The organism is Kangsaoukella pontilimi, from assembly GCF_009830125.1.
GTDB classification, from domain to species: Bacteria; Pseudomonadota; Alphaproteobacteria; order Rhodobacterales; family Rhodobacteraceae; genus Kangsaoukella; species Kangsaoukella pontilimi.
The window spans coordinates 1-52888 of sequence record NZ_WUPT01000001.1 but is presented as its reverse complement, the minus strand read 5'-3'; the positions used below and the strand labels follow the sequence as shown (position 1 = coordinate 52888).

71 protein-coding genes and 1 tRNA gene (1 of these 72 cut by a window edge) are annotated in these 52888 nt (G+C 62.7%); 18 read left to right on the top strand and 54 right to left on the bottom strand.

The genetic code is table 11. The features are described from left to right. Together GQ651_RS00355 and GQ651_RS00350 are read right to left on the bottom strand one after the other, a co-directional pair. On the bottom strand, window positions 1-369 hold the beginning of the coding sequence (locus GQ651_RS00355) for a UxaA family hydrolase (protein WP_160762237.1). Its footprint begins 813 nt before the window's first position; only the first 369 of its 1182 coding nucleotides appear in the window; it begins with the start codon at window positions 367-369; its stop codon lies off the left edge, out of view. A 12-nt stretch (window positions 370-381) separates the two neighbouring features. Then, window positions 382-672 (bottom strand): UxaA family hydrolase, encoded by a 291-nt coding sequence (locus tag GQ651_RS00350; RefSeq protein ID WP_160762236.1) that lies wholly within the window; start codon window positions 670-672, stop codon window positions 382-384. 126 nt (window positions 673-798) lie between these two features. Here GQ651_RS00350 and GQ651_RS00345 point away from each other — a divergent pair, with 126 nt between their 5' ends. After that, complete coding sequence (locus GQ651_RS00345) at window positions 799-1500, top strand: GntR family transcriptional regulator (RefSeq protein WP_160762235.1); 702 nt, start codon at window positions 799-801, stop codon at window positions 1498-1500. A 47-nt stretch (window positions 1501-1547) separates the two neighbouring features. Here the strand turns inward: GQ651_RS00345 and GQ651_RS00340 are convergent. The 4 genes from GQ651_RS00340 to GQ651_RS00325 all read right to left on the bottom strand — a co-directional run bounded on the left by GQ651_RS00340 (window position 1548) and on the right by GQ651_RS00325 (window position 5262). Then, window positions 1548-1624: transfer RNA gene (locus tag GQ651_RS00340), tRNA-Arg, on the bottom strand. A 48-nt stretch (window positions 1625-1672) separates the two neighbouring features. After that, the gene (locus tag GQ651_RS00335) at window positions 1673-3076 is read right to left on the bottom strand and encodes a sensor histidine kinase (protein WP_160762234.1); all 1404 of its coding nucleotides are present in this window, start codon (window positions 3074-3076) and stop codon (window positions 1673-1675) included. 23 nt (window positions 3077-3099) lie between these two features. Continuing rightward, entirely contained in the window at window positions 3100-4521 is a 1422-nt protein-coding gene (locus GQ651_RS00330) for a dihydrolipoyl dehydrogenase family protein (protein ID WP_160762233.1), read from the bottom strand. Between the two features lie 3 nt (window positions 4522-4524). Then, a complete protein-coding gene (locus GQ651_RS00325; protein WP_160762232.1) occupies window positions 4525-5262 on the bottom strand; it encodes a TVP38/TMEM64 family protein in 738 nt (245 codons plus the stop codon). Between the two features lie 286 nt (window positions 5263-5548). Here GQ651_RS00325 and rpmH point away from each other — a divergent pair, with 286 nt between their 5' ends. From rpmH to yidD, 3 genes are all read left to right on the top strand, one after another. Further along, the gene (gene rpmH / locus GQ651_RS00320) at window positions 5549-5683 is read left to right on the top strand and encodes a 50S ribosomal protein L34 (RefSeq protein WP_012177012.1); all 135 of its coding nucleotides are present in this window, start codon (window positions 5549-5551) and stop codon (window positions 5681-5683) included. Window positions 5684-5753: 70 nt separating this feature from the next. Further along, complete coding sequence (gene rnpA / locus GQ651_RS00315; RefSeq protein ID WP_160762231.1) at window positions 5754-6101, top strand: ribonuclease P protein component; 348 nt, start codon at window positions 5754-5756, stop codon at window positions 6099-6101. Further along, the gene (gene yidD, locus GQ651_RS00310; RefSeq protein ID WP_160762230.1) at window positions 6098-6328 is read left to right on the top strand and encodes a membrane protein insertion efficiency factor YidD; all 231 of its coding nucleotides are present in this window, start codon (window positions 6098-6100) and stop codon (window positions 6326-6328) included. The genes rnpA and yidD overlap by 4 nt, the downstream gene beginning before the upstream one ends. A gap of 3 nt (window positions 6329-6331) precedes the next feature. Here yidD and GQ651_RS00305 read toward each other — a convergent pair whose 3' ends face one another. After that, window positions 6332-6898: a lytic transglycosylase domain-containing protein gene (locus GQ651_RS00305; RefSeq protein ID WP_406565450.1), complete on the bottom strand. Its 567-nt coding sequence runs from the start codon at window positions 6896-6898 to the stop codon at window positions 6332-6334. A gap of 148 nt (window positions 6899-7046) precedes the next feature. Between GQ651_RS00305 and ssb the strand changes: the two genes are divergently transcribed. Continuing rightward, window positions 7047-7544 carry a single-stranded DNA-binding protein gene (gene ssb / locus GQ651_RS00300; RefSeq protein WP_160762228.1) on the top strand — a complete coding sequence of 166 codons (498 nt, stop codon included), beginning with the start codon at window positions 7047-7049 and terminating at the stop codon, window positions 7542-7544. A gap of 76 nt (window positions 7545-7620) precedes the next feature. Here the strand turns inward: ssb and aroB are convergent, their stop codons facing one another. Together aroB and GQ651_RS00290 are read right to left on the bottom strand one after the other, a co-directional pair. Continuing rightward, window positions 7621-8754 carry a 3-dehydroquinate synthase gene (gene aroB, locus GQ651_RS00295; protein ID WP_160762227.1) on the bottom strand — a complete coding sequence of 378 codons (1134 nt, stop codon included), beginning with the start codon at window positions 8752-8754 and terminating at the stop codon, window positions 7621-7623. Next, window positions 8751-9350 (bottom strand): shikimate kinase, encoded by a 600-nt coding sequence (locus GQ651_RS00290; RefSeq protein WP_160763892.1) that lies wholly within the window; start codon window positions 9348-9350, stop codon window positions 8751-8753. Before GQ651_RS00290 ends, aroB begins: the two co-directional genes overlap by 4 nt. A 90-nt stretch (window positions 9351-9440) precedes the next feature. Here GQ651_RS00290 and GQ651_RS18855 point away from each other — a divergent pair, with 90 nt between their 5' ends. From GQ651_RS18855 to GQ651_RS00280, 3 genes are read left to right on the top strand one after another with little or no spacing between them, the layout of a single operon-like run. Beyond that, the gene (locus tag GQ651_RS18855; protein ID WP_264464674.1) at window positions 9441-9575 is read left to right on the top strand and encodes a hypothetical protein; all 135 of its coding nucleotides are present in this window, start codon (window positions 9441-9443) and stop codon (window positions 9573-9575) included. After that, entirely contained in the window at window positions 9565-11109 is a 1545-nt protein-coding gene (locus GQ651_RS00285) for a hypothetical protein (RefSeq protein ID WP_160762226.1), read from the top strand. The genes GQ651_RS18855 and GQ651_RS00285 overlap by 11 nt, the downstream gene beginning before the upstream one ends. After that, on the top strand, window positions 11106-12035 hold the full coding sequence (locus GQ651_RS00280) for a site-specific tyrosine recombinase XerD (RefSeq protein ID WP_160762225.1): 930 nt from the start codon (window positions 11106-11108) through the stop codon (window positions 12033-12035). The genes GQ651_RS00285 and GQ651_RS00280 overlap by 4 nt, the downstream gene beginning before the upstream one ends. On the opposite strand, the gene GQ651_RS00275 is transcribed toward GQ651_RS00280, so the two are convergent. Beyond that, entirely contained in the window at window positions 12036-12791 is a 756-nt protein-coding gene (locus tag GQ651_RS00275; RefSeq protein WP_160762224.1) for a metallophosphoesterase family protein, read from the bottom strand. It abuts the gene before it with no gap. Between the two features lie 74 nt (window positions 12792-12865). On the opposite strand from GQ651_RS00275, the gene GQ651_RS00270 reads away from it, so the two are divergent. After that, complete coding sequence (locus GQ651_RS00270; protein WP_160762223.1) at window positions 12866-14173, top strand: HlyC/CorC family transporter; 1308 nt, start codon at window positions 12866-12868, stop codon at window positions 14171-14173. A 3-nt stretch (window positions 14174-14176) separates the two neighbouring features. Here the strand turns inward: GQ651_RS00270 and GQ651_RS00265 are convergent, their stop codons facing one another. Continuing rightward, window positions 14177-14713, bottom strand: a complete 537-nt coding sequence (locus tag GQ651_RS00265) for a DUF3833 domain-containing protein (protein ID WP_160762222.1) — start codon at window positions 14711-14713, stop codon at window positions 14177-14179. Between the two features lie 646 nt (window positions 14714-15359). Here GQ651_RS00265 and ttcA point away from each other — a divergent pair. The 8 genes from ttcA (at window position 15360) to GQ651_RS00225 (ending at window position 23373) form a co-directional block, all read left to right on the top strand. Then, window positions 15360-16202, top strand: coding sequence for a tRNA 2-thiocytidine(32) synthetase TtcA (gene ttcA / locus GQ651_RS00260; RefSeq protein ID WP_160762221.1), 843 nt, complete (start codon window positions 15360-15362; stop codon window positions 16200-16202). Window positions 16203-16261: 59 nt separating this feature from the next. Then, window positions 16262-17821, top strand: a complete 1560-nt coding sequence (locus tag GQ651_RS18585; RefSeq protein ID WP_227257910.1) for a GGDEF domain-containing phosphodiesterase — start codon at window positions 16262-16264, stop codon at window positions 17819-17821. A 161-nt stretch (window positions 17822-17982) separates the two neighbouring features. Then, entirely contained in the window at window positions 17983-19914 is a 1932-nt protein-coding gene (gene yidC, locus GQ651_RS00250) for a membrane protein insertase YidC (RefSeq protein ID WP_160762220.1), read from the top strand. Beyond that, entirely contained in the window at window positions 19911-20666 is a 756-nt protein-coding gene (locus GQ651_RS00245; protein ID WP_160762219.1) for an MOSC domain-containing protein, read from the top strand. Before yidC ends, GQ651_RS00245 begins: the two co-directional genes overlap by 4 nt. Then, the gene (gene yihA, locus GQ651_RS00240; RefSeq protein WP_160762218.1) at window positions 20666-21316 is read left to right on the top strand and encodes a ribosome biogenesis GTP-binding protein YihA/YsxC; all 651 of its coding nucleotides are present in this window, start codon (window positions 20666-20668) and stop codon (window positions 21314-21316) included. Before GQ651_RS00245 ends, yihA begins: the two co-directional genes overlap by 1 nt. A 49-nt stretch (window positions 21317-21365) precedes the next feature. Beyond that, a complete protein-coding gene (gene argB / locus GQ651_RS00235; protein ID WP_160762217.1) occupies window positions 21366-22235 on the top strand; it encodes an acetylglutamate kinase in 870 nt (289 codons plus the stop codon). Then, the gene (locus GQ651_RS00230) at window positions 22232-22870 is read left to right on the top strand and encodes a ferredoxin (RefSeq protein ID WP_160762216.1); all 639 of its coding nucleotides are present in this window, start codon (window positions 22232-22234) and stop codon (window positions 22868-22870) included. Before argB ends, GQ651_RS00230 begins: the two co-directional genes overlap by 4 nt. Next, entirely contained in the window at window positions 22867-23373 is a 507-nt protein-coding gene (locus GQ651_RS00225) for a SixA phosphatase family protein (protein ID WP_160762215.1), read from the top strand. Before GQ651_RS00230 ends, GQ651_RS00225 begins: the two co-directional genes overlap by 4 nt. Window positions 23374-23467: 94 nt before the next feature. On the opposite strand, the gene GQ651_RS00220 is transcribed toward GQ651_RS00225, so the two are convergent. The 33 genes from GQ651_RS00220 to GQ651_RS00060 form a co-directional block, all read right to left on the bottom strand. Then, window positions 23468-24256 carry an amino acid ABC transporter ATP-binding protein gene (locus GQ651_RS00220; protein WP_406565439.1) on the bottom strand — a complete coding sequence of 263 codons (789 nt, stop codon included), beginning with the start codon at window positions 24254-24256 and terminating at the stop codon, window positions 23468-23470. Window positions 24257-24272: 16 nt separating this feature from the next. Continuing rightward, window positions 24273-25571, bottom strand: a complete 1299-nt coding sequence (locus GQ651_RS00215) for an amino acid ABC transporter permease (RefSeq protein WP_160762214.1) — start codon at window positions 25569-25571, stop codon at window positions 24273-24275. Window positions 25572-25574: 3 nt separating this feature from the next. After that, on the bottom strand, window positions 25575-26789 hold the full coding sequence (locus GQ651_RS00210; RefSeq protein ID WP_160762213.1) for an amino acid ABC transporter permease: 1215 nt from the start codon (window positions 26787-26789) through the stop codon (window positions 25575-25577). A gap of 141 nt (window positions 26790-26930) precedes the next feature. Next, window positions 26931-27947, bottom strand: a complete 1017-nt coding sequence (locus GQ651_RS00205) for an amino acid ABC transporter substrate-binding protein (protein WP_160762212.1) — start codon at window positions 27945-27947, stop codon at window positions 26931-26933. A gap of 180 nt (window positions 27948-28127) precedes the next feature. Next, window positions 28128-28865 carry an ATP12 family chaperone protein gene (locus GQ651_RS00200; protein WP_160762211.1) on the bottom strand — a complete coding sequence of 246 codons (738 nt, stop codon included), beginning with the start codon at window positions 28863-28865 and terminating at the stop codon, window positions 28128-28130. Further along, window positions 28862-29905 (bottom strand): RluA family pseudouridine synthase, encoded by a 1044-nt coding sequence (locus tag GQ651_RS00195; protein WP_160762210.1) that lies wholly within the window; start codon window positions 29903-29905, stop codon window positions 28862-28864. Before GQ651_RS00195 ends, GQ651_RS00200 begins: the two co-directional genes overlap by 4 nt. Beyond that, window positions 29902-30282, bottom strand: coding sequence for a fluoride efflux transporter CrcB (gene crcB, locus GQ651_RS00190; protein ID WP_160762209.1), 381 nt, complete (start codon window positions 30280-30282; stop codon window positions 29902-29904). The genes GQ651_RS00195 and crcB overlap by 4 nt, the downstream gene beginning before the upstream one ends. A 32-nt stretch (window positions 30283-30314) precedes the next feature. After that, window positions 30315-31625: a replication-associated recombination protein A gene (locus GQ651_RS00185; RefSeq protein WP_160762208.1), complete on the bottom strand. Its 1311-nt coding sequence runs from the start codon at window positions 31623-31625 to the stop codon at window positions 30315-30317. Window positions 31626-31669: 44 nt separating this feature from the next. Next, window positions 31670-32260 (bottom strand): acyl-homoserine-lactone synthase, encoded by a 591-nt coding sequence (locus tag GQ651_RS00180; protein WP_160762207.1) that lies wholly within the window; start codon window positions 32258-32260, stop codon window positions 31670-31672. A 51-nt stretch (window positions 32261-32311) separates the two neighbouring features. Continuing rightward, window positions 32312-32905 (bottom strand): autoinducer binding domain-containing protein, encoded by a 594-nt coding sequence (locus GQ651_RS00175; protein WP_160763889.1) that lies wholly within the window; start codon window positions 32903-32905, stop codon window positions 32312-32314. 479 nt (window positions 32906-33384) lie between these two features. Then, window positions 33385-33804: a 50S ribosomal protein L17 gene (gene rplQ / locus GQ651_RS00170; protein WP_160762206.1), complete on the bottom strand. Its 420-nt coding sequence runs from the start codon at window positions 33802-33804 to the stop codon at window positions 33385-33387. Between the two features lie 138 nt (window positions 33805-33942). Further along, complete coding sequence (locus GQ651_RS00165) at window positions 33943-34959, bottom strand: DNA-directed RNA polymerase subunit alpha (protein WP_160762205.1); 1017 nt, start codon at window positions 34957-34959, stop codon at window positions 33943-33945. 118 nt (window positions 34960-35077) lie between these two features. Beyond that, window positions 35078-35470 (bottom strand): 30S ribosomal protein S11, encoded by a 393-nt coding sequence (gene rpsK, locus GQ651_RS00160; RefSeq protein WP_160762204.1) that lies wholly within the window; start codon window positions 35468-35470, stop codon window positions 35078-35080. Window positions 35471-35485: 15 nt separating this feature from the next. Beyond that, complete coding sequence (gene rpsM, locus GQ651_RS00155; RefSeq protein ID WP_160762203.1) at window positions 35486-35854, bottom strand: 30S ribosomal protein S13; 369 nt, start codon at window positions 35852-35854, stop codon at window positions 35486-35488. A 196-nt stretch (window positions 35855-36050) separates the two neighbouring features. Beyond that, a complete protein-coding gene (locus tag GQ651_RS00150; RefSeq protein WP_160762202.1) occupies window positions 36051-36695 on the bottom strand; it encodes an adenylate kinase in 645 nt (214 codons plus the stop codon). After that, on the bottom strand, window positions 36692-38050 hold the full coding sequence (gene secY, locus GQ651_RS00145; RefSeq protein WP_160762201.1) for a preprotein translocase subunit SecY: 1359 nt from the start codon (window positions 38048-38050) through the stop codon (window positions 36692-36694). Before secY ends, GQ651_RS00150 begins: the two co-directional genes overlap by 4 nt. A 102-nt stretch (window positions 38051-38152) precedes the next feature. Then, window positions 38153-38620 carry a 50S ribosomal protein L15 gene (gene rplO, locus GQ651_RS00140; RefSeq protein WP_160762200.1) on the bottom strand — a complete coding sequence of 156 codons (468 nt, stop codon included), beginning with the start codon at window positions 38618-38620 and terminating at the stop codon, window positions 38153-38155. 146 nt (window positions 38621-38766) lie between these two features. Next, entirely contained in the window at window positions 38767-38934 is a 168-nt protein-coding gene (locus GQ651_RS00135) for a hypothetical protein (protein ID WP_160762199.1), read from the bottom strand. After that, window positions 38927-39427: a tail fiber domain-containing protein gene (locus GQ651_RS00130; RefSeq protein WP_160762198.1), complete on the bottom strand. Its 501-nt coding sequence runs from the start codon at window positions 39425-39427 to the stop codon at window positions 38927-38929. Before GQ651_RS00130 ends, GQ651_RS00135 begins: the two co-directional genes overlap by 8 nt. A gap of 253 nt (window positions 39428-39680) precedes the next feature. Next, window positions 39681-39869: a 50S ribosomal protein L30 gene (rpmD, locus tag GQ651_RS00125; RefSeq protein WP_160762197.1), complete on the bottom strand. Its 189-nt coding sequence runs from the start codon at window positions 39867-39869 to the stop codon at window positions 39681-39683. Window positions 39870-39871: 2 nt separating this feature from the next. Further along, complete coding sequence (rpsE, locus tag GQ651_RS00120) at window positions 39872-40450, bottom strand: 30S ribosomal protein S5 (protein WP_160762196.1); 579 nt, start codon at window positions 40448-40450, stop codon at window positions 39872-39874. Window positions 40451-40550: 100 nt separating this feature from the next. Then, window positions 40551-40910 carry a 50S ribosomal protein L18 gene (gene rplR / locus GQ651_RS00115; RefSeq protein ID WP_160762195.1) on the bottom strand — a complete coding sequence of 120 codons (360 nt, stop codon included), beginning with the start codon at window positions 40908-40910 and terminating at the stop codon, window positions 40551-40553. A gap of 11 nt (window positions 40911-40921) precedes the next feature. After that, on the bottom strand, window positions 40922-41455 hold the full coding sequence (gene rplF / locus GQ651_RS00110) for a 50S ribosomal protein L6 (protein WP_160762194.1): 534 nt from the start codon (window positions 41453-41455) through the stop codon (window positions 40922-40924). Window positions 41456-41465: 10 nt separating this feature from the next. Continuing rightward, the gene (rpsH, locus tag GQ651_RS00105; protein WP_160762193.1) at window positions 41466-41858 is read right to left on the bottom strand and encodes a 30S ribosomal protein S8; all 393 of its coding nucleotides are present in this window, start codon (window positions 41856-41858) and stop codon (window positions 41466-41468) included. Window positions 41859-41870: 12 nt separating this feature from the next. Beyond that, window positions 41871-42176, bottom strand: coding sequence for a 30S ribosomal protein S14 (gene rpsN / locus GQ651_RS00100; RefSeq protein ID WP_160762192.1), 306 nt, complete (start codon window positions 42174-42176; stop codon window positions 41871-41873). An 18-nt stretch (window positions 42177-42194) separates the two neighbouring features. Continuing rightward, window positions 42195-42758 (bottom strand): 50S ribosomal protein L5, encoded by a 564-nt coding sequence (gene rplE / locus GQ651_RS00095; protein ID WP_160762191.1) that lies wholly within the window; start codon window positions 42756-42758, stop codon window positions 42195-42197. Further along, window positions 42758-43063 carry a 50S ribosomal protein L24 gene (gene rplX / locus GQ651_RS00090; protein ID WP_160762190.1) on the bottom strand — a complete coding sequence of 102 codons (306 nt, stop codon included), beginning with the start codon at window positions 43061-43063 and terminating at the stop codon, window positions 42758-42760. The genes rplE and rplX overlap by 1 nt, the downstream gene beginning before the upstream one ends. A gap of 1 nt (window position 43064) precedes the next feature. Continuing rightward, window positions 43065-43433: a 50S ribosomal protein L14 gene (gene rplN, locus GQ651_RS00085; RefSeq protein WP_011567679.1), complete on the bottom strand. Its 369-nt coding sequence runs from the start codon at window positions 43431-43433 to the stop codon at window positions 43065-43067. A gap of 77 nt (window positions 43434-43510) precedes the next feature. Further along, window positions 43511-43732, bottom strand: a complete 222-nt coding sequence (gene rpsQ / locus GQ651_RS00080; RefSeq protein ID WP_160762189.1) for a 30S ribosomal protein S17 — start codon at window positions 43730-43732, stop codon at window positions 43511-43513. 3 nt (window positions 43733-43735) lie between these two features. After that, complete coding sequence (gene rpmC / locus GQ651_RS00075; RefSeq protein WP_160762188.1) at window positions 43736-43942, bottom strand: 50S ribosomal protein L29; 207 nt, start codon at window positions 43940-43942, stop codon at window positions 43736-43738. 161 nt (window positions 43943-44103) lie between these two features. Continuing rightward, window positions 44104-45714, bottom strand: a complete 1611-nt coding sequence (locus GQ651_RS00070; protein ID WP_160762187.1) for a hypothetical protein — start codon at window positions 45712-45714, stop codon at window positions 44104-44106. After that, window positions 45711-46466: a gamma-glutamylcyclotransferase gene (locus tag GQ651_RS00065; protein ID WP_160762186.1), complete on the bottom strand. Its 756-nt coding sequence runs from the start codon at window positions 46464-46466 to the stop codon at window positions 45711-45713. The genes GQ651_RS00070 and GQ651_RS00065 overlap by 4 nt, the downstream gene beginning before the upstream one ends. 23 nt (window positions 46467-46489) lie before the next feature. Next, window positions 46490-47113 carry a TIGR02466 family protein gene (locus GQ651_RS00060; RefSeq protein WP_160762185.1) on the bottom strand — a complete coding sequence of 208 codons (624 nt, stop codon included), beginning with the start codon at window positions 47111-47113 and terminating at the stop codon, window positions 46490-46492. A 75-nt stretch (window positions 47114-47188) separates the two neighbouring features. Between GQ651_RS00060 and GQ651_RS00055 the strand changes: the two genes are divergently transcribed. Beyond that, the gene (locus tag GQ651_RS00055) at window positions 47189-47791 is read left to right on the top strand and encodes a P-loop NTPase family protein (RefSeq protein WP_160762184.1); all 603 of its coding nucleotides are present in this window, start codon (window positions 47189-47191) and stop codon (window positions 47789-47791) included. Between the two features lie 49 nt (window positions 47792-47840). Here the strand turns inward: GQ651_RS00055 and rplP are convergent, their stop codons facing one another. The 10 genes from rplP to GQ651_RS00005 all read right to left on the bottom strand — a co-directional run. Beyond that, window positions 47841-48254: a 50S ribosomal protein L16 gene (gene rplP, locus GQ651_RS00050; RefSeq protein ID WP_160762183.1), complete on the bottom strand. Its 414-nt coding sequence runs from the start codon at window positions 48252-48254 to the stop codon at window positions 47841-47843. Between the two features lie 15 nt (window positions 48255-48269). Continuing rightward, entirely contained in the window at window positions 48270-48977 is a 708-nt protein-coding gene (gene rpsC, locus GQ651_RS00045; protein WP_160762182.1) for a 30S ribosomal protein S3, read from the bottom strand. Continuing rightward, window positions 48977-49357 carry a 50S ribosomal protein L22 gene (rplV, locus tag GQ651_RS00040; protein ID WP_160762181.1) on the bottom strand — a complete coding sequence of 127 codons (381 nt, stop codon included), beginning with the start codon at window positions 49355-49357 and terminating at the stop codon, window positions 48977-48979. The genes rpsC and rplV overlap by 1 nt, the downstream gene beginning before the upstream one ends. Before the next feature lie 3 nt (window positions 49358-49360). Next, window positions 49361-49639 (bottom strand): 30S ribosomal protein S19, encoded by a 279-nt coding sequence (gene rpsS / locus GQ651_RS00035; protein WP_007255217.1) that lies wholly within the window; start codon window positions 49637-49639, stop codon window positions 49361-49363. A gap of 2 nt (window positions 49640-49641) precedes the next feature. Beyond that, window positions 49642-50484, bottom strand: coding sequence for a 50S ribosomal protein L2 (gene rplB / locus GQ651_RS00030; protein ID WP_160762180.1), 843 nt, complete (start codon window positions 50482-50484; stop codon window positions 49642-49644). Window positions 50485-50580: 96 nt separating this feature from the next. Then, window positions 50581-50877 (bottom strand): 50S ribosomal protein L23, encoded by a 297-nt coding sequence (locus GQ651_RS00025; RefSeq protein ID WP_160762179.1) that lies wholly within the window; start codon window positions 50875-50877, stop codon window positions 50581-50583. Beyond that, window positions 50874-51494 carry a 50S ribosomal protein L4 gene (rplD, locus tag GQ651_RS00020; protein ID WP_160762178.1) on the bottom strand — a complete coding sequence of 207 codons (621 nt, stop codon included), beginning with the start codon at window positions 51492-51494 and terminating at the stop codon, window positions 50874-50876. The genes GQ651_RS00025 and rplD overlap by 4 nt, the downstream gene beginning before the upstream one ends. Continuing rightward, entirely contained in the window at window positions 51491-52363 is an 873-nt protein-coding gene (gene rplC, locus GQ651_RS00015) for a 50S ribosomal protein L3 (protein ID WP_160762177.1), read from the bottom strand. The genes rplD and rplC overlap by 4 nt, the downstream gene beginning before the upstream one ends. A 12-nt stretch (window positions 52364-52375) precedes the next feature. Further along, window positions 52376-52684 carry a 30S ribosomal protein S10 gene (gene rpsJ / locus GQ651_RS00010; RefSeq protein ID WP_160763888.1) on the bottom strand — a complete coding sequence of 103 codons (309 nt, stop codon included), beginning with the start codon at window positions 52682-52684 and terminating at the stop codon, window positions 52376-52378. 81 nt (window positions 52685-52765) lie between these two features. Next, a partial coding sequence (locus GQ651_RS00005; protein ID WP_455025969.1) for an EF-Tu C-terminal domain-related protein occupies window positions 52766-52888 on the bottom strand: 123 nt, incomplete at its 5' end.

Sequence of the window (52888 nt, the reverse complement as noted above, 5' to 3'; positions counted from 1 at the left end):
GCGGATAGTCTCGAAGTCGCCCTTCTGCTCGATCGAGAATTCGGCAACCGGCTTGCCGGTGGCGCGGATGCCGTCGGCGATGCGCTTGGTCCAGCCCGGCTCGATGCCGATGACGACGACAGCGGCGACGTTGGGGTTTGCACCGGTGCCGATGATTGTCCGGAAATGCAACTCGAGGTCTTCGCCGAACTGAAGGCGGCCATACGAGTGCGGGATCGCCAGCGTGCCTTTGACGTTGTTCGCGACCGCTTCACAAGCGGCGTTCGAAATGTCGTCCACGGGCAGGATGACCACGTGGTTACGGACGCCGACGCGACCGTTCTCGCGGCGGTAGGCCTTGACGGTCATGTTTGAATATTTCGATGCCATGATCGTAGCTCCTTACCAGCGCTTCGTTTTGCAGTTGTGGGTGTGCAGATGCCCGCCCTTCGGGATGTCTGCGATGATCTTGCCGATATCTTCGCCGTACTTGATGGCGGTATCGCCCTCTTTCAGGTCCTTCAGCGCGATCTTGTGACCGATCGGAACGTCGGCACCCGCGGTCAGGCGGAAGGTCGAGTTGTCATGGGTGACACAGACCAGCATGTCGGTGCCGGCGGTCAGGCCTTCCACCACGACCACACCGACGTTGTCGTCGTGTTCGTGAACGAGAAGATGAGGGATTTCTGCCATTGCGTTAACTCCTGGGCATCAGCGTTGACGAGTTCATACATATGAATGAAGTCTTATACAAGACTAATTATAGAATAGACAGACGGCGACACTGTGCTAGCGTAGCGCGCGAATGGAGAGAAACGGATGCCAAGCCCGCTCTACAAGGTTGTCATGGACACGCTGGTCGGCCGAATCGCTTCGGGCGCCCTGCCCCCGGGCTCCATGCTCCCAAGCGAGACTCAGATCGGACGCGAGCTTGGCGTCGCGCAGGGTACGGCCCGAAAGGCTCTGATCGAGCTCGAGGCACGGGGTCTCATCTATCGCGAACAGGGGCGCGGGACATTCGTGTCCCGGCACACGACCGAAAACGCACTCTTCCGCTTCTTCCGTGTCAGAAAGCCGGACGGAACGCTTGATGAGCCCTCGCTGGTGTCCGAGGCGATCCGTGAACGCGCCGCCAAGGCCCGCGAGCGTGACACCCTCTCCGGCGCGCCCCAGCGCGTTTTCGAGATTTCCCGCCTGCGGCGGCTGGGATCGTCTACGCTGTTCAGCGAAACATCAGTCGTCTCGACCAGCCAGTTTCCCGGCCTTCGCAACCGAAGCCCGCTTCCGAACACGCTCTACGTGTTCTTTCAGCAATCCTACTCGACGATGATCCTGCGCGCGGATGAGGTTCTCACGGCAAAGCTTGCGGACGAGGCGATGGCCGAGCGTCTGGGGATTGAGTTGGGAGCCCCTCTGATGGAAATCAACCGAACCGCGTTCGACGCGCTCGACCAGGCGGTAGAGCTCCGTGCAATGACCTTTCCGGCCGGATCGCACCGCTATTTCGCGTCGCTCACCTGAGAGTAAGCACGACTGTCAGCGTGTTGAAAACGGCTTCTGAGGGAAAGTGGCGCGCTGGGGAGGATTCGAACCCCCGACCCCTTGATTCGTAGTCAAGTACTCTATCCAACTGAGCTACCAGCGCACGCGGGTTGCATCTAACGACCAGTGCCGGGGTTTGCAAGGGCGGAAATCACTCGGCGGCGCGGCCTGCCGTTACGACGGTTTTTGGAAGCGAAAGCGTGAAGCACGTGCCCTCCGGCCCCGTCGAGGTCAGCTCGAGAACACCGCCGTGCCCGCGCGCCAGTTCCGCCGATATCGCAAGGCCAAGACCCGCGCCGCCTTTGCGCGCACCGCCCTGGAAGGGCTGGAACAGATACTCCTGCGCCTTTGGCGGAAGCCCTGGCCCGGTGTCGCGGATCGTGACGCGCCACGCCTCGGCATCCTCGGCGGCTGCCACCTCAATCTCGCCATCCTTCTTGGCCGCGTCCAGCGCCTGCCGCGCATTGCGCACGAGATTCGACAGGATGCGGTAAAGCTGTTCTGGGTCCGCGCGGACCATCAGGCCGGGAGGCACGTCGTCTCGCAATTGAACGCCTCCATCCGCAATAGCCAGCCTCTCGCCTTCAATCACATCATGCACGATACGCGCCAGCGAGACGAGGTCGAGCTTTGGCGGCGGCTCTTCGGCCTTGCCGAAGGCAAGCGTCGATTCGCAAAGGTTCACCGCCCGCGAAATCGAGTTCATCAGCTTGGGCGCCATGCGCGACACGACCGGATCCTCGCTCGCCTCGATGCGGTCGGCAAAGAGCTGTGCGGTTGTCAGGATATTTCTCAGGTCATGGCTCACCTTGGCGACCGCACCGCCAAGCGCGGCAAGCCGATCCTTCTGCCGGAGCATCGAGGTCAGGTCGGTCTGCATGGCGCGCAGCGCGTGCTCGGCCTCGGCCAGTTCACGCACTGAGGCGCCGGGCTGAATGATACGTCGTGCGTCGTCCGGTGCCGCGGCATAGCTTTTCATCGCCGAAACCACGCCCTTTATTGGCTTCACCAGCAGGGCGCGGACCGCGAAGAACAGAAGCGTAGCCGTGAAGATCGAGATGACGGCCGAAAGAAGCAGAATGCGAAGCCCATAGTCGATCATGGACGCCCGCAATTCTGCGGTCGCCATCGTGATCTCGATCAGAAGCCCCGCGTCCTTTGTCGGATTTCCGATCACCCGGATGACCTCGTCCGTCGGGTCGAAAAGCCGCCCGAAAGCATCCGCGATCAGAGTCGTCGCGGGCGGCTCGCGCATGTCGAAGGTCGCAGCCACGGGCGACGGCATGGGCGAGGCCAGCATCAGTTCCCGTATCTCGTCGCGCCTGAGCACCACGTTGAAGACGCCCGCGTTCCGAAGAAGCTCAAGCTCCAACTCTGGGTCGATCATGTCGTTCGCCAGAAGGGCGAGCGAGGCGATCTGCCCGCGCTCCAGCCGGTTCATCAGATAGTCCTGACGATACCGCGCGATGGACGGCACGAAGATGAAGACTTCGGCCAGCATCACGAAGATGATGGTCAGCGCCAGGAAACGGCCTGAAAGCGAATTCGGGAACATGGCCCTCTCTTTAGCGGCGCCTGTCAGGGAATATAGTTCTGTACGAAGCGCACGACGCGTTTGACCGTAGGGTTATCAAAGAGTTTGGGCGAGAAATAGGCCCCAGCCACGCGCTTGTTGATCTCGCCAAGGGTCGGATATGGCGCGACCATGTTGGCGATTGCGCTCATCTTCAGGCCGTTCGCGACGGCCAGAGCCCAGACACCGATCAGTTCGCCTGCCTGCGCACCGACAATCGTGGCGCCCACCGGCTTGCCCTTGACCACCATCACCTTGATGAAGCCAACCGTCTTGCCCGTGGCAATGGCGCGATCGTTCTCGTGATAGTCGAAGCGCGCGACGGTGACGGCATGGCTTCCGTGGCGCTTCTTCGCCTCGGCCTCGGTCAGGCCGACCTGCGCCAGTTCGGGATCGGTGTAGCTGACCCATGGGATGTGATCGGTTTTCGCCTTCGACGGCAGTCCGAACAGCATCGAGCGGATGATGACACCGGCATGATAGCCCGCGACATGGGTGAATTGCAGACCACCTGCGGCATCGCCCACGGCATAGACGCGCTTGTTCGACACCGAGCGCAGGTCGTCGCCGACCTTGACCGCGCGGTCATGCTTCACGTTGCCCTTGTCGAGGTCGAGCTTGTCGATATTCACCTTGCGCCCGACGGCCACCAATAGGTGCGATCCGGTAAAACTACCCTTCGGCGTCTCGACGGTGATCTTGCCGTCGGCCCCGCTGATCTTCTCGGCCGCCGCCTCTTCCACGATTTCGATACCCTCGCCGCGGAGCCGGTCCAGAACAAGAGCCGCCGCCTCGGGATCGTCCTTGCCAAGTGCCTTGGCGCCCTCGATCACCGTGACCTTCGAGCCGAGCCGGACATGCGCCTGCGCCATCTCCATCCCGATGGGACCGCCGCCAATGATAATGAGGTGCTCGGGCCGCTCACGCAGATCGAAGATCGTCTCGTTTGTATGATACTCGACAGCGTCAAGGCCGGGGATCGGCGGCACGAAAGGACCCGAACCGGTGGCGATCACGATGCGCCGCGCTTCGATTATGTGCTGCCCCGCCTGCACCTCGGTCGGGCTGATGAACCGCCCGTATTCGGTGATGACCCGTACGCCCAGGCCCTCGAACCGCTCGACACTGTCTACGGGCGCGATGGTCTCGATGACCTTGTGGACGTGGTCCTTGGCAGCCGCATAGTCGACCTCGGCCGGTTTCGGCGCGACGCCGTATTTGCCGCCACTCGCCTGCATTGCATGGGCCTGATGTCCCGCCGCCAGAAGCGCCTTGGACGGCACGCAGCCATAGTTCAGGCAGTCGCCCCCCATCTTGTGCCCTTCGAGCAGCACGACCGAGGCCCCCATCTGGACAGCCCCAGCAGCCACCGACAGCCCGCCTGAGCCGCCCCCGATCACGAGGATATCTGTCTTGATCCGTTCCATGGGTCAGATGCCTTTCTTGCCGCGGAGGGCCTTGAGAAGAATGGGAAGGGCCGCAAGGGCACAAAGCCCGAGGATCGGCAGAAGAATATGCGGCTGGAAGATGATGCCTAGATCCGGCGTCTCGCCACGGGCGAAGACCTCACCCAGACCGGCGCCCACCGAGGTATAGACCACCGCACCGGGGATGATGCCCAGGAACGTGGTGACGACGAAGCGGAAGAGCGGAACGCCCACCAACGCAGGCACAAGGTTCGCCACGAAGAACGGTACCGCCGGGACAAGACGGATCAGGAAGAGCGCTTCCCACTGATTATGGTCAATGGCCGTTTTGATCCGTTTTACCGCACCTTCCGACGTATCCATCCTTGCCGCCAGCCGCTCGCCCAGCCCCCAGCGGGCGGCGAGGAATATCAGCGTTGCACCAATGGTCGCGCCGGTGATGTTGAACAGCGCACCGGGGAATGTCGCGAACAGGAAGCCGCCTGTCAGCGTCGCGATGGTGGCACCGGGCAACGAAAAGGCCACGATCACGATATAGGCCGCGATGAAGACGAGGACCGACAGAATGTAATTCGCGTCCCGAAAGGCGATCAGCGCCTCGCGGTTCTGGGCCAGCGCCTCAAAGCTGAGATGATCCCGAAGGGTGAACGCGCCGATCGCCGCCACTGCAAGTATCGCAAGAAGCGGCAGGCGGCGGAGAAATCCGTTCCCCTCTGCGGGCGTGTGGGTCATATCGGCCATTCCGGTGGTGTCCTTGTCGCGTTTCATGTTGGGCAAGAGATGGCGAAAGCGCAGCCGGATTGTCACCCGGATCACGGGCGCTTGATGCGGGGTGATGATTTCGGGCGTCCGCGGTGCCTTCTTGGCCGGACTTGAAACATTTGCACGGCTCTGCCCCGCCCGATTGTTGCAAGAACCGCCCTCTGGCCCGTTGACTTGGTCCCCCGATCCTCTTAGAGACCGGGCTTCGACACGAATTCTGCCCGAATCCGCGACGATTCAGGGCGCATAATGCCGGAGACATGCGATGAAGCGCACATTCCAACCTTCGAACCTGGTCCGCAAGCGGCGCCACGGGTTCCGCGCGCGCATGGCCACCAAAGCCGGGCGCAAGATCCTGAACGCCCGCCGTGCGCGTGGCCGGAAGTCGCTCAGCGCCTGAGCGATTTCTACGCGACTGATGAGGCCGCCGCGGGCAACCGCCGGCGGTTTTGTCGTTTGAGGAGCTTACGATGACCCTTCCCGGTCTCACCGTCCTGAAGCGCCGCGCCGACTATCTGGCCGCACAGCGCGGGCGCGCGGTGCATGGCGAGGGGTTCACGCTCCGGGCGCGCCGGTCGGGTGGAGAGGATATCCGGGTCGGTTTCACCTGTTCCAAGAAAGTCGGCAATGCCGTCGCCCGCAACCGCGCCAAGCGCCGCCTGCGCGAGGCCGCGCGGCTTGTGCTGCCAGACCACGGCAAGCCCGGATGGGATTATGTCCTGATCGGTCACAAGGAGCGCACGGCGAGCGTCCCGTTCGACCGGCTGCGCGCGTCCCTGACCGAAGCCGTCAACCGCGTGGGACAGGACAGGTCATGAGCCCCCTCGCCCATATTGTCGCGCTGCCGGTCCGCGCCTACAGGCTGGCGGTCTCGCCTCTTCTCGGACAAAATTGCCGCTTTCACCCGTCCTGCTCGTCCTATGCGCTGGAAGCGTTGGAGACCCATGGAGCGTTTCGCGGCTCGTGGCTTGCCGCCAAGCGGATCGCGCGGTGCCATCCCTGGGGAGGGTCCGGCGTGGATGAAGTGCCACCGAAACGCGACTAGCGTCTAACGGTCGAGTATTGCCTTCACATAGCCCTGCGTCTCGCGATACGGGGGCACTCCCCCGTATTTCGTGACCGCACCGGGCCCGGCGTTATAGGCCGCCAGCGCAAGCCGCCAGTCGCGGAACGTCCGGTACTGCTGGGCAAGGTACCGCGCGCCTCCCTCCAGGTTCTGCACCGGGTCGCGCGGGTCGACACCAAGGCGCCGCGCGGTCTCGGGCATGAGTTGTGCGAGGCCGATGGCGCCTTTGTGGGACACTGCCCCCGGATTCCAGCGGGACTCCTGATCGACGAGCCGCAGGAACAGATCCTCCGGCACGCCGTGGCGCCGCGCCGCGCTTCGTGCATCCTTCAGGTAAGCGCCGCGATAGGACCCGCCATAGCGCGGCACGGCGATATCCGTCATATCGGGCTTCAGCCGGACCGACCCGGCGTATTGCTGCGCGGCGCGCCCGTCCAGAAGACGGGTCTGCTTCTCGAAGAGCTTAGCGCGCGACACGGTCGCCGGATCGGCAGCGGCGACGCCCGCCAGCGCCACCGTCAACAGACAGCCCAGAATGACCCGCGTCACGATCACTGGCAGATTCCCCCGAACAGCACCCAACCAGACTAAGCATTTTTTCCCGCTTTTCCAGCCGCGCGTCCGTTCACGCCCTGTTAACCTTGAGAGCCCAAGTGTAAATTCACCCGAACGCACGAGAATCGACGGGAGGCATGTGATGGCAGGCTCAGTGAACAAGGTGATCCTGGTGGGCAATCTGGGGCGGGACCCCGAAGTCCGGCAGTTCCAGAACGGGGGCAAGGTCTGCAACCTTCGCATCGCGACATCCGAGAACTGGAAAGACCGCAACACGGGCGAGCGCCGCGAAAAAACCGAATGGCACTCGGTCGCAATCTTCTCCGAGCCGCTCGCGAGGATCGCCGAGCAATATCTGCGGAAAGGCTCGAAGGTTTACATCGAAGGCCAGCTCGAGACCCGCAAGTGGCAGGACCAGTCGGGTCAGGACCGCTATTCGACAGAAGTCGTTCTGCGTCCCTATCGGGGTGAGCTGACGCTGCTCGACGGCCGTGGAGATGGCGGCAGCGGTGGAGGCGGCGGCGGCGGTGGTTACTCCGACGACTACGGCGGGGGCTATGGCGGCGGTGGTGGCGGCGGCGGCCGCTCTTCCGGACCGGCGCCCGCCTCGGGCGATCTCGACGACGAAATCCCGTTCTGATCGGCCAAAGTTCTCTTTCTTCTTGGGAAAAATACTCCGGGGGTCCGGGGGCGGAGCCCCCGGACGGTCGGCACCGTCAGGTGCCGAAACCGCTCTGGCGGGAGGCCAGCGCCTTGTCCAACACGTCCCGCACAAGACCGCGCTGCACATCGCTCGTGACAAAGGCTTCACCGATGCCGCGCGCCATGATGAACCGGAGCGTTCCGTCCACCACCTTCTTGTCCTGCGCCATCAGATCCAGCAGGGCGTCGGCATTGGGCAGATCGCCCGGAATGTCCGAAAGATCGGTCTTCATGCCCATGTCGCGCAGATGCGCCCTGACACGGCTCGGGTCTTCCTGCGCACAAAAGCCCGCCCGGGCCGATACCTCGAAAGCCAGAGCGCAGCCGATCGAGACGCCTTCCCCATGGAGCAGCCGGTCGGAATAACCGGTCGCTGCCTCCAGTGCGTGACAGAACGTGTGGCCAAGGTTCAGAAGCGCCCGGTCGCCCTGTTCGGTCTCGTCCCGCGCGACGATCTCTGCCTTCATCTCGACCGACCGGCGGACCGCATATGCCCGCGCCGCCGCATCCCCGTCACGCAGAGCCGGACCGTTCTGTTCCAGCCAGTCGAAGAACTCCGCGTCGCCCAGAAGCCCGTATTTCACCACTTCGCCGTATCCTGCCAGGAAATCGCGGGGCGTCAGGGTTTCCAGAACGTCGATATCCGCCAGAACCAGAGACGGCTGATGAAAGGCGCCCACGAGGTTCTTGCCGGCGGGCGAGTTGATGCCGGTCTTGCCACCCACCGAGGAATCCACCTGCGCCAGCAAAGAGGTCGGAATCTGCACGAAGCGCACACCCCGGCGCAGGATCGCGGCGGCGAAGCCTGCAAGGTCTCCGATCACGCCACCGCCAAGCGCCACCACGACGTCGCGCCGCTCGATCCGTTCCGAGAGCAGCCATTCAACCGAGCGCTCCAGCGAGGCCCAGCTCTTTGTTCCCTCGCCTTCGGGCAGGCTGAGCGACACGCAGCCGATCCCCGCCCCGGCCAGAGCGGCCTCGAGCGAAGGCAGATGATGCGCCGCGACCCGCTCATCCGTCAAAACCGCCACCCGCGGGCGCGCCAGCAGCGGACCGATCTCGGCCCCGGCCCGTGTCAGAAGACCCGGACCAATCCTTACATCATAGGCGCGCTCGCCAAGAGGGACATGGACGGATTCGATGGTCACGGCTGCACCTCCAGAATGTCGGGCCGGGACAGTAGCGCCTCGACGACACGGTCGGTCATTTCTTCGATGGAAAAGCCGGGATCGGCATCCACGGCGATTTCCGCCTTGGCATATTCGGGAACGCGCGCGGCGTAGAGTTCTTCCAACGTTCGCCGCGGGTTGTCGGTCATCAGCAGGGGCCGCGTCGTCTTGTGTCGCACACGGTTCCAGAGCAGGTCGATATCCGCCCTCAGCCAGACGGCGACGCCCCGCGCGGCGATGGCCTCGCGGTTGCGCTCTTTCAGATAGGCGCCCCCGCCGGTGGACAGAATGCCGGGCGTGCCTTTCAGCAGGCGCTGTATGACCTGGGTTTCCTTCCGGCGGAAAAAGCTTTCACCATCGCGGGCGAATATCTCGGCAATGGACATGTTCGCGGCGGCCACGATTTCGGCATCGCTGTCCAGAAACGGCACATCGAGGCGGCGCGCCAGAGCCTGCCCGATCGCGCTCTTGCCCGACCCCATCATGCCGACCAATGCCACGGTTTTTTTCAGCTTGAATGGCAAAACGGCAGCGTCCCGCTTATCTTTTCGGTTGCTGGCCCTGAATGGCGTGATCTTGCCGAAAAGACCAGTTATAAACGCGACAGAACCGCCATGAGGCGGCAAAGGCCCGGCGACAGGGCCAGAGGCAGAAGGGTTTTGTTGATGCTCCGCTTGCTAAAGCTTGTTCTTGTGCTCGTGGTCTTCGTGGCGGCGATCGTACTTGGCTATGCCTATCTTGGCGATCTCAGTCCGGACCAGGAGGATGTGTCGGAGCCGTTGGAGCTGAATGCAAATTAAGGCCGTTTCCTTTTTCGCCCTCGCGGCGGGCTTTCTGTCCTGCTCGGGCGCGATGGCGCAGACCCGTGAGGCGGGCGCGCCGCTCTCGGCGATCGACTGGCTGTCGGACTCGATCGCGATCCCCGATCCGGCGCCGGAAGGCGCTGTCACGCCGCCGACTTCCGCTGCCGTGCCGGACGTGCTTGTCGCCCCGCTCGATGCCCCGGCGCCCGATCGCGCGGGCCTCATCCCCGCGCGGTCGCTTGGGTTGCAGGCGAATATCTGGGGCCGCAGCACCGCCGCCGATATCGGGCGGCGGATTAGCGACATGCCCAGGATAGACCAGCCGACGCTCAGACGCTTCTTCCGCGCGCTTCTTCTGGCCCAGTTCGACCCTCCGGTAGATGCCATCGCCGACAGCAGCCTCTTTCTCGCGCGGGTGGACAAGCTTCTCGACATGGCCGAGCTGGACGTTGCCGAGCGGCTGATTGACGAAGCGGGCGCACCGACCCCGGCCAAGTTCCGGCGCGAATTCGACATCGCACTCTTGCGGGGCACCGAAACAAAGGCCTGCGAGACGATCGAGCGCACGCCCGATATCTCGCCCACATTCCCCGCCCGTATCTTCTGCCTTGCGCGGAACGGCGAATGGGAGGTGGCCGCGCTGACCCTTGGGACGGCCGAGGCCCTGTCCCTGCTCGATCCTGACGAGGAAAAGCTTCTTCTGCATTTCCTCGACCCCGAGCTTTTCGAGGGCGATCCGCTTCCCCCGGTCCCGCTTCACCCCTCGCCTCTGACGTTCCGCCTTTACGAGGCCATAGGCGAGCGGATCGATACCGAGACGCTGCCCACCGCGTTCGCCTATACCGACCTGTCTGAGAACGTCGGCTGGAAAACCCGGCTCCGCGCGAGCGAGCGTCTGGCACGCGCCGGTGTCGTCACCGCCGAAGAATTCCTGTCGCAGGCAACGTCCCGGAAAGCGGCGGCATCCGGCGGCGTCTGGGATCGCATCACACATGTGCAGGCGCTTGTTCAGGCGCTCGACCAGGATGACGCGGCGCGGGTTTCTGCCGCGCTGCCCCAGACCTGGGCCGCCGTTATGTCGGGCGGCTACGGGCCGACCCTTTCGACCTGGCTTGCGCGGCGTCTCAGCGGGATCGAGCTCACTTCTGCTGCGCAACATGATGCGTTTGAAATCGCCCTTTTGGCGGACGACCTTGAGCTTGCAAAGCGTTATGTCGGCACGTCGGCTGAAGACAGGTCTCTCCTTGCATTGGCCGAAGGGCGCGCGGGCGAGATGAGCATTTCCGGCCCCGTAGCCACGACGATAAAGCGAAGCCTCTCGGGCCTGCCACCCGGCGACCAGTTGCAGCACCTCCTGGAAGACCAGCGCACCGGCGAGGCGCTCCTGGCCGCAATCCGTCAGCTTGCCGATGGCGCGGAGGGCGACCCTGCCGCGATCGGCGACGCGCTGTCGCTCTTCGTCAGTCTGGGGCTGGAAGACTGGGCGCGCCGCATCGCCATCGAAATCCTTCTCGACGAGGCCGCCGCATGAAGGACGCACAGCGCATCGCCACATTCCTCGAGGCGCAGGCGGCTGAGCTGGACGCGGCGCAGAACACGCGCCTTGCCTATGCCCGCGACCTTACCGATTTCTCGGGCTGGCTGGACGGCAGGGGTATGCCCCTTCTTCAAGCGGCGCAGGGCGACATCGAGGCTTATCTCGTTTCGCTCGACGCAAACGGCCTGTCCCGCGCCACGCGGGCGAGACGGCTGTCGGCAGTGCGGCAGTTCTATCGCTTTGCCTTCGAAGAGGGTTGGCGCACGGATAATCCCGCCCTTCGAATCAAGGGGCCGAAGCGCGAGAAAGCGCTCCCGAAGACGCTGACCGAAGACGAGGTAGATCGCCTGCTCACCGCCGCGCGCGAGATGGGTCGCGCCAATGACAGGGTCCGCAACACCTGCCTGATGGAGGTGCTTTACGCGACCGGCATGCGCGTCAGCGAGCTTGTTGGTCTGCCCGTACAGGCCGCCCGAGGCGATCCGCGCATGCTGCTTGTCCGAGGCAAGGGAGGGAAGGAACGTATGGTCCCGCTGTCGCCTCCGGCCCGGCAAGCGATGCGTGACTGGCTGGATATTCGCGACGCCGCCGAAGACCGGGCTGCGAAGAAAACGGGGAAGAGCGCGTCGCGTTTCCTTTTCCCGTCGTCCGGCAAGTCGGGGCATCTCACGCGGCACCGCTTCTACATGCTCATCAAGGACCTTGCGGTCGGGGCAGGTGTGACGCCGTCGAAAGTCACACCCCATACGCTTCGCCATGCCTTCGCGACGCATCTTCTGGCGCGCGGGGCCGATCTCAGGGCGATCCAGACGCTTCTCGGCCACGCCGACGTGGCAACGACCGAGATCTACACCCATGTCCTTGAAGACCGGCTGAAAGAACTGGTTCTCGATCACCACCCGCTGTCGCGCGTGGGCTGATCAGGTTTTACGGCGGAGCGCGTCGGGCAGGACCTGCTCGTCGGGCCAGATTCCGGTTTCATATATTGCCGCGAAGGGCTCCGTGGCCCCGGCACGTCGCGCGCGCTCGGCCGCGCCTACGGCGTCGTAGGTCAAGCGCTCGATCATCACGTCCCCAGCGGTCAGGACCGCGTAGCGCGTCTCGGGCCGGCCGTCATGGGACGGCAGGCCGATCGCACCCGGATTGATCCACTGATGCGCATCGATGTTCCGGTGAAACGCCAGCCCCGTGCCGCCCGCCACGATCCCGTCGACCGGACCAACCGCCTCTTCAATCGCGCCGATCTGCTCCCGGAACAGCGCTTCGGACGAAGTGGGCCAGAGAAACGCTCCCTGCCCCGGAACGCCGCCACCCAGCACCGCATAGCGCCGGTCCACTTGAACGAAGGTGGCGAGGGTTGGAAGAGCCGACAAGGCCCGGATGGCCGCGTCGGACAAGGCGGGCGCGTCCGGCCCGCCCCAGGCGGAACTTCGAGGGTCGCGCAGATCCTCCAAAGCCGCCAGATCGCTTGCGCCCGCCACCGTCGGCCAAGCGGCATCCGCAAATGCAGTAACCGCCTCTTCGCCCGCCGGCCCGATGGCAGCCAGATCGCCCGTTCCAATGACCGGTCGCCCCGCCACCATGCCAGTGAACGCGGAAAACGCGTCGATATTGCCGAAAACACCGCCCACCAGCAGCACCGGACCGTCGAAATGGCCAAAATCACGCAGCTTCACCCTGTGACACTCCCTTGATTGCCGGGCCTCCCACGCCCATAACACGTAGATTGAGGCCTGATCGACACGGGATGATGACCCCCAGCACCGAATTTCTTGACGCCGCCTTCTGGATCACCGCCGGCGCGATCCTGGGTTTGCTTGTCCTGTCCGCCTTTTTCTCCGGGTCTGAGACCGCGCTGACCGCCGCGTCGCGGGGCAAACTCAAGTCGCAGGCCGAGAAGGGATCGAAGGCCGCCGAGCGCGCGCTTGCGATCACCGAGGATAACGAACGCCTGATCGGCGCGGTCCTTCTGGGCAACAACCTCGTCAACATTCTGGCCGCGTCCCTGGCAACCGCGCTCTTTACCCGCGCCTTCGGGGAAAGCGGCGTTGCGCTTGCGACGCTGGTGATGACGGTCCTCGTTCTGATCTTTGCGGAAGTCCTGCCCAAGACCTACGCCATCTCGAATTCCGAGAAGGCGGCGGCGATGGTCTCCGCCCCAATTACCGTTGTCGTTCGGGTCTTCTCACCAGTCGTGACCTTCGTGCGATTCCTCGTCCGGGGGGTTCTCAGAATCTTCGGCGTTCAGATCGACCCGGACAGCAAGATCATGTCGGTGCGCGAGGAAATCGCCGGTGCGCTGCAACTGGGCCATTCCGAAGGCGTGGTCGAAAAAGAGGACCGTGACCGGATTCTCGGCGCGCTCGATCTGTCCGAGCGGACCGTAGAAGAGATCATGCTTCACCGCAGCCAGATCGAGATGATCGACGCAAACCTGCCGCCGCAGCAGATTCTCGAGCTTTGCCTGAATTCCGCGCATACCCGTCTGCCCATCTACCGCGATCAGCAGGAGAACATCATCGGCGTCATCCACGCCAAGGACCTGTTGCGGGCCATGTATGCGCGCCGCACCGAGTTCGCAGGCGACGCCGATCCTTTCGAGGGGTTCGACATTCTGGAAGTGGCGATGAAGCCCTATTTCATCCCCGAGACGACGACGCTGGACGAGCAGATGCGCCAGTTCCTCCGTCGCTCGACCCATTTCGCTCTGGTGGTGGACGAATATGGTGCGCTTGAAGGCCTGATCACGCTCGAGGACATCCTCGAAGAGATCGTGGGCGAGATTACCGACGAATTCGACATCGACGAAGAGCACCCCCTCCGCCGTACCGAGGCCGGTGATGCCATAGTCGACGGCGCCATGACGATCCGCGACCTGAACCGCGCAACGGACTGGAACCTTCCCGATGACGAGGCAAATACCATCGCCGGGCTGGTCATCCATGAGGCGCAGACGATCCCGAACCGGGGTCAGGTGTTCTCGTTCCACGGGTTCCGCTTCGAGGTGCTCGAGCGGCAGGAGAACCGGATCACCGCGCTGAAAATCGCCAAGCTCTAGGTATCAGCGCTTCTCGAAAAAGATCACGACCTCGCCGATATCCAGCCCGTAGCGGCGCACATAGGCCTTGTTCAGCAGGCGATCCTCGCCCAGAAGCCACATCCAGTCGTCGAAGGTGACCCGCATCGTCTCGGTCGTGCCATCAGCTGACGGGATGGGCAGATCGATCGTGTAGGCCCAGTTGAATGTGTCGCCCCGCTCCTCACCCATTGCGGTCCCGATAACGCCCGGCGCGCTCCCCTGCCAGGTCTGGTCTCCGGTCTTGGTCAGCGTCCAGACCCGTCGCTCCGTTGCGCCATCCTCATAGACGAAATCCTCGACCAGCGTCAGCGTCTCACCGTTCCAGGTCCCTTCGATGGTGACGTCAAAGCGGCGGCGGACCGTGCCGAAGAGATCCTGAAACTGCCCCTTCGCCACTGTTTGACCTTCGAAAAACGTCTCGAGGTCCAGATCGCGGTTGCTCATTTTCGGATCATCGAGCGAGGGTTTGCCCGTGCATCCGACCAGAAGGACAAGGGCAGCGGCGGCAAGATGCTTCATCGTGCTCTCCTTTTCGGTGTTACGGCCTGAGCCACACCATGGATCAACCCGCGACAAAAAAGTGGACGGATGACGCGACGTCCGCTAGGACACCGGCATCGCCACATTCAGCAAAGGAGGGGCGTCATGACGAAATCGATGCACGTATCCCGACTTTCCCCGGCGAAACACAGTCTCCAGCTTTGCCGACGCGGCTAAGCGACTGACCTGGTCCCGGCGGACACCGTCCGCTTTTTTTCCAGCACCAAACCACACCACCTGACAGGCAAGGTCCATTTTGAGGCCGCCTGTCCATTGCACCGAAAGGGACCGGCACAATGCCGGTGATTGAACCAGATGACTGCTCTCAGACTTGACCGCGGAGCCGCGGCGAAAGGCTCGATCGAAACCGCTATCCGCGACCACGGTGCAGCCCGCGTGCTCTGGGCTGCACTTGTCGCGCTGCTCCGTGCCAGAACCCCGGCGCAACCCCGCCCACCGGACGCCGGGCGGCTCCCGCCCTATCTGAGGCGGGATGTCGGCCTGCCTCCGGTATCGGAAAAGTCGGACTGGCGGACATACCGTTAGGACTTGTCCCGGGGCGTTTGCCGCGCCCCGGGCCACGGGACTTCTTGCCGGGCCACGCGAAATCCCCTAGCACGAGCCCATGCTCGACGACGGGGACGATATCCACCCGCTCTTTCACGGAGCGCCGGCCACGACCGAATTCCGCAAGCTGCGGAAACGGATCATCCGCAACGTGCGCGAGGCGGTCGACCAGTACGGCATGATCACGAGACCGAAGGCGGGCGGCGATACGCCCCGCTGGCTGGTCTGCCTCTCGGGCGGCAAGGACAGCTATACCCTGCTGGCGGCGCTCTACGAGCTGAAATGGCGGGGCCTGTTGCCGGTGGATCTCTTGGCCTGCAACCTCGATCAGGGCCAGCCGGGATTTCCGGCGACGGTCCTTCCCGCATTTCTGGAAAAGATGGGTGTCCCCCACAGGATCGAGTATCAGGACACCTATTCCGTCGTGATCGACAAGATCCCCCAGGGCCGCACCTTCTGCGCGCTTTGTTCGCGGCTCCGGCGCGGACATCTTTACCGCATCGCCCGCGAGGAAGGCTGCGATGCGATCGTGCTGGGCCATCATCGCGACGACATCCTCGAAACCTTCTTCATGAACCTCTTTCACGGCGGCCGCCTTGCGACCATGCCGCCGAAACTTCTGAATGAAGAAGGAGACGTCCTTGTGCTGCGCCCCCTCGCACATGTGGCGGAAGAGGATTGCGACCGCTTCTCCCGGGCCATGAATTACCCCATAATCCCATGCGATCTCTGCGGGTCGCAGGACGGTCTTCAGCGCCAGCAGGTCAAGGCGATTCTGGACGGCTGGGAAAAGAACAGTCCCGGTCGGCGCCAGGTCATGTTCCGCGCCCTGATGAATGCCCGGCCATCGCATCTTCTGGACCCCAAGCTCTTTGATTTTCGGAATCTCTCCCCCGATTAACCTTTCCTAGAGAACGGAAGTGGTAGCGGTGGCCAAGTTTTCGAACGCAGGAGAGTTCCTTGTCCGCGACCCGCCGCTGTTCCGACCCGGACGCCGATCAGAAATGGCGCTGCTATCTGCCTTTCCTCGGGCTGTTCCTGATCCCGCCGGTCGTGCTCTTCTCGAAGTACTTCGCAGGAGTTCCGGGTCTGGTTTTCGCGGTCTTCGCCATGCCTCTCGCCGTTGCCCTGCTCGTCGCGCGGCTCCGTCGAGCCGATCAGATTGCGTCCCGACTGTCCTTCGCCGGCCTGAACTCGCGCCGGGTCGCGCTTCGCTGGCTGGAAGAACGTATGCAGCGCGATGTCGAGCGAAACAAGCTTGCGGCGCTTGCGGTCTCGATCGACCGGCTCGACGAACTGACGGATGACTTTGGACACGACTGCGGAAAATTCGTGTTGGCCGAGGTCAGCGCACGCTTGCGGCGCTCTCTTCGTGACGAAGATCTGGTGGTCGAGGGCGACGTTACCGATTTCCTGATCTGTCTCTCGCGCATTCGTGCGCCACAGCGCGAGACCGTGTCGCGACTCGTGCGACGTCTGAAAGGGGTCGTGGATGTGCCGGTGGACTATCTCGGGCGTCCCATCTTCATCACGACGACCTATGGGACGGCAGCTTCGCGATATATCAACGACATGTCGGCTTCGGCCCTTCTGGAAGCGGCGGAGCACGCCCATGAATGCGCCCTATCGAAGGGGCTGGGTGCGACCTGCGACCTTCTGGACACCCGTCTCGGCGGCGAATCCGGCGATGCCGAGCTTCTTTCTGAGGTGACGCACGCCCTTGAGAACGGACAGATCACCGCCTGGTACCAGCCTCAGCTCTGCACCGACAGTGGAGAGATATCCGGGTTCGAGGCGCTGGCACGATGGGAACACCCGAAGCGCGGCGTCGTATCTCCGGGCAGTTTTCTTCCCATCATCGAACGCGCAGGCCTGTCGCATCGTCTGGCCCAGGTCATCCTGACCCATGCGCTCAGCGCGGTACGTGCCTGGGATCGCGCCGGTCTGAAAATACCGTCTGTCGGCGTCAACTTCTCGTCGCGCGAGCTGCGCAATCCTCACCTTGCCGAACAGCTTCGCTGGGAGCTCGACCGTTTCGAACTTTCGCCTGACAGACTGACCGTCGAAGTGCTCGAATCCGTCATCTCGGAATCCCATGACGATGTCATTTCCACGAACCTTCGGGCCATTTCGGCCATGGGCTGCAGGATTGACCTCGACGATTTCGGAACCGGCGCGACAAGCATCCTGAATATCCGCCGTTTTGGGGTCAGCCGGATCAAGATCGACCGTCGTCTCGTCATGGGCCTCGACAAGGACAAGGACCAGCGCGACATGATTTCCGCGCTTCTCGCCATGGCAGAACGGCTGGCCGTTGATACCCTGGGCGAAGGAGTCGAATCGAAAGAAGAGCATCTTCTGCTGTCGCAACTCGGTTGCGGTCACGTGCAGGGGTTTTCAATCGCGCGCCCGATGCCACTTGGCGATACGCTCACATGGGCGGCCGATCAGGAAAGCGCCGCGGTCGCCGCACGGGAACTTTCGATCACGCCCGTACGGGGCCGCCTGCAAGACCGCTAGCGATGCCTCGCCTTGCGGGAAACAGGACGTGGTTTTCGGAGCGATGAACACCACTTGCCTATGACACAGTGTCCGCCGGGCCAGAAAAACCGGGAAACCGCTTGACCTTTGCACGGCGGGGCGGTTGAACCACCTGCAATTCAAGCCAAGGGTGGCCTGTCATGGACGAGCAGAACCGCAATCTCCTGCTGGCAATGGTGCTGAGCACCGCCGTGCTCTTCATTTGGTTCATTCTCTTCCCGCCGCCGGAGCCGGTGCCGCAGGACGAGACTTCAGCCGTCTCCGCAGATGGCTCTGTCGCGCTTCCGGGTGGCGTCCCCGCCGCGGATGCCGGAACCGACGGTGGCCAGACCGCCGCGACGGACACCACCCCCACTTCGGCCGCTGCCGTGGCGCGCCTTCCGATTGACACCCCCAGCCTCTCCGGTTCGCTGTCGCTTGCCGGTGGACGGATCGACACGCTTCTTCTGAAGAACTACGACACAACGATCGAAGACGGCGCACCCGAGGTGCAGCTTCTGTCTCCGCTTGGGACCGCTCAACCCTACTACACTTTGTTTGGCTGGGCGCCCGGCGGCGCGCTGTCGGCAGACGATGTTCCCGGCCCTGACACGACATGGTCCGTTGCTTCGGGCGAGACGCTTTCGCCCGGAAATGACCTTGTTCTGACATGGCAAAGCCCTGCCGGGCTGACCTTTACCCGCACCGTTTCGGTCGACGACCGGTTCATGTTCACGGTCACGCAGACCGTCGAGAACACAACGGACACGCCGGTCCGCCTTGCGCCCTACGGAGTCGTGGCACGCCACGGTGAACCGCAGAACCTGATGGGCTTCTTCATCATTCACGAGGGCGCGATCCGCATGACGGATGGCGAGTTGACCGAGACCGACTATGACGACATTCCCGACCTCCGCGCCGATGAGGTCTGGGGCCCGTCTTCCGACGTGGTTGAGGTGCAGGAAAGCGGCTGGATCGGATTCACCGACCATTACTGGATGACCACGCTCATCCCGCAAGCGGGCGAACCCTTTACCGCAGTCACTCAATACGTGCCTGGCGCCGATGTCTATCGCACCCTCGCGCGGCATCAGACCATGGACGTGGCTCCCGGTGCCAGCGCAACGACCACCACGCAGGTCTTCGCCGGCGCCAAGGAATGGGAAACCATCCGCGACTACGAGGCCGGACGCCGCATCGAAGGCTTCACCCCGTCGCTCTCCTATTTCTTCGGTTTCTCCGAACAGACTGGGATCGACGGCTTCATCGACGCGATCGACTGGGGCTGGTTTTATTTCCTGACCAAGCCGATCTTCTTCGTACTGCACGAGCTGAACGCCCTGATCGGCAACATGGGTTGGGCCATCATTGGCCTCACGCTGTTGATCAAGGCGATCCTCTTCCCGCTTGCGCGGAAGTCCTATGTCTCGATGGCGCGCATGAAGGAACTGCAGCCCGAGATGGAGAAGATCAAGGAGCGCGCGGGCGACGACCGCCAGAAGCTTCAGACCGAGATGATGGCGCTCTACAAGAAGGAAAAGGTGAATCCGGCTTCAGGCTGCCTGCCGATCCTTCTGCAGATCCCGATCTTCTTCTCGCTCTACAAGGTGATCTTCGTCACGATCGAACTGCGCCACGCGCCGTTCTTCGGGCCGTTCCAAGACCTGTCCTCGCCAGATCCGACCTCGATCTGGAACCTCTTCGGGCTTTTGCCCTACGGAGCGCCCGAGCCGACCAGCTTCCTTGCGCTGATCTTCATCGGTATCCTGCCTATCCTTCTGGGCATCTCGATGTGGCTTCAGCAAAAGCTTAACCCGGCCCCCACCGATCCGACGCAGGCGATGATCTTCGCATGGATGCCCTGGGTCTTCATGTTCATGCTCGGCGGGTTCGCCAGCGGCCTTGTGATCTACTGGATCGCGAACAACACGATCACCTTCACGCAGCAGTATCTGATCATGCGCTCCCACGGCTACAAGCCCGACATCTGGGGCAATATCCGCGCCGGCGCGCGGGCGAAGGCGGATGCCAAACCCGCCAATGCGGATGCTGCTCCCAAGAAGACGACCGGACAGAAGAAACCCAAGAAATGACCGGTCGGCTCGCCACGATCTGGCGGCACCCGATAAAGTCGCACGGACGGGAAAGCATCGATCGCTGCCAGGTGACGGCCGACCAGACCCTGCCCTGGGACAGGGTCTGGGCCGTGGCACATGAGGCCAGCGAGGCGGATGGGAGCACATGGGTGCCCTGCGCCAACTTCGCCCGAGGCGCCAAGGCACCCGGGTTGATGGCGATCAGCGCGAAAGTGAATGAGCCCGACAGGACCCTGACCCTGTCCCACCCTGACCTAGGTGCACTGACGCTCGACCCGGACAACGCAGCCGAGGCTGATGCCTTCATCCACTGGGTCATGCCTCTCGCACCCGCCGACCGCGCCCTGCCGGCCCGCGTCATCCGCGCACAAACGCAGGGCATGACGGATTCTCCCTATCCATCGATCTCGCTGATCGGCACGGCCAGCCTTGACGCGCTGTCCAACGAAACCGGCACCCCGCTCGACCCGCGGCGTTTCCGTGCGAATTTCTGGATCGACGACCTTTTCCCGTGGGAAGAGTTCGACTGGATCGGCAAGACCGTCACGATCGGAGACGTTCCCTTCCGCGTGGAAGAACGGATCACACGCTGCCTTGCCACCGCCGCCAATCCCGACACCGGCCGCCGCGACGCAGACACGCTCGGCGCGCTGGAAGAAGGTTGGGGTCATCGAGACATGGGCGTCTATCTCCGCGCGACCGGGCATGGCACAGTGGCGATAGGCGATACCCTGACGGTGGCATCCTGATGCAGACACTTCCCTTCCCTCTGAGCGCCCCGTCCGAAGAGGCGCTCCGCACCGGAGAAGCACTCTTCCGGCGCGAGACCGACTTCCTCAAAGGTGTCGTGGCGATGAACGGCCTACCCCCTGCAGACCGTGTTGAGGTCTGTTTCGCCGGTCGGTCGAACGTGGGGAAATCGTCCCTGATCAACGCATTGACCAGCCGCAAGGGACTTGCCCGCGCATCGAACACGCCCGGCCGGACACAAGAGATCAACTTCTTCACGCTGTCCGATAGCCACTACCTGGTCGACCTGCCCGGCTACGGCTTCGCCAACGCCCCGCTCAAGGTTGTCGAGGCATGGCAGCGGCTGCTGAAGGCCTATCTGGCCGGTCGCCCTACGCTTCGCCGCGCCTTCGTGCTGATCGACGCGCGCCACGGCATCAAGTCGGTAGACAACGAAATTCTCGAACTTCTCGATCGCTCGGCCGTCACCTTTCAGGTTGTCCTGACCAAGGCCGACAAGGTGAAGGCCAAGGATATCGAGCGCGTTCTCGATCAGGTGCGGGGCGAGTTGGCAAAACACCCCGCGGCCTTCCCTGAAATCGTGCTGACATCGTCCGACAAGGGCGACGGGATCGACACGCTTCGCGCCATCATCGCGACTGTCGCTTGAGACGACCGTCCTAAACCGCTAACGATGCGGCAGGTCTCTGGATAGCGCGATGAAAAAGCAGGACTTCATGGAACGTGACTGGGCGGCGACCGCCGCGACCCTGAACTATGCATTGCCCATGCTCCAGCGCTATGACGGCGCGACGGTGGTGGTCAAATTCGGCGGCAACGCCATGGGCGACGATGAGGCCATGGCCAGCTTCGCCCGCGACATCGTCCTGATGCGTCTTGTGGGTGTGAACCCGGTCGTGGTCCATGGCGGCGGTCCGATGATCAACGAGATGCTCGCCAGACAGGGTATCGTCAGTGAATTCGTCCGCGGCAAGCGCGTGACCGACAAGGCCACGGTCGAGGTGGTCGAGGCGGTGCTCTCGGGCCTCGTGAACAAACGGATCGTGCAGGCCATCAACGCGCAGGGCGGCAAGGCCGTGGGCATCTCGGGCAAGGACGGCAACCTGATGATCTGCGATCAGACCGACCCCGAGCTGGGCTATGTCGGCACGCCGGTCGAGATGAACACGCAGGTGCTCCACACGCTGTTCGCCGCCGAGATGATCCCCGTCATCGCCCCCATTGGCGTGGGCCGGGATGGCGCGACCCTGAACATCAACGGCGACACCGCCGCGGGCGCCATTGCGGCCAGCCTGAATGCGGACCGGCTTCTCCTTTTGACCGATGTCGCGGGCGTGAAGGACGCCAGCGGCAACGTGGTCACCGAGCTAACCCCCGAAGCCGTCGCACAGATGACCCGCGACGGTGTAATCGCGGGCGGTATGATCCCCAAGACCGAAACGGCGCTTGCGGCAATCGAGGGCGGGGTCCGCGCCGTTGTCATCCTGGATGGGCGTGTACCAAATGCCTGCCTGCTCGAGCTCTATACCCAACAGGGCGCCGGCAGCATGATCCGCCCGCCGAGATGACGCTGGACACCCTGCGCGCGCTTGCAGCAGAGGACCGGCTTGCCGATTTCGGCGTATTTCACTCGACGGAAGACGATGCCCCCGGCCCCGGCACCATCGTCCTTCTCGGTCCGGATGAGCCGGGATTCTGGGCCCATGTGACGAATGCACCCGAGTTCGCTGACACCCGGCCCGATCCACTCGACCGCTGGTCGCGCCGCGTGATCTCGGCTCTGGCCGATCGCTTGGGTGGCACCGCGCTTTTTCCCTTCGGCACACCGCTTCATCCCTTCATGACATGGGCGCTGCGCTCGGGGCGGGCATGGGCAAGCCCAGTGCAGCTTCTCGTCCACGACCGCGCCGGACTGATGGTCTCGTACAGGGGGGCGATCCACCTCGGATATCGGGCCGACCTGCCATCCACCACGTCCGACAGTCCGTGCCGGGACTGCAGAAGCCAACCCTGTCTTACCGCCTGCCCCGTGACGGCGCTGACCTCCGGCGGCTATGACATTGCCGCGTGCCACGCCTGGCTCGACACCGGCCCCGCCTGCATGTCCCAGGGCTGCGAGGTCCGCCGCGCCTGCCCGGTCAGCCGGGGCTATGGCAGAACCGACGCCCAATCGGCCTTCCATATGGAGCGCTTTCACCCGTGACCCTGACACTGATCCTGACTCGCCACGCCAAGTCCGACTGGGACGATCCCGCGCTCGACGACTACGACCGCCCCCTGAACGCGCGCGGTAGAAGATCTGCCGCAGCGATCGGCTCGTGGCTCGTTGCTCAAGACCTGCAGCCCGATGTGGTGCTCCTCTCCGGCGCGCGCCGCACGGTCGAGACCTGGGAGGGCATGGCATCCCGCTTTCCGGAAACCTCGGTCGAGACGGTCGGCAAGCTCTATCTCGGCAATGCCGCCGCGATACTCTCGGCACTCCGGGCGCAAAGCGCCCCAACCGTCATGGTGATCTGCCACAACCCCGGCATCGCCGATTTTGCGCGGCGTATGGCAAGGACGCCGCCCGACCACCCGCGCTTCGGCGACTATCCGACGGCGGCAACGACCGTGATGCGGTTCGACGTCCAGACCTGGCAAGAGATCGACTGGTCCTCGGCCGCTGCGGCAGCCTTCACCGTACCTCGGGACCTGTCTGAAGCCTGAGCGGCTTCTTCTGTTCGGAAATACTCCGGGGGAGCGCGAGGGGGCAGCGCCCCCTCGCCCACCGCGACGCGGGCGACAGCCCGCGGCGCAAAACCTAGTGACCCAGGATCTGGCTCAGGAAGAGCTGCGTCCGGTCCGACTTCGGATTGTTGAAGAACTCTTCCGGCTCGTTCTGCTCCACGATCTGACCGGCATCCATGAAAATGACCCGGTTCGCGACCTGACGCGCGAAGCCCATCTCGTGGGTCACGCAGAGCATGGTCATGCCCTCTTCAGCCAGCTCGATCATCGTATCGAGAACTTCCTTGATCATCTCGGGATCGAGCGCCGAAGTCGGCTCGTCGAAGAGCATGATCCGGGGCCGCATGCAGAGCGAGCGCGCGATGGCCACACGCTGTTGCTGGCCACCGGACAACTGACCCGGATACTTGTTCGCCTGGTCCGGAATCTTGACCTTTTCGAGGAAGTGCATCGCCGTATCCTCGGCCTCTTTTCGGGGGGTCTTGCGGACCCAGATCGGCGCGAGGGTGCAGTTTTCCAGGATCGTCAGATGCGGGAAGAGGTTGAAGTGCTGAAAGCACATGCCAACCTCGGACCGGATCTTGTCGATGTTCTTCAGATCGGACGACAGGGTCGTGCCATCGACGACGATGGACCCAGCCTGATGCTCTTCCAGCGCGTTGATGCAGCGGATCAGCGTCGATTTACCCGAGCCGGACGGGCCACAGATGACGATCCGCTCGCCCCGGTAGACCGTCAGGTCGATATCGCGAAGAACGTGGAACTGTCCGTACCACTTGTTCATCTTGGTGATTTCGATCGCGACCTCGTCAGAGACTTTCATCGCGGTGCGATCGGCGGAAATGGGGTCGGTCATAGCCATGTCAGGTCACCCTTTCTCAGCGGTGGTCTGTCGCAAGACGGCGTTCCAGCCACTGCGAGTATTGCGAAATGCCGTAGCAGACGATGAAGAACAGAAGCGCCGCGAAGCTGAACAGCTCCCAGTAGACGCCGTTCCAGTCCGTCGAGGCGAGGATGGGTCCGCGGATCATGCCCACGAGGTCGAACATTGAGATGACCGACACAAGCGTGGTGTCCTTGAACAGGCCCACCGCCACGTTGACGATGCCGGGGATCGAAATCTTCAGCGCCTGCGGCAGGATGATCAGCCGCATCGCCTGCGGATAGTCGAGGCCGAGGCTGTCCGCCGCCTCGTACTGACCCTTCGGCAGCGCGGCAAGGCCGCCCCGGATCACCTCGGCGATATAGGCCGAGGCGAACATCGTGATCATGATGATCACCCGCAGGATCAGGTCGAAGGTCGTGCCCGGCGGCAGGAAGTAGGCCAGAACGACGTTCGCGACGAAGAGAAGCGTGATCAGCGGCACGCCCCGGATGAACTCGATGAAGACGACGCAGATCCACTTGATGATCGGCATGTCCGACTGACGCCCGAGCGCCAGCAGGATGCCGAAGGGCAGCGACAGGGACACGCAGACCGTGCCGAGGATCATGTTCAGCATGAAGCCGCCCATATCCCGCGACGGGACCGCTGTCAGAAGCGTGTCTTCCGAGGCAACCGCGTCGACGACATAGCCGCCCAGCCACCATGTGAGAAACGCCGCGACGATGGCCCCGAAGAAACCCATCGCGAAGCTTTCCTTCACGAACCGCTGGAAGACGAAATAGCCCACGACAAAGCCCAGAAGCGCCAGGATCGGCGCCAGGATCGTGCCGCCCCAGATCAGCCAGTAGGCGATGAAGGGATAGAGCCCGGTAAAGATCAGGAGCTTACGCGGCAGGTCGAAGAACAGAACCGGCGCTGCCGCAAGGAACAAAAGCACGAAGGCCAGGGACGGACGCCAATAGAACTCGGACGGGTACTGAAAGCCGAACAGAAGCTGGTTCCAGCGATCAGTCAGAACCGAGAAACAGCCGCCGGTCACGCCCTGAAGGACGTCCCGGCACTCCGAAAGGCTGGAGGTGTTCCAGACGCCGTTCAACACCCAGGGCAGCACGAAAGTGGCAAGCTGGTAGATGAAGTAGATTGAGACCAGCGTCAGAAGCGTATTCGCCCAGCCCGAGAACAGGTTCTCGCGCACCCATTTGATTGCCCCGGTCTCCATCGTCGGTGGCGGCGCTGGCGGGATCTGGGTTTCTCGGACGAACGCGACGGTTTGTGCGTGTGTATCGGACATCGATCAACGCTCCTTCAGCTTAACGCGTTCGTTGTAGACGTTCAGGATCGCAGAGATGCTGAGCGAGATCGTCAGATAGAACAGCATCAGAAGCAGGATCGCCTCGATCGCGCGGCCGGTCTGGTTCAGCGTGATGCCGCCCAGCGTGCCAGTGATGTCCATGTAGCCCACAGCGATCGCCAGCGACGAGTTCTTGGTGATGTTCAGGTACTGCGAGATCAGCGGCGGGATGATGACTCGAAGCGCCTGCGGCAGGATCACGAGGTTCATGATCCGCCCCGGGCGCAAGCCCAGCGCAGCAGCAGCTTCGGTCTGGCCCTTGCTGATCGCCTGAATGCCCGCGCGGACGTTCTCGGCGATGAAAGCGCCGGTGTAGATCGCCAGAGCGAACCAGAGCGCAATCAGCGAGCCCCTGATCTGGATACCGCCCTGGAAGTTGAAGCCCTGTAGCGCGGGATACTCGAGCGAAACGGGACGGCCCAGGATGTAGTAAGCCAGGATCGTCGGGATGAAGAACAGCGCGAGCGACGGCCAGAAGACCGGCAGCAGGTTACCCTGCTCGTAGAGCTGTTTGCGGGCATAGCGCCGATAGGCCCAGATCGCGACCAGCGACGCCAGGAAGATGACAATCAGCGCAGTAGAGCCGGCTTCCCAGATCGGTTTCGGCGTATAGACACCGCGGTTGGTGAAGGCGAAGGCGTCAAAGACCATACTCGCGGTCGCGTCGTCACCCCGGAAATCACGCGGCCCCGGCAGGCTGACCGTCATGATCGAGAAAATGATGATGATCCAGATGAGGACCGGAACGTTCCGGAAGGCCTCCACATAGACCGCCATCAGCTTCGACACGAGCCAGTTCTTCGACAGTCTGAGAACGCCTGCGAAGACGCCAAGAATGGTTGCCGTGACACAGGCAAGGAAGGCCACAATCAGCGTGTTCAGGATGCCGACGATCGACGCGCGCATATGCGTCGACTGGCTGTCATAGGGAATTGGCCGCTGGTTGATGTCGTAACCGGCAGGCTCGCCCAGGAATTCGTAGGATATGTTCAGACCGGCGGCGGCAAGGTTCGCGACCAGGTTCATGCCCAGATAGGCCATGATCACGATCAGGATGACAAGTGCGATGGCCTGGAATGTCAGGGAACGATAACGCGTATCGTTGATCAGCATCGAGAGGCGGAAGCTCTCGCGCGGCGGGTCCGTGAGTGTCGTCATGAGCGACGCATCCCCCTTCTGTTGTCTCGGGTCTTGTCCGACCTGCGCCCCCCGCAGGTTCTGCCCGTTATCGCCACGCCGCGGTTGGCCCGGGGTCATGGCAGAAGGGCGCGGGATGACCCGCGCCCTTCGTTTATCGTCTTAGCGGAACGGCGGTGCGTAGAGCAGGCCACCTTCGGTCCACTGCGCGTTCAGGCCGCGCGCCAGACCGATCGGCGTGTTCTCACCGATGTTGCGCTCGAAGATTTCGCCGTAGTTGCCGCCGACCTTCAGAGCACGCTGTGCCCATTCGGCGTCGAGGCCGAGCATTTCGCCGAGCGTACCGGCCGAACCCAGAAGACGGTTGATTTCCGGATTGTCGGTGCCCTGCGACAGCTCGTCGATGTTGGCAGAGGTCACGCCGTACTCTTCAGCAGCGATCAGCGCGTTCAGGGTCCAGCGGACGATGTCGCCCCACTCGTTGTCGCCGTGGCGAACAAGCGGACCGAGCGGCTCTTTCGAGATGATTTCGGGCAGGATGATGTGATCGCCCGGGTTCTCGAAGGCAGCACGGGTCGCGGCGAGGCCCGACGCGTCGGTCGTGTAGGCGTCGCAGGACCCGGCAAGGTACTGCTGCTGACCTTCGGCGTTGGTCTCGATCGGGACCGGCTCGTAGCTGATGTTGTTGATGCGGAAGAAGTCCGCAAGGTTCAGTTCGGTCGTGGTGCCGGTCTGAACGCAGACGGTCGCGCCGTCGAGTTCCTTGGCCGAGGTCACGCCCAGCTCACGCGGAACGATGAAGCCCTGACCGTCGTAGTAGTTGATGCCGACGAATTCGAACTTCAGGTCGACGTCGCGCGAGAAGGTCCAGGTGGTGTTCCGGGCCAGCATGTCGATTTCGCCCGAGGCAAGCGCGGTGAAGCGGGTCTTGCCGGTGGTCGGGATGAATTCGACGGCGTTGGCGTCGCCGAGAACAGCGGCAGCAACAGCGCGGCAAACCGCAACGTCGAAGCCTTCCCAGTTGCCATTCGAATCCGGCGCGGCGAAGCCGATCAGACCGGTGGTCACGCCGCAGTTCAGCGTGCCGCGTGCCTTGACGTCGTCAAGCGTCGCGGCGCTGGCCACACCACCGGCAATGGTGGCGGCTGCAAGCGCGCCGTAGAAAACTGTTTTTTTCATTTTTACCTCTTCCTGAGTTTCCGCCTTTTCGGCGGTGCTGCAGGCCCTCCCAGGCCCAGATGGTCTTACGGGCCGCAAGAACGGCCCGACAGCGTGGATTTTGGGCGATTTAGCTTTGGAACGTCAAGGGCAAGGGCCGGAAAACCAATTCTGTGCCGAACGATAGCCCGTTTGCAGCGATCAGCGCCGCAATCCGTTGATGACGCCTAGTTTTTTAGCAGAGTTTAAGAATGCACCGGCGTGATTGAAGGCAGCTTTACGTAACGTCGCCCTCTCTGCAGCCTCCTCGTCCTCGCCCCACTGCTCGGTCTGGAAGGTTTCATCCACAATGGATGAGGCCCAGAGGCTCCCCAGCGAATCCCGATCATGCAATGCGGCGACCCCGATGACGTAGGACCCCGAGAGCGTCACTAGGTCGTGGAAACCGGTCAGTTCGAAGTCGCTCAGCCGCGCCATTTCGCGGGTCAGACGGTCAAGCGAGGCGTCGGGCTGATCGACGGGCATGACCCCTTGCGTCACATTGAACGACACGCCGAACGCTGCCGCCGCCCAGTCCAGAAGCGGGTCCCATGCCTCGGCCTGACGGGCGATCAGTTCGGCCGGCCCGTCCGCGCGGTAAAAGAGCAGATCGGTCGCTGCGTAGCCTGACAGATGGGCGATGACATCGGCCCGCTGCGGCCCGACCTTGTCCAGCGCCGAATTGGCCGAGCGTGTCCAGGGCATGACGGCCGGATCGATCACCTTGTCGACCGCGCGCCATTCCTCGGCGATGCGGTCGGCCATGTCTCGGGCCGGCACGATGAGATGCGCCTTGGCGGGGGTCTTCACGGGGCGGCTGTCGAGAAGAAGCGAGAACCCCTCATCCTCTTCCCTGACCGTCACGTCCTGCCAGAACCGTTTTGCCGTCCAGCCGCTCATTCCAGCTCCTCGAATGGATCGGCAGGCACATCCTCGGGCCGCCAATCCAGCATTTTCCACGTACGTGTCATGTGCTCGGGCAAGGGCGCGGTCAGCGAGATGCGATTGCCCGTGATCGGATGGTCGAAGCTAAGGCTGCGGGCATGCAGATGAAGCTTGCGGCTGATCTCGCCGCCCAGTTGGGCGCCCCAGCCGTCGCCAAGGTTCTCCTGCCCCGAACCGCCGTATTTACCATCGCCCACGATCGGATGTCCAAGAGCCGCCATATGCGCGCGTAGCTGGTGGGTCCGCCCTGTCACCGGCACGAGAGCGACCCAGCTGACGCGGGTTCCAAGCGATGAGAGAACGGCGAAATCGGTGACCGCCCGTTTTGCGCCGGGCGTGTCGTCCATGTCCCGCGGCTCGACGGGAAGCATCTTTTCCCCCTCGCCCTTTCCGCCGTGCCCCGGCGCTTTCACCAGCCCGTATCGGATGGTGCCCATGCGAGGCGACGGCACGCCCGCAACGGCAGCCCAGTAGATTTTCCGCGTGTCGCGGCTTCGGAACGCATCGGCGAGGCCATTGGCGGCCCGTCTGGTCCGAGCCAGAAGCAGGATGCCTGACGTATCCTTGTCCAGCCGGTGAACCAGCCGCGGTTTCTCGTCCAGCCCGAAGCGGAGCGCCTCTGCCATGCCGTCCACATGCCGAGTCTGGCCTGAGCCACCCTGTGTCGGAAGGCCCGGCGGCTTGTTCAGCGCGATGACGTGGTCGTCGCGGTAGATCACCGCGCGGCGGATCATTTCGGCGTCTGCCTCGCTGACCTTGGGCTTCTCGGTACGGACGATCTCGGAGGGTTCAGGCAATGGCGGCAGGCGGACAAGCTGCCCCGCCTCGACGCGCGTGGCGGCCTTCACCCGCCCGCCATCGACGCGGATCTCGCCCTTGCGGCACATTTTCTCGATCCGGCCCTGCGGCACATGCGGAAACCGCCGCCGCAGCCACCGGTCAAGCCGCTGATCGCCCTCGTCGGGGGCGACTTCGACGGTCCGTACGCCGCTCATGTCACCAGCCCCCGGCCAAGGCAGACGCCCGCGACCAGCGCGCTGATCGACAGGACGACCGACAGGCCGACGTAGGCCGCCGCTTGCCCTATCGCGCCCCTCTCATAAAGCGTCACCGCTTCAAGCGAAAAGGCTGAGAAGGTTGTGAAGCCACCCAGAAGGCCCGTCATCACGAGGGGTGACAGATGTGTCCAGCCGCGATGCGCCGCCAGAACCACGAATAGCCCCATCAGGAACGAGCCGAGGACATTCACCGTGATAATGGCGGTGGGAAAGCTCGTATGTCCGAAGGCACGGACGATCCCCAACCCCGCCGCATAGCGAAGCGTGGCGCCCAGGGCGCCGCCGATTGCAACAGATATAAAGGGACCGATCATGCCGGGGTCTGTCGCGTGCGGCGGCGTCGATGTCAACTCTTCCGCTTCGCGCGCAGCTTGCGGAAATAGTCGAGCCGTTTGCGCAATTCCCTCTCGAAGCCGCGCTCGACCGGCTCGTAGAAGCTGGGTCGCTCCATGCCTTCAGGGAAATAGGACTGGCCCGAGAAGCCATCTTCGGCATCGTGGTCGTATTCATATCCCGCGCCGTGGCCGAGGTCTTTCATCAGCTTCGTTGGGGCGTTCACGATATGCATGGGCGGGGGATGCGACCCGGTCTCGCGCGCCGCGCGGCGGGCCGCCTTGTAGGCCACATACCCCGCGTTGGATTTCGGCGCGAGCGCAAGGTACGTCACCGCCTGCGCCAGCGCCAATTCGCCCTCGGGGCTGCCGAGGCGCTCATAGGTCTGCCAGGCCTCAACGCAGACCGACTGCGCCTGCGGGTCGGCCAGCCCAATATCCTCAACCGCCATTCGCGTGATGCGGCGCGCCAGATAGCGGGGGTCCTCGCCCCCTTCCAGCATCCGCGCGAACCAGTAGAGCGCCGCGTCGGGGTCAGAGCCCCGAACCGATTTGTGAAGGGCCGAGATCAGGTTGTAATGCGCGTCGCCCGACTTGTCGTATTGCGCGGCCCGGCGGGACAGGCGCGCCGAGAGACCGGCGCTGTCCAGTTTTTCGGAGAGGTTCCAGGCGGTCACCTGCTCCACAAGGTTCAAGAGGGCGCGACCGTCCCCATCGGCCATTTCCTGAAGCGTTTCGCGAGCCGGACCGTCTAGAGGCAGCGCCTTACCCAATTCGGCCTCGGCGCGCTGCGTCAGACGCTCGAGCGAGGCGAGCGACAGACGCTCCAGCACCAGCACCTGTGCGCGTGAAAGAAGCGCCGCGTTCAATTCAAAGGACGGGTTTTCAGTGGTGGCGCCGACAAGAACGATCGTACCGTCCTCCATCAGGGGCAGGAAACCGTCCTGTTGCGCCTTGTTGAACCGGTGGATCTCGTCGACGAAAAGAAGCGTTCCCTGCCCGTTCGAACGCCGGTGCCGCGCGGCCTCGAAGACCTTTTTCAGGTCAGCGACGCCGGTGAAGATTGCACTGATCTGCACGAAACTCAGATCGGTCTCGGCGGCCAGAAGCCGTGCGATTGTGGTCTTGCCCACGCCCGGCGGGCCCCAAAGCACCAGTGACGACAGCGACCCGCCGCGCAGCATCGCGCCGAGCGGACCGTCGGGGCCAAGAAGCTTTTCCTGTCCTATGACTTCGTCCAGCCGGCCGGGCCGCAAGCGGTCCGCCAGCGGGCGCGGGCCGTCGTCCCTCTTGGGGCTGGAAGGGGTGTCGAACAAATCCGCCATGGCGTGAGGCTAAGTCGCCCCGGCCATGGCGGAAAGGGGAATCGTCAGTGCAGCTTGGTCGCAAGCGAGATATTGATGCAGACGCTCCGGTCGCCGTCATCGGTCTCGATCACCGGCCCGGCGGGCACGCAGTCGATTCCCGTCCGGCGGGCAAGACGCGGCGAATGTTCGGGCACGATCCCGATCAGCGACGTCGCCCCCAACGTCCGGGCCGAGCGCACCATCTCGTCGATGAGCGCGATCTGCACCCTCAGCCTCAGCCGCGACGGGACCGCGTCCGAGACGAAGACCCGGCTCGATTCCCAGATATGCGGCGCGACGGGTGCATCTTCGAACAACAGGTCCTCCGGGATCGACTCCAGAAGCCCGAGCTGCGCGTCCCGGATCATGTAGGAATAGATCCCGCAGCGCGCCATGGTCGGCGTCAGCCGAACCCCGGCCAGCACCTGCCCCAGCTCGTGAACGGCCACCCACCGGCTGGCCGGCGTATCGTACTGGTCGTATTCCATGCCGTCGGCCACCGGCAGATCCCAGCGGTTCCTCTCGACGAAGGTCCGGTAGCGCGCGCGAAGCATGTTGGCAAAAAGCTCGCCATGGTTGTGCATATTGTCGAAGGAAAGGGTCGTAACTTGCATTTGTTCAGCCTCCAAGCTGGGTTGTGAAACCGTCTTGGGGAGGCTGTCAGCTTAGAGAAGCTGGTACTGCCTTGCCTTCTTGAGCGCCTGTGCCGTCGTCCTTGCCCCAAGCCGGACCCGCGCCGACTGAAGTCGTGCCTTGAATGCACTTTCCGAGATCCCCAGCTTTGCCGCCGCTGCTGTATGGCGGTCCCCGTCAGCCAATAGACGCAGCGCCTCGACCTGGGCTGGCGTCAATTCCGTGGGCGGCTCCGCCGCCACATGCAGTGCGTGGACGATATGCTGACCTTCGGCCATTTCGGCGTCGCTGAACTCGCGATCGGCACGGGCGAAACCGACGATGGTGCGCGAGGTCAGTTGCCCGCAGGACACCACGACGCCGTACTTCAGACCATGGTTCCGGGCCTGATCCATGATGCCGAACGGATCGGGCAGCCGTATTTCACTCCACCGCGTGACGCCTTTCTTGCTCAGACCCCAAAAGACGAGCGGGTCGCGAAGGGCATAGGCGTTCTCGTCATAAGTCCGCGTCCAACATGGATCGTAAGTGCGCACGTAGACCATGGGCGACGCGAAGCGGATATGCAGCCCCGCCGAAAACCCCGCCGGCGACATCGCCGCGAGCGCGTCGAAGCTGTCCTGCATCCGGGGGCGCGCCCTATCGCCGTGCCGCGCAACCTCGTCCTTGATCAGCGAGGCATAGTCCTGATTTCCGCGCCACATATACTCACCTGTCAAATCATCTGGAGTCGCCCGCGACCAGCTCGCGAGGACGGTACAATAATCGACTTCTTCCTGATTGACCTGTCCAATTGGACATCTTGGCAGGCGATCTGTCAACTTTAAATTGTATGTAGGCCCAGACAGTCAGCGTATGGTGTATCAAATGGCGTCCAACAGGCAGCTTATTGTATTCCTCAACGAGGTCCCGAAAGATGAGTGTACGGAGCTCGTGTCCTTCCTCGCGCTGAGCGATCGCAGAAGGTCGTCCCACAGGTTCGGGCCGGTGAACGAAGCCGACGAGCTTCTGGTGACGATCAGCCTGACCCGAACGTTGAAGGGACGCCAAAACTGAAAAAGCCGCCCGGAGGGGGCGGCTTTGGCAGTGTCGGAGCGTCCGATACTTATTCTTCGGCGGCTTCTTCCGCTTCCAGTCGGGCGCGGTCGCCGGCGCCTTTGGCGTCGAGATCGCGGTCCACCAGCTCGATAATCGCCATCGGAGCCATGTCGCCATAGCGGAAGCCGGCCTTCAGGACGCGGGTGTAACCACCGGCGCGGTCCTTGTAGCGGGGGCCGAGAACCTCGAACAGCTTGGCCACATGGGCGTCCTGCTTGAGCTGAGCAGCCGCCTGACGGCGGGCGTGCAGGTCGCCCCGCTTGCCGAGCGTGATCAGCTTGTCAGCGATCCGCTTGAGTTCCTTGGCCTTGGGAAGGGTCGTCTTGATCTGCTCATGTTCGATGAGCGAGCCGGCCATGTTCGCGAAAAGCGCCTTGCGGTGCTCATGAGTACGGTTCAGGCGGCGGTAACCACGTGCGTGACGCATTGTCTTGTCTCCAGTCTTTGCCCTCTACGGGCGGTTTTGCTTTGTCCGGCCGGCGATGCGTGTCACCGGCTCACCTTGGGGCGCTTGACGCCCGATCAGGGTGCGGGCCGGACTGATGTCCGGCCTGCTCCTTAAGTCCTAGAACTGGTCCTCGAACTTCTTGGCCAGGTCTTCGATGTTCTCCGGCGGCCATTCCTCGACATCCATGCCAAGGTGCAGCCCCATGCCCGACAGAACCTCTTTGATCTCGTTCAGCGACTTGCGGCCGAAGTTCGGCGTGCGCAGCATCTCTGCTTCGGTCTTCTGGATGAGATCGCCGATATAGACGATGTTGTCGTTCTTCAGGCAGTTGGCCGAACGCACCGACAGTTCCAGCTCGTCCACCTTCTTCAGCAGAAGCGGGTTGAACTCGAGACCGTCATCGTCGTCCTGACGCGTGGCCGATTCCGGCTCGTCGAAGTTGACGAAGATCGAAAGCTGGTCCTGCAGGATGCGCGCGGCATAGGCCACGGCGTCGTCCGGCGTGACCGAGCCGTCGGTTTCCAGTTTCAGCGTCAGCTTGTCATAGTCGAGCACCTGGCCCTCGCGAGTGGGCTGGACGTCATAGCTGACACGGCGCACGGGCGAGTAGATCGCATCGACCGGGATCAGGCCGATCGGCGCGTCCTCGGGACGGTTCTTGTCGGCCGAGACATAGCCCTTGCCGGTGTTGACCGTCAGTTCGATGAACAGGTCCGCGCCGTCGTCGAGGTGGCAGATCACGTGATCCTTGTTCAGGATCTCGATACCGGCGGTTTCCGAGATGTCACCGGCGGTGACGACCTGCGGGCCCTTGACCGAGATCGACAGGCGCTTCGGCCCTTCGACATCCATACGGATCGCGACGCCCTTGAGGTTCAGGACGATGTCGGTGACGTCTTCACGCACACCGGCAACGGACGAGAACTCGTGAAGCACGTTGTCGATCTGGACGCTGGTGATCGCGGCGCCCTGAAGCGACGACATCAGAACGCGGCGCAGCGCGTTGCCGAGCGTCAGGCCGAAGCCCCGCTCGAGAGGTTCGGCGACAACGGTCGCCTGACGCGCGGGATCGTTACCGGGCTTCACGTCAAGCTGGGTCGGCTTGATCAGTTCTTGCCAGTTCTTGTGGATCATGTGGCTCTCCTCAATTCTGGTCCGCAGCCCATGTCCGAAGACTGCAAGACGCCCCGAGGTAAAAAAGGCGAAGACGGGCCATGCGAAATCGCAGGGCCCGCCCGAAATTCAGGCGTCGTCAGACGCGGCGGCGCTTCGGCGGACGGCAGCCGTTATGCGCGATCGGCGTGACGTCACGGATCGAGGTGATCGTGAAGCCAACAGCGGCCAGCGCACGGAGGGCCGACTCGCGGCCGGAACCGGGGCCCTGCACCTCGACTTCGAGGGTGCGGACGCCATGTTCCTGCGCCTTGCGGCCAGCATCTTCGGCAGCCATCTGAGCGGCGTAGGGCGTCGACTTCCGCGAGCCTTTAAAGCCCATGGTGCCAGCCGACGACCATGCAATCGCGTTGCCCTGAACGTCCGAGATCAGGATCTTGGTGTTGTTGAACGACGAGTTCACATGCGCCACGCCGGTGGCGATGTTCTTCGAGACCTTCTTCTTTCCGCGCGTGCGGGTATCACGTGCCATGTCTCTGATCCTCCCTTATTTCTTCTTGCCGGCGATCGGCTTCGCGGGGCCTTTGCGGGTCCGCGCGTTGGTGTGCGTACGCTGACCGCGCACAGGGAGGTTGCGGCGATGACGCAGACCGCGGTAGCAGCCAAGGTCCATCAGGCGCTTGATGTTCATCTGCGTCTCACGGCGCAGGTCGCCTTCGACCGTGTAGTTGGCGTCGATATGCTCGCGGATGGCGAGGACTTCGGCGTCCGACAACTCGTTCACGCGACGGGTCTGTTCGATGTTGACGGCGTCGCAGATGGCTTTGGCCGATGCGGGACCAATGCCGGTGATGTAGGTAAGCGCGATGGGAACCCGCTTTGCAGTCGGGATGTTCACGCCAGCAATACGTGCCACGAAATCTGTTCCTTTCGTTGCGAGCCCGTAACTCCAGGCCCTTTTTTCACAACGTAAGCCCGAGCGGATAAGGCTCGGGCTTCGCTATAGCGATTCTCTTTCGAGAAGGCGGTATCTATGGTGTTGCGACCAAGGCGTCAAGGCCGTGCGGCGCCGTTGTCAAGAGTTTTCCGAGACGCCCTGTTAACGGCTGAAATCAGCCGTCCAGAACCGCCGAAATGCCCGCCGCGACCTCGTCGATCTCGCCCAGACCGGGCACCCAGCGAAGCTGGCCCTTGGCGTGGTAATAGCCGATCAGCGGAGACGTTTTCTTGTAGTACTCCATCAGCCGGGTCTTGAGGCTTTCCTCATTGTCGTCGGCGCGACGCTTGAACTCGGTGCCGCCGCAGTTGGAGCATTTGCCGTCGGCCGGGATCGGTTTGGTGATGTCGTTATAGACCTCGCCGCAGTTGCCACAGGTCGACCGCGCGGTGATCCGCTGGACCAGCGCGTCGTCGTTGACTTCCATCGCGATGACCGCGTCCAGCGTCTGACCATGGTTCGCAAGCAGATCGGCCAGAGCGTCGGCTTGGGCAAGCGTACGCGGAAAGCCGTCAAAAATCAGGCCCCCGCCGGTTTCACCTTCGAGCTTCTCCTCGATCAGGCCGATGACGATTTCGTCGGTGACAAGCTCGCCCGCGTCCATGATCGCAGCCACCTTGTTTCCCATCTCGGTGCCGGACGTCCGCGCCTCGCGCAGCATGTCGCCCGTCGAGAGCTGGATCATGTTGCGTTCGTCGACGAGGCGTCGGGCCTGAGTCCCCTTCCCGGCCCCCGGCGGTCCGAGGAGAATGATATTCATCGTCTGGCTGTCCCTTTGGTCTTCCCGCGCTTTTTGCCGCGCAGCTGTGATTTCTCGATCAGCCCCTCATACTGATGGGCGAGCAAATGAGACTGAACCTGCTGGATAAAGTCCATACCCACCGACACGATGATGAGGATCGAGGTGCCGCCGAAATAGGCCGTGATGGCCAGGTTCGTGCGCACGATTTCGGGCATCATGCAGACAAGAGCCAGGTAGCCAGCGCCCAGAACCAGGATGCGGTTGACCACGTATTCCAGGTATTCCTCGGTCTTCTTGCCGGGACGGATACCGGGCACGAAGCCGTTCTGGTTCTTCAGGTTGTCGGCCACGTCCTCGGGCTTGAAGGCCACGTTAAACGTATAGAAATACGTGAAAAAGACGATCATGCCCCCGAAGAACAGGAGATAGAGAGGCTGGCCCGGCCCGAAATAGGCGAGGATCCAGCTCATCACCGGGCCGGCATTGCCACCCGAGAAGGTCGAGAGCGTCGTCGGCAAGAGCAGGAGCGAGGACGCGAAGATCGCGGGAATGACGCCTGCCGGGTTTACCTTGATCGGCAGGTGCGACGATCCGCCGTCATAAACCTTCATGCCGACCTGCCGGCGCGGGTACTGTATGTGGATCTTGCGCAGACTTCGTTCCATGAACACCACGAAGACCAGCGTCGCGATCAGCATGATGACGATGCCGAGAATCACGGCCGTGGACAGAGCGCCCGAGCGGCCCTGGGCGAAGAACTGCGCCAGCGCTCCGGGAAGTTCGGCAATGATGCCCACATAAATGATCAGCGAGATGCCGTTGCCCACGCCGCGCGCGGTAATCTGCTCGCCCAGCCACATAAGGAACATCGTGCCGCCGACCAGCGTGATGACCGTCGAGGCACGGAAGAACCAGCCTGGATCGGTCACGAGGCCGCCGGCCTCCATGGAAACGGCAAGGCCATAGGCCTGAACTGTGGCCAGGAACACCGTGCCGTAGCGCGTGTACTGAGTGATCTTGCGGCGGCCCTGCTCGCCCTCTTTCTTCAGCTGCTGCAGGGGCGGCCACATGGACGCCAGAAGCTGCACGATGATCGAGGCCGAGATATAGGGCATGATCCCGAGGGCGAAGATACCCATCCGGCTCAGCGCACCACCCGTGAACATGCCGAGGACACCCGCGATGCCGCCCGCCGCCTGCTCCATGAAGTCACGAAGCGCCTGACCGTCGATGCCCGGCACCGGAATATAGGTGCCGATCCGGTACACGATCAGAAGGCCAAGGGTGAAAAGGAGGCGTTGCCGGAGCTCGGTTGCCTTGCCGAAAGTGCTCCAACTGACGTTCGCCGCCATTTGCTCTGCTGCAGATGCCATTCGCGGTCTCTCTTATGAAAGCGCCGCCGGCCCGTTCCCCGGTCGGCGGCGCTGGAAAACTTGAGAAAGTATGTAAGCGGCCCGGACGCCGCTCACAAGCGCTTACGCTTCGGCCGACGCGGATGTGACGGTCAGTGAGCCGCCCGCCTTCTCGACCGCCTCGATCGCGGATTTCGACGCGCCGGTGACGGTGATCGTCGCCTTGGCCGTGAAATCGCCCTTGGCGAGGACGCGGATGCCGTCCTTCTTGCGGCGGACGAGGCCGGAATCGATTAGCTCGTTCTCGGTGATCTCGGTGCCGAGCTTGCCTTCGTCGATGAACTTCTGGATCAGGCCCAGGTTGACGACGGCGTATGCCTTGCGGTTCGGCTTGTTGAAGCCGCGCTTCGGCAGGCGCTGGTAAAGCGGCATCTGGCCGCCTTCATAGCCGTTGATGGCCACACCCGAACGCGATTTCTGACCTTTGATACCGCGGCCAGCGGTCTTGCCCTTGCCCGAACCGGGGCCACGGCCCACGCGTTTGGCTTTTTTGGCGGCGCCGGGATTGTCCCGGAGTTCATTCAGCTTCATGTCGCTTCCTTTCGAGCCGGACACGCCCCCGAAAGCGAAATGGGACGGACACGGCGTTTCTTGGTTTTCAGTCGCCCCTGACGGGACCCGCGGGCTATAGAAGAAAGGCCGCAAGCACGCAAGCCCCAACTGGGAGACGCTGAGGTTTAGTCCCCGAGAGAAGCGAGACCAATCAGGATCGCGACACCTGTAACCACAAGCGCCGCATCGAAGGCCTCGACCGGCTGGTCGCGCTGCCCCATGCTGACGCAACCCGACAGGGCGAGAACCAGCGCCAGCGCTTTGAGTGGCGGTCCAACTGTTGCCTTAAGCATTTTTTCGCCCCTCTCGTTTTGCCAGATTTTCGCGAGTCATGCGCAAGCCGAGCTTCCAGTAATAGACCCGATAGTATCCGTCCCGCCCTAGCCGCACGGCGTCGGGGCGGATGCGCAGGACATCCTGAGCCATCACGCCGCGCCACGTGGTCCGTTTGCCCCGATAACGGAACGTGTAAAGCGGCAGGCCATTCGGCGCGGTCCCGACCCGCCGGATGTCGGTCTTGAGCCGCTCATCGCTGGCCGAGGCCACCGCATAGATGACAAGACCCGCGAAAAGGGCCACGCCCGCAACGACGCCCAGAACCACCTGAGCGACCGGGTGCATGTCGTAGATGCCGCTTTCCTCTTCAGACGGCTCGCTGACGTCGGTCGATGCAGCCTCTGCGGCAACGGTGTCAGCGCTCGGCTCCGGCTCTGCGTCACGTTCCGTCGCACAGGCAGCAAGCAGCATCAGAACGGTTGAAATGACGACAATCAATAGCGCACGCATGGCCCCTCCCCCATGGTTCAAGCCTGTCCCCTAACGGAGTGAGCACGGTCATGCAGTCTACCCCGCCGGTCTTCGTTCGCGCGCATGCGATAACCTCGCCTCACATATCTATCATGATATGTGAAATTGTCGCAACAAAATCATCTGGTTGAAAAATTCCCAGCCTGAAACGTGAAACGCCCCGGCATTCCTGCCGGGGCGTTTCCTGTACCTTCGAACCTTAGAGCGGAGCCGGACCGGCCCCGTACCGGGGTCAGCCGCGCTCTTCGATGATCTCGACGAGGTGCGGGATCTTGTTGACCATGCCACGGACGGCGGGCGTGTCTTCCAGCTCGCGCGTCTTGTGCATCTTGTTCAGGCCAAGGCCGATCAGCGTCTGACGCTGGATGGCCGGGCGGCGGATCGGGGAACCGATCTGTTTGACTACGATGGTTTTCGCCATGATCAGGCCTCCTCAGCGACTTGGGCCGACGAATCCGGCGCATCTTCACGCTTGGGCAGGATGTCGGCGACCTTCTTGCCGCGACGCTGCGCGACCGAACGGGGCGATGCCTGCTTCTGAAGACCGTCGATGGTTGCCCGGATCATGTTGTAGGGGTTCTGGCTGCCGAGCGACTTGGCGACGACGTCCTGAACGCCCAGCATTTCGAACACGGCACGCATCGGACCACCCGCGATGATACCGGTACCGGTCGGAGCGGTGCGCATCACGATACGACCGGCGCCATGACGGCCCTCGATGTCGTGGTGCAGGGTCCGGCCCTCGCGGAGCGGCACGCGGATCATCTGGCGCTTGGCCTGTTCGGTTGCCTTGCGGATCGCCTCGGGCACCTCTTTGGCCTTACCCTTGCCGAAGCCGACGCGCCCCTTCTGGTCACCGACGACGACAAGCGCGGCGAAGCCGAAGTTCTTGCCGCCCTTCGTGGTCTTGGAGACCCGGTTGATGGCGACCAGACGGTCAGCGAATTCAGGCGTTTCGTCGCGGTCGCGGCGATTACCTCTTTGTTGCGGTTCTCTGGCCATGTGGCCTCCTGTTCAGTCTGGGCGGTCGCCCGTGGTGTCCAACCCAGGTGAGCGTCAGCGCTCCCGGGTCATCGGAGCGGCCCCTGGGGGCCGCCCACGCTTAGAGTTTCAGCCCGCCTTCGCGCGCTGCGTCGGCCAGTGCCTTGACCTTGCCGTGGAACAAAAAGCCGCCACGGTCGAAATAGGCCTCTTCGATGCCCGCCTTCTTGGCGCGCTCCGCAATCGCGGCGCCCACCTTGGCTGCGGCTTCGACGTTGTTCTTGCCGACGACGCCGAGGTCCTTTTCGAGCGACGAGGCCGAGGCCAGCGTCGTGCCGGCCACGTCGTCGATCAGCTGAACGCTGATGTTCTTCGACGAGCGGTGCACCGACAGGCGGGGCTTGCCGTTGTTGACGCTGCGAAGTTTGTTCCGGACGCGCAGACGGCGCTTCTGGAACAGCTCTCTTTTGGAAAGTGCCATATGTCCGGTCCTTACTTCTTCTTACCTTCCTTGCGGAAGATATATTCGCCTTTGTACTTGATCCCCTTGCCCTTGTAGGGCTCGGGAGCACGCCATTCGCGGATGTTGGCCGCGACCTGGCCGACGAGTTGCTGGTCGATGCCCTCGACGATGACTTCGGTCTGCTTCGGGGTGGTCACGGTGACCCCCTCCGGCACGTCGAAGATGACGTCGTGGCTGTAACCCAGGTTCAGAGTCAGCTTGTTGCCCTGAGCCTGCGCACGATAACCGACGCCCGACAGTTCAAGCTCTTTCTTGAAACCATCGGTAACACCGGAGACCAGGTTCGCGACCATGGTGCGGCTCATGCCCCACTGCTGGCGCGCGCGCTTCGACTTGCCGCGCGGCTCGATGGTGACCACGTTGCCCTCGACGACGATGGAGACATCGTCGGTCGCGGTGAATTCGCGGCTGCCCTTCGGGCCTTTGACGGTGACGGTCTGGCCGGAGACAGACGCTTCCACGCCCGACGGCAGCTCGACCGGTTTCTTACCAATCCGAGACATCCATCCCTCCTTAGAAGACCGTGCAGAGCACTTCGCCGCCGACATTGGCGGAACGCGCTGCTGCATCCGACATGACACCCTTCGGCGTCGACACGATCGAAACACCCAGGCCCTGACGGACCGACGGCAGGTCGCTCACGCCCATATAGACGCGGCGGCCCGGCTTGGAGACCCGCTTGAGTTCGCGGATGACCGGCGTGCCTTCGTAGTATTTCAGGCTGATTTCGATGGCCGGGTGGCCATTCTTGTCCGTGGTTTCTTCGAAGCCGCGGATATAGCCTTCGTCGGCCAGCACTTCGAGAACCCACTTGCGGAGCTTCGAAGCCGGCGTGACCGTGGTGGACTTGCCGCGCATCTGGGCATTCCGGATGCGGGTCAGCATATCACCGAGAGGATCGTTCATCTCATACCCTCCTTACCAGCTCGACTTGACCATGCCCGGGACCTGACCGGCAGAGCCGAGTTCCCGAAGCGCGATCCGCGACATTTTCAGCTTGCGGTAATAGGCGTGGGGACGCCCCGTCAGCTGGCAACGGTTGTGAAGACGGGTGGGCGAGCTGTTGCGCGGCAGCTTGGCAAGCTTGAGCCGGGCCTTGAAGCGCTCTTCCATCGGCTTCGATTCATCATTCGCGATTTCCTTGAGCGCAGCGCGCTTGGCGGCATACTGATCCACCAGCTTCTGACGCTTCTTCTCGCGTTCGATCATTGCTTTTTTAGCCATGTCGTTTTCTCCCGAGGCTCAGCTGTTGAACGGCATGTTGAAATGCTTCAACAGCGCCTTGGCTTCCGCATCCGTCTGAGCGGTCGTGCAGATGATGATGTCCATGCCCCAGACCTCGTCGACCTTGTCGAAGTTGATCTCGGGGAACACGATGTGCTCCTTCATACCCATCGCATAGTTGCCACGGCCGTCGAAAGCCGTGCCCTTGACGCCGCGGAAGTCGCGGACGCGGGGCAGCGCGATGGTGATGAGGCGGTCCAGAAATTCGTACATCCGGTCGCCACGAAGGGTGACCTTGGCGCCGAGCGGCATGTCTTCACGGACGCGGAAGCCGGCGATCGACTTCTTGGCCTTGGTGATGACGGCCTGCTGACCGGCGATGGCGGTCAGGTCTTCCTGAGCCGACTTCGCCTTCTTCGAGTCCTTAACGGCCTCGGCACCGGCGCCGATATTCAGGACAATCTTGTCCAGGCGCGGGATCATCATGTCGTTCTTGTAGCCGAATTCCTCTTTCATGGCAGCACGGATGCTGTCCTTGTAAGCGGCCTTCAGGCGCGGGGTGTAGGTAGCGGCGTCAAGCATCAGATCGCGTCCCCCGTGGTCTTGGCGAAACGAACCTTCGCGCCGTCTTCCATGCGGAAGCCTACGCGGGTCGCTTTGCCGTTGGCATCGAGAAGGGCCAGGTTCGACAGGTCGATCGGCATCGCTTTCGGGATGCGGCCGCCCTGGCTGTTCTGGCTCTGCTTGGTGTGACGGATGGCCATGTTCACGCCATCGACGACAGCCTTGCCGTCCTTGGGCATAACCTGGGTGATTTCACCCTGCTTGCCCTTGTCCTTACCGGCGAGAACGACGACCTTGTCGCCTTTTTTCAGTTTAGCGGCCATCTTACAGCACCTCCGGGGCGAGCGAGATGATCTTCATGAAGTTCTTGGCGCGAAGCTCGCGAACAACCGGTCCGAAGATACGCGTACCGATCGGCTCGTTGTTGTTGTTGAGGATCACGGCGGCGTTCCGGTCGAAGCGGATCGCGGTGCCGTCTTCACGGCGGACTTCCTTGGCGGTGCGCACGACGACGGCCTTACGGACGTCGCCCTTCTTCACGCGACCGCGCGGGATGGCTTCCTTGACCGAGACGACGATGATGTCGCCCACGGATGCGTATTTACGCTTGGAACCACCCAGAACCTTGATGCACTGAACCCGGCGAGCACCGGAATTGTCAGCAACATCCAGATTGGTCTGCATCTGGATCATTTGGTTTCTCCCGACCTTTGGGACCGCTTTGCAGTCATTGGCCCCAGGGTTTCGCTAAAACTGGAGAAGCGACCGCCTTATTCGGCGATCACCTCCCAGCGTTTCGTCTTCGAGATCGGCGCGCATTCCTGAATGCGGACGACGTCACCCACCTTGAAGGTGTCTTGCGGATCGTGAGCCCGGTATTTCTTGGACTTACGAATGGTTTTCTTGAGGACCGGATGCGTAAAGCGGCGCTCGACCGAGACGGTGACGGTCTGGGCGCTGGTGACGGTGCCTTGAAGTATACGCTTGGGCATCGATTACGCCTCCGCTGCCGCGCCAGCGGCCTTTTCGTTCAGAATGGTTTTCACACGTGCGATGTCACGGCGTACCGTGCGCATACGTGCGGTGTTCTCAAGCTGGCCGGTAGCCTGCTGGAAGCGGAGGTTGAAGGCCTCCTTCTTGAGGGTGGTCAGCTCGTCACGAAGCTGATCCGGCGTCTTGTCACGCAGTTCCTGAGCACTCATGCCCGTTCTTCCTTTCAACAATCACCGGAAGGCCCCCAAAGGGTCACCTCGAATCCGGTGGAGTAGGTGAATGAAGGCGCCGTATAGGGGGTACTTCCCTGCGTGGCAACCCTATTTCTTCAGACAATCGCCGCAGGTGCCATGTCGGTCTTCCGGGGACGTCATTCGACCCAGTAGCGCCACGGCGGGTCAGACAGGTGATCGCGTGCGAAATCGTATTTCCACTGCAGATTGCGTTCGACCGACGTCTCGCAGATGGCCGCTATCCTGCCCACATCCAATGGGCCGTTCTCGCGCAAGTACAGACGCAGCCCCGCAACCGGGCTGAGCCGCATGTCGCAGATTTCCTCGTGACCCGATAATTCCATCCAGTCCTGAATAACGTCGCTGCCGTAATCCGGCCAAACGCCGAGCACGGGGTGCATGTGAAGGGCAACGAGTTCGGGCGCGTAGGCGTCGAGGATCTCGGGCGTCACCCCCTGATGGGCGACAAGAGCGCTGCCAAGACCGATATTGTCGAGGGCCACCAGTCCGCTTCTGTAGGCCACGATCCCCGCATCGCCCACCAGGATCGTGGGCTTGCTTTCCAGACCGGCTGCCTGTTCGGCGAGCTCCTGACCAAGCGCACCATGCGCGAAAGATATGCGCGGCGTGTAGGTGGCGATATGCATGACCTCGTTCCATCGGACCGATGCGCCCGCGTAGAGCACGCAGATCACGGCGAACAGGATCCGCGGATAAGTCCGCATCCAGACTGGCAGGGAAATCGAAGTCAACGGGCTCTCGCCGCTCTTGCCGTAGCGGGCAAGCGCGTAGGCGGCGAAAAGGTAGACCGATCCGAAAATGTGAAAGCCGAACCGATCCACATAGTTCATGGTCAGTTTCGACGCAGAATAGACGACCACGACAGGCAGGAAGAAGGCGATGGCGAAAAGCGTGGCCCTCCACCGTCCGAGCAACAGCGGCAATGCCAGCGGCACCAGCAAGACCACACAATACAATGTCACGATCAGCGAGCCCTCGCCCGCGGATTTGACGTAGAACGTATTCGGTAGGACATACCCGAAATAGCTTCGGTGCCAGAGCATGATCGCCGCAAACAGGAGGATCGGCAGCAGGACGGACACGGCAAGCAGTGTCCGCTTCTCTCTCCACCAATGCCCGGCCGCGTCGTCCCGGAATGGTGTGGGAAGAAGCGAGGCAACCACGAAGGCCGGGAACAGCCCCAGCAGCGTCCAAGCCTCGGGACGGCAGGCAATCAACACCGCAACGCAGACGCCGGCGGCAAGAAAACGGCGCTGATCCAGACAAATCAGAAGCAGGGCCAACGTGACCACGAAAAGATAGGTTTCGAGCCCCGAAAAGAGGTGCACCATCGTCGTCGGGACGGCGGTCAAGCACAGGATCGCCGCGAACATGACTATCGCTCGTCCGGAAAGCCGCATGAACAACCAAGTGGACAGGCAGAGAATGGCAAGCGACACGAGCTTGAAAAACACGACCATATCAAGACCCAACGCCGCCGGCACAATGGATAGCGCCGCGTAGACGGGGTTCGTGTAGGCCTGCGTCAGATCGAAGCTCGACGGATTGTATCCCCAGATACCGGCATCGACCAAATTCTTGCCGTAGCGCCACGAAATGTAGGCGTCGTCGACGGTGAACCGAGCAAAGACGAAGCCGGATACAAGAGTGAAAAGAGCCGCAAGAAACACTATTGGAGAAAAACGGCTGACCTGACGGTCGGTCGCAGAGCGGGAGTATTCGGTCAATTGGGAAGCCTTGCCTCGTTACTCGAGTCCATCTTGTTTTGGGCGATCCGCGCCTCGACATCGCGCAAGAGCGCCTCGGTCTCTGGATCGTCGATGCCAAGCTGGCGGGACTTCTGGACGATGTTCCGAAGGTAGTCCGCGCTTGTTCCGATCAGCCCCTCGCCCGTCGCCAGGTATTCGACCTGTTTCTCGCGCGTCAGGTCCTGTTGAATGACCTCGGCTGTATGATCGGCCACCAGAATCAGGGTCGTCTCGGTGCCAAGATCGGTTTCGGCCGGGTGGAATAGCGGGATATAGGCCGGCCCGACCAGTTCGCGTCGGCAGAGGATCTCGGTCTCCCGCTCGATCAGGTGTTCGGGAATCCGAAAGATCAGGCCATTGCACCCCTGCCCCTCGTCCAATGCCGCCATTACGCCGGGACGGTCTTCCGAACCGCGTGCCATATCCTCGACCAGAATGAACCGACGCTCGTAACCTTCGATACGGGCGCGCCGGACCTCGGAAAAATGAAAGGCAGGGTCCCACATCAGCGAGCCATAGCCGAAAACCCAAAGGTCACCCGGCGGCGCATTGCGCAGCATCTCGCGGCGGAGCGCTTCTCTCGCCTCGTTGTCGTAGAACTCGCCCGGGTCGCGACCGTTCTCCTGATAGACGCCGAGAAGCCATTCGAGAGTGAAATTCCGAAACCACGAATCTTCGGCCGGCGTGATTTGGCCGCGGAGTTCTGGGTGATGCCGGAAGGGGTCGGTCATGCCGGGACGTTATCCGCGTTGGCTCAGCTTTCCCACTTGTAATTGAAGCTGACGCTTATGCGCTCGTCCTCGGCCATGTTCATCGGCACTTCGTGGCGAAGCCAGCTTTCCCAGAGCAGGACATCACCCACCGCCGGGGCCACGTAAACGAACTGCTTCAGATACTCGGGCGCGTCCTTTGTCCGTGTCGGTGCCGCCATCATCATCTGAAGACGCGGGTCCTCGAACTTGATCGCGCTCGTGCCGTCCGGCATGACGACATAGGTGGTGCCCGAGATCACCGAGTGTGGGTGGATATGCGCGGTGTGAATGCCGCCTTCGGGCAGGATGTTGATCCAGAGGTCTTCCAGAACCAGCTTGCCCTCGCCCAGATCGAAGGCGAGTTCTTTCGCGAAGGCAGCCACATGTTTGTCGAGCGCCTTCTTGACCGCTTCGAAGATCGGAAAACGCCAGGGCAGATCACTGAGCGAGGCATAGGACGTGTAGCCCGGATACCCCTCGGCCTCGCACCACTCCTGCCCCGCCTCATCATCCTCGGCGATGGAATAGCAGGACGCGGCGAGCTCGTCCGCATCAACGGCGGGGCCGTGATCCGAGAGGCGCGCGTGGTAGAGGGGGGTGGCAAAGAGGTTGGTGATCTTGGGCATGGCGGATTCCAATTTTGTCGGTGCCGGCCTATAACCCATCCACCTGCCTCCCCCAAGTGCAAGAACCACCACGTCATGCCACGTTTCATCTCGATCGACGATGCCACGCCGATCCTCTCCGGTGCCAGCCGCGTTTCAGTAGTGGGTATCTCGGGAGCAGGGAAGTCGACGTTCTCGCAAGAGCTGGCCCGGCAACTTGATCTGAAGTATGTCTCACTTGATCGTGATATGCTTTGGCTGCCCGGCTGGACCATGCGCGACCGCGCCGAACAGAGGGCGCTTCATGACGCTTTCGTTGCCGAAAACCGGTGGGTCATCGACGGCACGACCATCGGACTCATGCGCACCCGCCTGCCCCGAAGCGATCTTCTAATCTGGCTTCGCGTCCCCCGCCATAGGGCCCTTTGGGGTGTCGCCAGACGGGTTGCAAAAGGCTATGGCCGCGTGCGCCCGGACATGGCCGATGGCTGCCCCGAACAGATTCCCGATTTCGAGTTCCTGCGCTGGATCTGGACCTTTGAACGCAAGCAATCGCCCCGCCTATTGGCCGCGATTGAGCAGTATTGCAACGACTTGCCTGTCCTTGTCCTTCGCAGTCATCGCGAGATTGAGGCACTGCTTGGCAAGCTGCGCGAACGCGGCACATACCCGGCCCAAAAACGAAAAGGCGCGGAATAAACCGCGCCTTTCAATGATATGGCAAACTGGGTTCAGAAGCGGCCGCGTCTTACCAGTCTTCGCGCATCACGGTGCGGGTCTTGACCGGAAGCTTCATCGCGGCGAGGCGGAGCGCCTCGCGGGCGACCGCGTCGCCGACGCCGTCGATCTCGAACATGATACGGCCCGGCTTGACCTTGCAGGCCCAGCGGTCGACCGAACCCTTACCCTTACCCATCCGGACCTCGATCGGCTTGGCCGAAATCGGGGTGTCGGGGAAGATACGGATCCAGACGCGGCCCTGACGCTTCATGTGACGCGTCATGGCACGACGTGCGGCTTCGATCTGACGCGCGGTGACGCGCTCGGGCTCGACCGCCTTGAGGCCGTAGGTGCCGAAGTTCAGATCCGAACCGCCCTTGGCTTCACCGCGGATGCGGCCCTTGTGCATCTTGCGGAATTTGGTGCGCTTTGGCTGCAGCATCTCTCATTCCTCTCCTTAGCGACGGCCGCCGGCGCCACGGGGCGCGGGACCTTCCTGAAGCTCCTGCTGACGCTTGTCACGGGCCGACGGGTCGTGGTCCATGATCTCGCCTTTGAAGATCCAGACCTTGATCCCGATGATGCCGTAGGGCGTCATGGCTTCGGCGAGTGCGTAGTCGATATCGGCGCGGAGCGTGTGCAGCGGCACCCGGCCCTCACGATACCACTCGGTCCGCGCGATCTCGGCACCGCCCAGACGGCCGGCGACGTTGACGCGGATGCCGAGAGCACCCATGCGCATGGCGTTCTGAACCGCGCGCTTCATCGCACGGCGGAACGACACGCGGCGCTCGAGCTGCTGCGCGATCGATTCAGCGACAAGCTGAGCATCAAGCTCGGGCTTGCGGACCTCGACGATGTTGAGGTGCAGTTCGCTGTCGGTCATCGCGGCGAGCTTGCGGCGCAGACCTTCGATGTCAGCGCCCTTCTTGCCGATGATCACACCCGGACGGGCCGTGTGGATCGTCACGCGGCACTTGCGGTGCGGACGTTCGATGATGACGCGGCTGACGCCGGCCTGCTTGCACTCTTCCTTGATGAACTCACGGATCTTGATGTCTTCGAGCAGAAGATCACCGTAATCCTTGGTGTCGGCGTACCAGCGGCTATCCCAGGTGCGGTTGACCTGGAGGCGCATGCCGACGGGATTGACCTTGTGACCCATTATGCTTGCTCCTCGACTTGGCGGACCTTGATCGTCAGTTCCGAGAACGGCTTGACGATGCGGCCATAACGGCCACGGGCACGCGGGCGACCGCGCTTCATCGTCAGGTTCTTGCCGACATAGGCTTCGGCGACGACCAGCTCGTCCACATCAAGGTTGTGGTTGTTTTCGGCGTTGGCGATGGCCGACTGAAGACACTTCTTCACATCTGCCGCGATCCGCTTCTTGGAGAAGGTCAGATCGGCCAGAGCCTTTTCGACCTTCTTGCCACGGATCAGCGCCGCAACCAGGTTAAGTTTCTGAGGCGAGGTGCGCAGCATGCGCGTCTTTGCCATCGCCTCGTTGTCCGCCACGCGGCGCGGATTCTTTTCCTTGCCCATGACTTACTTCCTCTTCGCTTTCTTGTCGGCGGCGTGACCGTAATAGGTCCGCGTCGGCGAGTACTCACCGAACTTCTGGCCGATCATGTCCTCGGTCACGTTGACCGGGATATGCTTCTGGCCGTTGTAGACGCCGAAGGTCAGCCCCACGAACTGGGGCAGGATGGTCGAGCGGCGCGACCAGATCTTGATGACCTCGTTGCGGCCCGACTCGCGGGATTTCTCGGCCTTCTTCAGGACATAGCTGTCGACGAAGGGGCCCTTCCAAACTGAACGGCTCATGTTTACCGGCCCTTCTTCTTGGCGTGACGCGAGCGGATGATCAGCTTCTGCGACGCCTTGTTCTTGTTGCGGGTACGGCGACCCTTGGTGTCCTTACCCCAGGGCGTGACCGGCGTACGGCCACCCGAGGTACGGCCTTCACCACCACCGTGCGGGTGGTCGATCGGGTTCATCGCGACACCGCGAACGGACGGACGCTTGCCCTTGTGGCGCATGCGGCCGGCCTTGCCGAAGTCCTGGTTCGAGTTGTCGGGGTTGGATACCGCGCCAACCGTGGCCATGCATTCCTGGCGGACCATGCGCAGTTCGCCCGAGGACAGGCGAATCTGAGCGTAGCCACCGTCGCGGCCGACGAACTGGGCATAGGTGCCCGCGGCGCGTGCGATCTGACCGCCCTTGCCCGGCTTCATCTCGATGTTGTGGACGATCGTGCCGATGGGCATGCCCTGGAACGGCATCGCGTTGCCCGGCTTGACGTCGACCTTCTCGCCCGAGACGACCTTGTCACCGACAGCCAGACGCTGCGGGGCAAGGATATAGGCCTGTTCACCATCGTGATACTGAATCAACGCGATGAAGGCGGTCCGGTTCGGGTCGTATTCGATCCGAATGACCGTCGCCTCGACGTCGTGCTTGGTCCGCTTGAAATCAACGATACGATAGAGACGCTTCGCGCCACCGCCGCGACGACGCAGGGTGATCCGTCCGGTGTTGTTCCGGCCCGCCTTCTTGGTCAGACCCTCTGTGAGGCTCTTGACCGGGCGACCTTTCCAAAGCTCCGAACGGTCGATCAGCACCAGCCCGCGCTGGCCCGGCGTCGTCGGCTTGTACGACTTGAGTGCCATGCTTTCTGTCTTCCGTTTGCTTTGGGACTTGAGTCCCGTTCCGAATAAGGATGGCGGGGTAAACCCCGCCATACCGTTCTTGTCAAGCGATCAGGGTCAGAGACCCGTGGTCACGTCGATCGTGTTGCCCTCTTCGAGCGTCACATAGGCTTTCTTGACGTCTTTCCGCTTGCCCATCTGGCCGCGGAAGCGCTTGGTCTTGCCCTTGGTGATGGTGGTGTTGACCGCCTTCACCTTGACACCGAACAGGCCTTCAACCGCTTCCTTGATCGCCGGCTTGTTGGCGTCCATCGCCACCTCGAAGACAACCGCGCCATTCTCGGACGCCATGGTCGACTTTTCGGTGATGATCGGCTTGCGGATCACGTCGTAGTGTTCTGCTTTCGCGCTCATTTCAGACGAGCCTCCAGTGCTTCGACACCCGCCTTCGTGATCACCAGCGTGTCACTCTTCAGGATGTCATAGACATTCGCGCCCATGGACGGCAGCACGTCGATCCCGTCGAGGTTGCGTGCGGCGCGGGCAAAGCCCTCGTCCACCTGCGCCCCGTCGATGACCAGCGCACGCTTCCAGCCGAGGTCCTTGACCTGCTTGGCCAACGCGCTCGTCTTGGCGTCCTTCGCGACGGCTTCGTCGATGATGACGAGGCTGCCGGTGGCCGCTTTCGACGACAGGGCATGCTTCAGGCCGAGCTTGCGGAACTTCTTGGTCAGCTCGTGACCATGGCTCCGCGGCGTCGGGCCCTTGTAGATGCCGCCCTTGCGGAAGATCGGCGCGTTCCGGTCACCGTGACGTGCGCCGCCGGTGCCCTTCTGGCGATAGATCTTCTTGGTCGAGTAGCTGGTCTCCGACCGCGTCTTGACCTTGTGGGTGCCTTGCTGGGCGTTGTTACGCTGCCAGCGGACGACACGGTGAAGGATGTCGGCGCGGGGTTCGAGACCGAAGATCTCGTCGCCCAGATCGACCGATCCGGCCTTCCCGCCGTCCAGTTTGATCACGTCGAGTTTCATTCCTCACCGTCCTTCTTTTCGACATCCGAGTTATCGGCGTCGGAACCTTCTTCAGCGATCTGCTCTTCGGCTTCCTTCAGAGCAGCTTCCTGTGCGGCGGCTTCCTCGGCCAGACGCGCCTCTTCGGCGGCCTTGGCTTCGGCTTCCGCAGCGGCGGCGGCCTCAGCAGCCAGACGCTCGGCCTCTTCGGCAGCCGACTTCAGCGCGGCGGGGAGAATGACGTTCTCCGGAACCGGCTTCTTGACGGCATCCTTCAGAGTGACCCAGCCACCCTTCGAGCCCGGAACGGCGCCCTTGACCATGATCAGGCCACGGTCGGCGTCCGTACGGACAACCTGCAGGTTCTGCGTGGTCACGCGGGCGGCGCCCATGTGACCGGCCATCTTCTTGCCCTTGAAGACGCGGCCGGGGTCCTGACACTGACCGGTCGAGCCGTGCGAGCGGTGGCTGATCGACACGCCGTGCGACGCCCGGAGGCCGCCGAAGTTGTGCCGCTTCATCGCACCCTGGAAGCCCTTACCGATCGAGACGCCGGTGACGTCCACGAACTGGCCTTCGAAGTAGTGGTTCGCGGTGATCTCTTCGCCCACGCCGATCAGGTTTTCCGGATCGACCCGGAATTCCGCGATCTTGCGCTTGGGCTCGACCTTGGCAGCCGAGAAATGGCCGCGCATGGCCTGGCTCGTCCGCTTGGCCTTGGCAGTACCCGCACCGAGCTGAACGGCGGAATAGCCATCCTTCTCGGCGGTGCGCTGAGCGACCACCTGAAGCTTGTCGAGTTGAAGAACGGTCACAGGAATCTGCTTCCCGTCCTCCATGAACAGGCGGGTCATGCCCACCTTCTTTGCGATAACGCCGGAGCGCAACATGGGGAGCCCTCCTTAAACCGAGATCTGGACGTCGACGCCGGCGGCGAGGTCGAGCTTCATCAGCGCGTCCACGGTCTGCGGCGTCGGGTCGATGATGTCGAGAAGACGCTTGTGCGTGCGGATCTCGAACTGGTCACGCGACTTCTTGTCGATGTGCGGACCACGGAGAACCGTGAATTTCTCGATCTTGTTCGGCATCGGAATCGGGCCGCGCACCTGTGCGCCGGTCCGCTTCGCGGTGTTCACGATTTCCTGCGTCGACGCATCGAGCACGCGGTAATCGAAGGCCTTGAGCCTGATACGGATGTTCTGGCTGGCGATGGCCATGTGCTTATCCTTTCGTTGAGAGGTGGAGGCGGGTGTGCCCGCCCCCACGTCGAACCGTTTGTTGTGACCGAGCGATTACTCGATGATTTTCGAGACGACGCCTGCGCCGACGGTGCGGCCGCCTTCGCGGATGGCGAAGCGGAGCTTTTCTTCCATCGCGATCGGCGCGATCAGCTCGACCGTGAACGACACGTTGTC

Coding starts and splice junctions, on each gene's coding strand:
- GQ651_RS00330 (WP_160762233.1), bottom strand. CDS start 4,521: ATGGAACGGATCAAGACAGATATCCTCGTGATCGGGGGCGGCTCAGGC.
- rplV (WP_160762181.1), bottom strand. CDS start 49,357: ATGGGCAAGGAAAAGAATCCGCGCCGCGTGGCGGACAACGAGGCGATG.
- GQ651_RS00230 (WP_160762216.1), top strand. CDS start 22,232: ATGACGCTGGACACCCTGCGCGCGCTTGCAGCAGAGGACCGGCTTGCC.
- GQ651_RS00165 (WP_160762205.1), bottom strand. CDS start 34,959: ATGATCCACAAGAACTGGCAAGAACTGATCAAGCCGACCCAGCTTGAC.
- ttcA (WP_160762221.1), top strand. CDS start 15,360: ATGCTCGACGACGGGGACGATATCCACCCGCTCTTTCACGGAGCGCCG.
- rpsN (WP_160762192.1), bottom strand. CDS start 42,176: ATGGCTAAAAAAGCAATGATCGAACGCGAGAAGAAGCGTCAGAAGCTG.
- GQ651_RS00025 (WP_160762179.1), bottom strand. CDS start 50,877: ATGAGCGCGAAAGCAGAACACTACGACGTGATCCGCAAGCCGATCATC.
- yidC (WP_160762220.1), top strand. CDS start 17,983: ATGGACGAGCAGAACCGCAATCTCCTGCTGGCAATGGTGCTGAGCACC.
- GQ651_RS00345 (WP_160762235.1), top strand. CDS start 799: ATGCCAAGCCCGCTCTACAAGGTTGTCATGGACACGCTGGTCGGCCGA.
- GQ651_RS00205 (WP_160762212.1), bottom strand. CDS start 27,947: ATGAAAAAAACAGTTTTCTACGGCGCGCTTGCAGCCGCCACCATTGCC.
- GQ651_RS00265 (WP_160762222.1), bottom strand. CDS start 14,713: ATGAAGCATCTTGCCGCCGCTGCCCTTGTCCTTCTGGTCGGATGCACG.
- GQ651_RS00325 (WP_160762232.1), bottom strand. CDS start 5,262: ATGGCCGATATGACCCACACGCCCGCAGAGGGGAACGGATTTCTCCGC.
- rplP (WP_160762183.1), bottom strand. CDS start 48,254: ATGCTGCAGCCAAAGCGCACCAAATTCCGCAAGATGCACAAGGGCCGC.
- rpsC (WP_160762182.1), bottom strand. CDS start 48,977: ATGGGTCACAAGGTCAATCCCGTCGGCATGCGCCTCCAGGTCAACCGC.
- GQ651_RS00185 (WP_160762208.1), bottom strand. CDS start 31,625: ATGGCGGATTTGTTCGACACCCCTTCCAGCCCCAAGAGGGACGACGGC.
- rplB (WP_160762180.1), bottom strand. CDS start 50,484: ATGGCACTCAAGTCGTACAAGCCGACGACGCCGGGCCAGCGCGGGCTG.
- GQ651_RS00150 (WP_160762202.1), bottom strand. CDS start 36,695: ATGAATATCATTCTCCTCGGACCGCCGGGGGCCGGGAAGGGGACTCAG.
- GQ651_RS00220 (WP_406565439.1), bottom strand. CDS start 24,256: ATGGCTATGACCGACCCCATTTCCGCCGATCGCACCGCGATGAAAGTC.
- yidD (WP_160762230.1), top strand. CDS start 6,098: ATGAGCCCCCTCGCCCATATTGTCGCGCTGCCGGTCCGCGCCTACAGG.
- GQ651_RS00270 (WP_160762223.1), top strand. CDS start 12,866: ATGACCCCCAGCACCGAATTTCTTGACGCCGCCTTCTGGATCACCGCC.
- rpsH (WP_160762193.1), bottom strand. CDS start 41,858: ATGAACGATCCTCTCGGTGATATGCTGACCCGCATCCGGAATGCCCAG.
- GQ651_RS00335 (WP_160762234.1), bottom strand. CDS start 3,076: ATGTTCCCGAATTCGCTTTCAGGCCGTTTCCTGGCGCTGACCATCATC.
- crcB (WP_160762209.1), bottom strand. CDS start 30,282: ATGATCGGTCCCTTTATATCTGTTGCAATCGGCGGCGCCCTGGGCGCC.
- GQ651_RS00195 (WP_160762210.1), bottom strand. CDS start 29,905: ATGAGCGGCGTACGGACCGTCGAAGTCGCCCCCGACGAGGGCGATCAG.
- argB (WP_160762217.1), top strand. CDS start 21,366: ATGAAAAAGCAGGACTTCATGGAACGTGACTGGGCGGCGACCGCCGCG.
- GQ651_RS00280 (WP_160762225.1), top strand. CDS start 11,106: ATGAAGGACGCACAGCGCATCGCCACATTCCTCGAGGCGCAGGCGGCT.
- GQ651_RS00065 (WP_160762186.1), bottom strand. CDS start 46,466: ATGACCGACCCCTTCCGGCATCACCCAGAACTCCGCGGCCAAATCACG.
- rpsS (WP_007255217.1), bottom strand. CDS start 49,639: ATGAGCCGTTCAGTTTGGAAGGGCCCCTTCGTCGACAGCTATGTCCTG.
- GQ651_RS00055 (WP_160762184.1), top strand. CDS start 47,189: ATGCCACGTTTCATCTCGATCGACGATGCCACGCCGATCCTCTCCGGT.
- GQ651_RS00285 (WP_160762226.1), top strand. CDS start 9,565: ATGCAAATTAAGGCCGTTTCCTTTTTCGCCCTCGCGGCGGGCTTTCTG.
- GQ651_RS00215 (WP_160762214.1), bottom strand. CDS start 25,571: ATGTCCGATACACACGCACAAACCGTCGCGTTCGTCCGAGAAACCCAG.
- rplR (WP_160762195.1), bottom strand. CDS start 40,910: ATGGCACTTTCCAAAAGAGAGCTGTTCCAGAAGCGCCGTCTGCGCGTC.
- rpmC (WP_160762188.1), bottom strand. CDS start 43,942: ATGAGTGCTCAGGAACTGCGTGACAAGACGCCGGATCAGCTTCGTGAC.
- GQ651_RS00130 (WP_160762198.1), bottom strand. CDS start 39,427: ATGCGTGCGCTATTGATTGTCGTCATTTCAACCGTTCTGATGCTGCTT.
- rplF (WP_160762194.1), bottom strand. CDS start 41,455: ATGTCTCGGATTGGTAAGAAACCGGTCGAGCTGCCGTCGGGCGTGGAA.
- secY (WP_160762201.1), bottom strand. CDS start 38,050: ATGGCATCTGCAGCAGAGCAAATGGCGGCGAACGTCAGTTGGAGCACT.
- GQ651_RS00200 (WP_160762211.1), bottom strand. CDS start 28,865: ATGAGCGGCTGGACGGCAAAACGGTTCTGGCAGGACGTGACGGTCAGG.
- rnpA (WP_160762231.1), top strand. CDS start 5,754: ATGACCCTTCCCGGTCTCACCGTCCTGAAGCGCCGCGCCGACTATCTG.
- rpmH (WP_012177012.1), top strand. CDS start 5,549: ATGAAGCGCACATTCCAACCTTCGAACCTGGTCCGCAAGCGGCGCCAC.
- GQ651_RS00210 (WP_160762213.1), bottom strand. CDS start 26,789: ATGACGACACTCACGGACCCGCCGCGCGAGAGCTTCCGCCTCTCGATG.
- rplQ (WP_160762206.1), bottom strand. CDS start 33,804: ATGCGTCACGCACGTGGTTACCGCCGCCTGAACCGTACTCATGAGCAC.
- rpsK (WP_160762204.1), bottom strand. CDS start 35,470: ATGGCACGTGATACCCGCACGCGCGGAAAGAAGAAGGTCTCGAAGAAC.
- yihA (WP_160762218.1), top strand. CDS start 20,666: ATGCAGACACTTCCCTTCCCTCTGAGCGCCCCGTCCGAAGAGGCGCTC.
- GQ651_RS00060 (WP_160762185.1), bottom strand. CDS start 47,113: ATGCCCAAGATCACCAACCTCTTTGCCACCCCCCTCTACCACGCGCGC.
- GQ651_RS00245 (WP_160762219.1), top strand. CDS start 19,911: ATGACCGGTCGGCTCGCCACGATCTGGCGGCACCCGATAAAGTCGCAC.
- rpsQ (WP_160762189.1), bottom strand. CDS start 43,732: ATGCCCAAGCGTATACTTCAAGGCACCGTCACCAGCGCCCAGACCGTC.
- rplC (WP_160762177.1), bottom strand. CDS start 52,363: ATGTTGCGCTCCGGCGTTATCGCAAAGAAGGTGGGCATGACCCGCCTG.
- GQ651_RS00135 (WP_160762199.1), bottom strand. CDS start 38,934: ATGCTTAAGGCAACAGTTGGACCGCCACTCAAAGCGCTGGCGCTGGTT.
- rplN (WP_011567679.1), bottom strand. CDS start 43,433: ATGATCCAGATGCAGACCAATCTGGATGTTGCTGACAATTCCGGTGCT.
- GQ651_RS18855 (WP_264464674.1), top strand. CDS start 9,441: ATGCTCCGCTTGCTAAAGCTTGTTCTTGTGCTCGTGGTCTTCGTGGCG.
- rplE (WP_160762191.1), bottom strand. CDS start 42,758: ATGCTTGACGCCGCTACCTACACCCCGCGCCTGAAGGCCGCTTACAAG.
- GQ651_RS00350 (WP_160762236.1), bottom strand. CDS start 672: ATGGCAGAAATCCCTCATCTTCTCGTTCACGAACACGACGACAACGTC.
- GQ651_RS00175 (WP_160763889.1), bottom strand. CDS start 32,905: ATGCAGGACAGCTTCGACGCGCTCGCGGCGATGTCGCCGGCGGGGTTT.
- ssb (WP_160762228.1), top strand. CDS start 7,047: ATGGCAGGCTCAGTGAACAAGGTGATCCTGGTGGGCAATCTGGGGCGG.
- rpmD (WP_160762197.1), bottom strand. CDS start 39,869: ATGGCGAAAACCATCGTAGTCAAACAGATCGGTTCCCCGATCCGCCGC.
- GQ651_RS00180 (WP_160762207.1), bottom strand. CDS start 32,260: ATGCAAGTTACGACCCTTTCCTTCGACAATATGCACAACCATGGCGAG.
- rplX (WP_160762190.1), bottom strand. CDS start 43,063: ATGGCCGCTAAACTGAAAAAAGGCGACAAGGTCGTCGTTCTCGCCGGT.
- rplD (WP_160762178.1), bottom strand. CDS start 51,494: ATGAAACTCGACGTGATCAAACTGGACGGCGGGAAGGCCGGATCGGTC.
- rpsE (WP_160762196.1), bottom strand. CDS start 40,450: ATGGCCAGAGAACCGCAACAAAGAGGTAATCGCCGCGACCGCGACGAA.
- rplO (WP_160762200.1), bottom strand. CDS start 38,620: ATGAAGCTGAATGAACTCCGGGACAATCCCGGCGCCGCCAAAAAAGCC.